This window comes from Aeromonas sp. sia0103, assembly GCF_963895295.1.
Lineage (GTDB): Bacteria > Pseudomonadota > Gammaproteobacteria > Enterobacterales > Aeromonadaceae > Aeromonas > Aeromonas encheleia.
On sequence record NZ_CAWQKG010000002.1, the window covers coordinates 1 to 55850 of the forward strand.

Genomic DNA, 55850 nt, shown 5'->3' on the forward strand with positions numbered 1-55850 from the left:
ATTACGCTCCTCACTTCGAAAGTCAAGCGCTTGTTTTCGCTTTTCTTTCGGCGCCCACTTCACGAGGAAGCTGGCTCATCAGTCCGGCGTGTTCTGCCGTGCTGGTAGGGGCGCATTATAGGGAGCCAGGCCGCGATGACAAGGGGAAATATGCAAAAAAGCCTGCTTTTTGCGATTCATCGGTTCGAATGCCTATAAATCAAACAAAACGCCCCGCATCGGCGGGGCGTTAACGAGCAATGGCGCGGGTTTGCTACCTTTTTGACCAAAACTCCCGTGCAAAACTGCGCACCTTTTCCCAATCGGTAAACTCGAGATCCTTGCTGGTGTCCGTGCTGCCCCCGGTCAACCTCATGATCAGCTGGATGATGCGGGTCTGCCACCAGTTATAGCGGGAATATTGCAGCGCACCGGCAAACACCCCCAGCGTCTTCGGCTTCCACGGCGAGAGGCGCAGGAACTTCTTCATATAAGCATTGGTTTGCGGTGTCTGCTTCTCGGGCTTGCGCGCCGTCAGGTTGACACAGAAGAAGGCCGCATTGGCCACTTCCAGCTGTTCATGATGTGCATGGATAAAGCTGAGCAGGCTGGGATGGAAGTTGCCGTAACGAATAGAGGCGCCGATCAACACCTTCTTGAACTTGCTGAGGTTGCACATGGGCAGGGTATGCAGGTCATGCATCACCACCTCGCATGCTGGCATCTCTTCCAGCATGGCATCCACGATTTTCCGTGTTTGGCCGTCCCGAGAAGAATAAAGCACCAAAATCTTATCCATACCTACCTCAACTACGCCAGAATGCAGGAGTAAACAGTACCAGAAGTGTGAAAATTTCCAATCGGCCAAACAGCATGGCGACCACCAGGATCCACTGGGCCGTCGCCGAGATATTGCCAAAGTTGCTGGAGACCTCACCCAAGCCAGGCCCCACGTTGGTGAAGGCGGCCGCCACGGCCGTGAACGCGGTCACCTCGTTCAACCCCGTCATCAGCAACAGCAGCATGAAGATGAAGAACAGGATGATATAGGTGGCGAAGTAGCCCCACACCGCCTCGACGATCCGCTCCGGCACCGCCCGCCGCCCCAGTTTGAGGGTATAGATGGCGCGTGGGTGCACCAGCCGCTTGAGCTCACGCATCCCCTGCAGAAACAGGATCATGAAGCGCATCACCTTGATGCCGCCCCCCGTGCTGCCCGCGCAGCAGCCAATAAAGGCGGAAAACATCAGCAGCATGGGCAGGAAGGAAGGCCAGTCGGCGTAGCTGGTCGTGCTGTAGCCCGTGGTCGTCCCGAGAGACACCGCCTGGAACAGGCCGTGGTTGAGTGCCTCCTGCCAGGTGGCGTAGTGGCCATGGAGCAGCAGGGAGACGAAGCAGATCAGCACCAGCACCCCTTGAATGGCCAGAAATACCTTCAATTCGGAGTCGCGCAGATAACTGCTCAGCCGGACAGGCTTGTGGGCGAACACCATGAAGTGCAGGGCAAAGTTGACGCTGGCTAGCAGCAGGAACAGCACCGTGATCAGGTTGATGGCCGGGCTGTTGAAGAAGCCGATGCTGGCATCGTGGGTCGAGAAGCCTCCCACCGACAGGGTGGAGAAGGAGTGACAGATGGCATCGAACAGGGTCATGCCAGCCATCCAGTAGGCCAGGGCGCAGAGCGACGTCAGCAGCAGATAGATGAACCAGAGCGCCTTGGCCGTCTCGGCGATGCGCGGGGTGACCTTGTTGTCCTTGACCGGCCCCGGGATCTCGGCACGGTAGAGCTGCATGCCCCCGATGCCGAGCAGCGGCAGGATGGCGACCGCCAGCACTATGATCCCCATGCCCCCCAGCCACTGCAGCAGCTGGCGATAGAAGAGGAAAGCCTTGGGCAGGTTGTCCAGCCCGGTCAGCACGGTCGCGCCCGTGGTCGTCAGGCCGGAGAAGGATTCGAAGAAGGCCTCGGAGACCGTCATGCCGGGCACCTCGCCCAGCAGGAACGGCAAGGCCCCCACGCTGCCCAACACGACCCAGAACAGCACGACGATAAGAAAACCCTCCTTGGAGCGGAGGTCTTTCTTATGATGGCGGTTCGGGAACCAGAGCAGGGCACCGAGCAGCAGGGCGATGAAGAAGGAATTGACAAACTCGGCACCGCCACCGTCACGGTACCCAAAAGCGACCATCGCGGGCAGCAGCATGGTCGAACTGAATAGCGCGACCAGCAGGCCAACAATACGAATAATGCTCAGAATCTGCATTCTGGCTCCCTCTTCAGGCTAAAAGAGCGATGGATTCTAGCCATCTAAGGGACGAAGAGATACCCGGCCATGAGTCCTATCTGTCAGTTCCTGGGCAATCCGGGTCCAGATGGCGGCATCCCAGGACACCTGCAGACGGACCTGCTGACCATAATCGGCCGTCAGCAACTGACCCTGATGGGCGGAGATCAGCGCCTCCACCGCGCCCATGTCGGTATAGTCACAGCAGATAAGGGAGCTGGTTTGCGGGCGTTGAATCCGGGTCTCGAGCCGCTTGAGCGCCGCCCCCACCCCGCCGCCATAGGCCTTGACCAGGCCGCCGGTGCCCAGCAGTACGCCACCGTAGTAACGCACCACCACGGCCGCGATCTCGCCGACACCTGAGCCCATCAGCTGGGCCAGCATGGGCTTGCCCGCCGTGCCCGAGGGTTCACCGTCATCGCTGAAACCGTACACCTGGCTATCCTGTGGCGCCCCGGCGACAAAGGCCCAGCAGTGATGCCGGGCCGTTGGGTGTTGCCGCTTGACCTCGCCGATCCAGGACTTGGCATCCTCGACCGTGGGGGTGTGAGCCAGCAGGGTGATGAAGCGACTCTTCTTGATCTCCTCACTCGACTCCATTGGCGCCGCCGGGATGGCATAGGCTGCCGCCATCAGAGCCCCGCTTGTCTGGTGAGATTCTCCACCCCGTTGGCATGCAGCACCACGTTGTCCTCGATGCGAATGCCACCGAAGGGACGCAGCGCCTCCACCTTGTTCCAGTTGACACGCTTGCCCTGCTCACCCTGGCGCAGCGGCTCCAGCAGGCTGTCGATGAAGTAGAGGCCTGGCTCGATAGTAAACACCTGACCCACCTCCATCACCCGAGTACAGCGCAGGTAGGGGAACTGCTCGGGCGCCGGCAGATGGGTGCCGCGCTCGTCCTGCATGAAGCCGCCCGCATCGTGTACCTGCAGGCCGAGGAAGTGGCCGAGGCCGTGGGGGAAGAACACATTGGTGACGCCGGTGTGAATCATCTCGTCCACCGACATGTCCACCAACTCCACGGCCTGTAACAGGCGCGCCAGCCTGTGGTGCATCTGCAGGTGTAGCTCGCTGTAGCGGCGACCCGGTTTGATCTCCTCGATGATCTCCTGCTGCTGCGCATCCAGCGCCGCGATCAGGTCGGCGAACTCGCCACGACGCCAGGCCCAGGTACGGGTGATGTCGGAGGCATAGCCGTGATAATCCACCCCGGCATCGATCAGGAAGGAGTGGCGCTCCGCATCCGGCACCCGCTGGGTAGACAGATGGGTGTAATGGAGGATGGCGGCGTTGCGGTTGATGGCGATGATGTTGCCATAGGGTGCCTCATTGGCGCCCTGTCCAACCGCCTTCATATAGGAGAGGTTGATCTCGAACTCGCTCGCCCCGGCCATGAAGGAGTCCTTGGCGGCGATATGGCCGCGCACGCCGATGCGGTTCGCCTCGCGCAGACACTCCAGCTCATAGGGCGTCTTGTAGGCGCGGTGATAGTGCAGGTAGTTGAGCACGGCCTCCGGGTTGGGCTGGCCCAGCCCCAGCAGCTGGCCCACCTCGAGGTGACCGCCCAGATAGGCCCACTCCTGCTTGTCGGCGGGCAGATGATCCGCCACCTGCTCCGGCTTGGTCAGGAAGCGAATGTCGAAGAAGTCGACCCAGAAGGCATTGGGCAGGTCCGCCACCTTGTGCCAGAAATCCACCGGGCGATAGAACAGCAAGACCGGCTTGCTCACCCCATCCACCAGCAGCCAGCAATGGGGATTGTCCAGCACCGGCAACCAGGCCTTGAAGTGTGGATTGACCTTGAAGGGGTAATCCTGATCGTCGAGGAAGATGCGGTGGGTCTGGCCCGAATGAATGGCCAGGCCGCCGAGCCCCTGCTGTTGCAGTATGTCGCGGGTGCGTTGCTGTAGGGTGTCGAGGTGCTGGGCAAAAAGTTGACTGTAACTGCTCATGGCGTCCTGCTCCGGGCAAATGTGGCTTCAGCATAACATCAAGCGAATTCTGGCTCGAACCGTCAAGCTGTCGCTTCGTGAGGTAACGCATAGGTTACAAGGATTTTGTTATGAAACAAAAACCAGCCATTAACAAATAAAGAACAATTCAATACACTGCCAGCAGATATAAGCAGTCAGGAACAATTCATGCACAACCTTTGCCTGTGGCAACCGGATCAGGACAGGATGCAAGGCTCCAACCTCCATCAGTTTATGGCCGAGGTCAACCACTTCCACGACCTGCAGCTGCGCAGCTATGCCGACCTGTACCAATGGTCGGTGGAGAAGACCACCCGCTTCTGGCCGCTGGTGTGGCAGCACTGTGGCGTCAAGGGCGAGCTGGGCAACATAGTGGCGGAGAACCGCCAGGACATGCAGCGCTCCCGCTGGTTCCCGGACAGTCGCCTCAACTTCGCCGAGAACCTGCTGCGCCGCCAGGACGAGAGCCCGGCCATCATCTCCCGCATCGAGGGAGGGGCGAGCCAGACCCTGAGCTGGGCCGAGCTGGGGGCGCGTGTCGCCCGCCTGAGCCAGTGGTTGCGTGCGCAGGGCATAGAGCGCGGCGATGTGGTCGCCGCCTATCTGCCCAATATTCCGGAGGCCGTGATCGCCATGCTGGCCACCACCAGCCTGGGGGCGGTCTGGACCTCCACCAGCCCCGATTTTGGCGAGGCCAGCGTGGTGGAGCGCTTAGGTCAGACCCGGCCCCGGGTGCTGTTCGCGGTGGACGGTTATCGTTACAACGGCAAGGGAATCGACATTCAAGCCAAGGTGGCCAGCGTGGTCGGCCAGATCGATAGCATAGAGCAGACGGTGATGATCCCGCTGCTCGGCCATCCCCTGCTGCTCGGCCAGGATTGGCAACAGATCCTGGCCAGCCAGCCGGACGCCAGCCTCAGCTTCGAACCCATGGGCTTCAACGATCCGCTCTACATCCTCTATTCGTCAGGCACCACCGGCAAACCCAAGTGCATAGTCCACGGCATCGGCGGCACCCTGCTGCAGCACCTCAAGGAGCATCAGCTGCACTGCGACGTCAAGCCGGGGGAGCGGGTGTTCTACTTCACCACCTGCGGCTGGATGATGTGGAACTGGCTGGTGAGCGCGCTTGCCTCCGGCGCCACTCTGGTGCTCTACGATGGCTCTCCCTTCTACCCAGACGGCAACGTACTCTGGGATCTGGCCCGCGACGAACAGGTCAGCCTGTTTGGCACCTCCGCCAAGTACCTGGATGCCTTGCACAAGCAGGGTTATGCCCCGATCAAGACCCATAAGCTGCCGGCCCTGCGGCTGATCTGCAGCACCGGTTCCGTGCTCTCGCCGGAAGGGTTCGACTACGTCTATCAGAGGATCAAGCAGGATGTGCAGCTCAGCTCCATCTCCGGCGGCACCGACATCTGCTCCTGCTTCGTCATCGGCAACCCCTTGAGCCCTGTCTATCGCGGCGAGAGCCAGGGCCGTGGTCTGGGGCTGGCGGTGCAGGTGTTCAACGAGGCGGGCCAGCCGGTGCAGGGCGAGAAGGGGGAGCTGGTCTGCACCAAGCCGTTCCCGGCCCAGCCCATCTACTTCTGGGGCGACGAGAACGGCGACAAGTATCACGCCGCCTACTTCGATCGCTTCGACAACATCTGGTGCCACGGCGACTGGATCGAGCTGACCGACACCGGCGGCGTCCTCTTCTATGGCCGCTCCGATGCCACCCTCAACCCGGGCGGCGTGCGCATCGGCACCAGCGAGATCTACCGCTACGTGGAGCGGCTGGACGAGGTGGAGGAGAGCATCGTCATCGGCCAGCAGTGGCAGCAGGACGAGCGGGTGGTGCTGTTCGTCAAGCTCAAGGCCGGGCTGCGGCTCGATGAGCTGCTGCGTGAGCGCATCCGCCAGCAGATCCGCCAACACTGCACCGCCCGCCATGTGCCCGCCCGCATCCTGCAGGTGGATGCCATTCCCCGTACCAAGTCCGGCAAGATAGTGGAGCTGGCGGTGCGCGAGGTGGTGCACAACAGGCCCGTCAACAACACCCATGCCCTCGCCGATCCCGAGGTATTGAACCAGTACCGCGACCGGCCGGAGCTGGCCAGCTGAGCCGGACCAGCAGAATAAAGGCGCCTCCTGGCGCCTTTATTCTGTCTCATCACCCAGAACGAGTTTTTACTCGAGATCTGTTAAACAATTGTTTTAAATAGGTGTTGAAATTGTCTTATTTTGGATCAATAGTGAGCCTCGCCCCCTGCTGGGGAGAAAGGAGCAAAGCCCCCCACCGCGTGGGAACAAGGAGACACTCTCATGATCTACCAAGGCGAAACCCTGTCGGTCAGCTACCTCGAACACGGCATTGCCGAGCTGAGGTTTGATGCCCCGGGTTCAGTCAACAAGCTGGATCGCGCTACCCTGCTCTCGCTGAGCGAAGCGATCGCCGCATTAAAACAAGAACGTGAACTAAAAGGTCTGATCCTCACCTCTGGCAAAGACGCCTTTATCGTCGGCGCCGACATCACCGAATTCCTGGAACTGTTCGATCTGCCGCAAGAAGACTTGCTCGGCTGGCTGAAGAAAGCCAACGACATCTTCAGTGCCATCGAAGATCTGCCGGTCCCGACCCTGTCCGCCATCAAGGGCCACGCCCTGGGCGGCGGCTGCGAAACCATACTGTCCACCGATTTCCGTCTGGCTGACACCACCGCCAGGATCGGCCTGCCCGAGACCAAACTCGGCATCATGCCGGGCTTTGGCGGCACAGTCCGCCTGCCACGGGTGATCGGTGCCGACAACGCCCTGGAGTGGATCACCACCGGCAAGGATGTCCGTGCCGATGATGCCCTCAAGGTGGGTGCCATCGATGCCGTGGTCGCCCCGGATGCCCTGCACGGCGCCGCCCTGCAGATGATGAGAGACGCCATCGCCGGCAAACTGGACTGGCAGGGCCGTCGCGCCGCCAAGAAGGCACCGCTGCGCCTCTCCAAGCTGGAAGCCATGATGAGCTTCAGCACCGCAGCCGGCATGGTCGCCGCGGTGGCAGGCAAGCACTACCCGGCCCCGATGATGGCAGTCAAAACCGTCGAGGCCGCCGCCGGCATGAGCCGCGACGAGGCGCTCAACGTCGAGGCGCAAGGCTTCATCAAGCTCGCCAAGACCGATGTCGCCAAGGCCCTGGTCGGCATCTTCCTCAACGATCAGCACATCAAGGCGCTGGCCAAGAAGGCCGCCAAGCAGGCCAAGAAGGCCACCAGCCACGCCGCCGTGCTCGGTGCCGGCATCATGGGGGGCGGCATCGCCTACCAGTCCGCCAGCAAGGGCATTCCGGCGGTGATGAAGGACATCAACGAGAAGGCGCTGGCGCTTGGCATGGGCGAAGCCACCAAGCTGCTCAACGGCCAGCTCGAGAAGGGCCGCATCGACGGCATCAAGATGGGCCAGGTGCTCTCCGCCATTACCCCCACCCTGAGCTATGACAGCGTCAAGCACGTGGATCTGGTGGTCGAGGCCGTGGTCGAGAATCCCAAGGTGAAGGCCGCCGTGCTGGGCGAAGTGGAAGCCATCATAGGTGATGATGCCGTGCTCGCCAGCAACACCTCCACCATCCCCATCTCCCTGCTGGCCAAGGGCCTGAAGCGCCCGCAGAATTTCTGCGGCATGCACTTCTTCAACCCGGTGCATCGCATGCCCCTGGTGGAGATCATCCGCGGCGAGCAGACCAGCGATGACACCATCAACCGCGTGGTGGCCTACGCCGCCGCCATGGGCAAGTCGCCGGTGGTGGTCAACGACTGCCCTGGCTTCTTCGTCAACCGGGTGCTGTTCCCCTACTTCTTCGGCTTCAACCAGCTGGTCGCCGATGGCGCCGACTTCGCCGCCGTCGACAAGGTGATGGAGAGAGAGTTTGGCTGGCCCATGGGCCCGGCCTACCTGCTGGACGTGGTCGGCATCGACACCGGTCACCATGCCGGTGACGTCATGGCCCAGGGTTTCCCGGCGCGCATGAGCAAGACCAGCCGCACCGCCATCGATGTGATGTATGACGCCAGCCGCTTCGGTCAGAAGAATGGCAAGGGCTTCTACGCCTACGAGCAGGACAAGAAGGGCAAGCCGAAGAAGGTGGCCGATGTCGCCGCTTACGAGCTGCTGGCCCCCATTGCCAAGCCGAAACAGGATTACGACAAGGACGCCATCATCGCCCGCATGATGATCCCCATGATCAACGAGGTGGTGCTCTGCCTGGAGGAAGGCATAGTCGCCACCCCGGCGGAAGCGGACATCGCGCTGGTCTATGGGCTGGGCTTCCCTCCCTTCCGTGGTGGCGTGTTCCGCTATCTGGACACCATAGGTCTGGATCGTTACGTGGCCATGGCCGACCAGTATGCCGATCTGGGCCCGCTCTACCGCGTCAGCGACAAGCTGCGTGCGATGGCCGCCCAGGGCAAAACCTTCTACTGATTGCGGAAAGGAGATCCATTCATGAAAGACGTAGTCATTGTCGACTGTATCCGGACCCCCATGGGCCGGTCCAAGGGCGGCGCCTTCCGCAACGTGCGTGCAGAAGATCTGTCCGCGCACCTGATGAGCTCCATCCTGCTGCGCAACCCCAACCTCGATCCGAACGAGATCGAGGACATCTACTGGGGCTGCGTGCAGCAGACCCTGGAGCAGGGCTTCAACATCGCCCGCAACGCGGCCCTGCTGGCCGGCATCCCGAAACAGGTCGGCGCCGTCACCGTCAACCGGCTGTGCGGCTCCAGCATGCAGGCGTTGCACGATGCCTCCCGCGCCATCCAGGTGGGTGACGGGGACATCTTCATCATCGGCGGCGTCGAGCACATGGGTCACGTGCCCATGAGCCACGGCGTCGACTTCCACCCCGGCATGGCCAAAACGGTGGCCAAGGCCTCCGGCATGATGGGGCTGACCGCCGAGATGCTGGGCAAGCTGCACGGCATCAGCCGTCAGCAGCAGGACGAGTTTGCCGCCCGCTCCCACCGCCGCGCCCATGCCGCCACCCTGGAAGGACGCTTCGCCAGGGAGATCGTCGGGCTGGAAGGCCATGACGCCAGCGGCGCCCGCTTCTTCTACGACTACGACGAGGTGATCCGGCCGGAGACCACGGTCGAGACCCTGGGCCAGCTGCGCCCGGTGTTCGACCCGGTCAACGGCACCGTCACCGCCGGCACCTCCTCGGCCCTGTCCGACGGCGCCGCCGCCATGCTGGTGATGAGCGCGGATCGGGCCAAGGCGCTGGGGCTGACCCCCCGCGCCAGGGTACGGGCCATGGCCATCGCCGGCTGTGACGCCGCCATCATGGGTTACGGCCCGGTGCCCGCCACCCAGAAGGCGCTCAAGCGGGCCGGTCTGACCGTCGGCGACATCGACCTGTTCGAGTTGAACGAGGCCTTCGCCGCCCAGTCCCTGCCATGCGTCAAGGATCTGGGGCTGCAGGATCTGGTGGACGAGAAGGTGAACCTGAACGGCGGTGCCATCGCCCTGGGCCACCCGCTCGGCTGCTCCGGTGCCCGCATCTCCACCACCCTGATCAACCTGATGGAAGAGAAGGATGCCACCCTGGGGGTCGCGACCATGTGTATCGGTCTGGGCCAGGGCATCGCCACCGTGTTCGAGCGGGTGTGATGAACTGAAAGTCGCTGATCCGGCCATCTCGGCTAGATCAGGGTATCGCCCGCACTCGTGGGTGAGGGCGATACCGAATTGTCTGCTGTGGGGTCGGCCTGACCGACCCGTCATCGAGTCTGTGGAGATCGCCACACGGGGTGATCTCCTGCCGTCGGAATCTGCGTGTTGGCCGCCCCGTTTGGGTCGGCCTTTTTTCTTCTCAACCCCGGATCTGGGGCTATATTGCCCATAACCTCACATTAGGAGGGGGGCTTGCTTGCTTTTTGCCCCCTCGACAGGTTCAATCTGCACAAAAAAATGGGTGGATGCACATACATATGTCAACGAGCAAACAATTGCTGATCGTCGACGACGACCAAGAGATCCGCGAGCTGCTCAATGAATACCTGAGCCGGGCCGGCTTTCAGGTATTGACGGCGGCAGGGGGCGACGAGATGCGTCAGCAACTCGCCCAGCACAGCCCGGATCTGATCATCCTGGACATCATGATGCCCGGCGACGACGGCTTTACCCTCTGCCAGCAGATCCGTCGTGACTCTCAGGTGCCCATCATCATGCTGACCGCCGCGTCTGACGAGGCGGATCGGGTGATCGGCCTGGAGCTTGGGGCGGATGACTATATCGCCAAGCCGTTCAGCCCGCGCGAGCTGCAGGCCCGCATCAAGGCGCTGCTGCGCCGGGCCGAATTCCGCCAGCCGGAAAAAGAGAAGGAGCCGAGCCGTCGCCTGCGCTTCGCCGACTGGACCCTGGACACCCTGAGCCATCAGCTGACCCACGACGACGGCAGCCTGCTGGATCTCTCCGGCAGCGATGCCCTGCTGCTCGGCATGTTCCTGCAGCAGCCCGGCGTGGTGCTGGACAGAGACACCATCTCGGATGCCACCCGTGGCCGTGAGAGCCTGCCGATGGAGCGCGGCATCGACGTGCAGATCAGTCGCCTGCGCCAGAAGCTCGGTGACAACGGCAAGAGCCCGCGCATCATCAAGACCATACGGGGCAGCGGCTACATGCTGATCGCCGAAGTCCACGAGATCCCATGAAAGACCAGACGTTCTGGCAGGCGCAGCGCCATAGCTGCGGCTACCCGCTGATCGACAAGAGGCACGAGATCCCATGAAAAGCCGGCGGTTCTGGCAGGCGCTGGTGCCCCGCTCCCTGCTGTCGCGGATGCTGTTGCTGTTGCTGCTCGCCATCCTGCTCTCCCAGACCATACTCACCGGCATCTGGATGCAGCAGATCCAGAAGCGGGAGCTGGAAGGCATGCTCAGCACCACCCGCAACCTGGCGCTGTCGGCCGCCTCCACCGTCAACTTCTTCAAGTCCCTGCCGCTGCAGTACCGCCATATCGCGCTGGACCAGCTGCGCAACATGGGGGGCAGCCGCTTCTTCGTGTCGCTGAACGAGGAGGAGATCCACATCAGCGCCATCCCGGACAGCGAGCGCAAGACGCTGGTGCTGAAGGAGGTGGAGGAGGTGCTCGCCCGCAAGCTCTCCGACGCCATGGCCATCAAGGTGGACTTCTCCCGTCCGGAAGAGCTGCACGTCTTCAACAACGACACCCTGCTGGCGGATCTGCCCTCCTCCTGGGCCCGCTACACCCTCTCCCTCGAACCCATCAATCCCCCGGTGCTGGTGACCCAGATCGAGATAGAGCCGGGGGAGTGGCTCTACCTGGCGGCCCTGTTGCCCGCCCCCTACATGACGCTCGACGATACCGTGATGCCGAGCAACCAGGTGCGCTTCATCGCCCTGATGACGGTGTTCCTCTGCTTCTTCACCTTCCTGCTGGTACGCTGGCAGACCCGGCCCCTGCGCCGGCTCGCCAAGGCGGCGGTCAATCTCGGCAAGGACATCGATCAGCCTCCCCTCAAGGAGGAAGGGGCCTCCGAGATAGTGGCGGCGACCCGCGCCTTCAACATCATGCAGCAGCGTATCCGCCGCTTCATCGATGACAGGGAGCGACTGTTCAGCTCCATCTCCCACGATCTCAAGACCCCCATCACCCGGCTGCGGCTGCGGGTCGAACTGCTCGACAACGAGACCCAGATCGCCAAGTTCAGCAAGGATCTCGACGAGCTGGAGCTGATGGTGAAGGGGGCGCTGCAGACGGTGAAGGAGACCGACATCCACGAGAACATCGAGCTTATCGACGTCAACCTCCTGCTGGAGCAGATGGCCGAGGCCATGAACCTGCACGAGGATCGGCTCACCATAGAGGGGCACTGCAAGTGGCCCTATCGCGGCAAGCTGCTGGCGCTCAAGCGCTGCATCGGCAATCTGGTGGACAATGGCATCAAATATGGCCAGAAGGTGCGCATCATCATCATGGATGACGAGGAGATGCTGATCCTGTTCATCATGGACGAAGGTCAGGGCCTGCCGGAAGATCAGCTGGAGCGCATCTTCGAACCCTACTACCGGTTGAGCTCAGATCCCTCTGGGACCGGCCTCGGCCTCGGCATCGCCCGCAACATCGCCCACGCCCACGGCGGCGATCTGGTGCTGGAAAATCGCCCGCAGGGTGGCCTGCAGGCCACCCTCTCCCTACCAAGGTAGTAACCTTATGAAGTGGTTGTCTTTTTCTGTCATAGCCCTGTTGTCCCTGCCGGTCGGCGCCGCCCAGGTGGAGGTGCTGCACTGGTGGACGTCCGGCGGTGAAGCCAGGGCGGTGGAGGTGCTCAAGTCGGAATGGGCGGAGCGCGGCAACCAGTGGAACGACTTCGCGGTGCAGGGCGGCGGCGGCAAGAGCGCCATGACGGTGCTCAAGAGCCGGGCGCTGGCGGCCAACCCGCCGGAGGCGGCGCACCTCAAGGGCTATGAATTGCACGAGTGGGCCGGGCTCGGCTTCCTGCGCGACCTCAGCCCCATGGCCGAACACCTCGGCTGGTACCCGCAGCTCTCCCCCATGGTGCGCGAAACCCTCAGCCAGAACGGCGCCCTGATGGCGGTGCCGACCGGCATCCACAGAGTCAACTGGCTGTGGCTCAACCGCAAGGTGTTCGAGCGGCTGGGGCTGACCCCGCCCACCGACTGGAACCAATTCGTGGCGGTGGCGGAGCAGCTCAAGGCGCAGGGAGTGGCGCCGCTCGCCATCGGCAACGAGCCCTGGCAGCTGGCGGTGCTGTTCGAAACGGTGGCGCTGGGGGAAGGCGGCAAGGCGTTCTACCGCAAGGCCTTCCTGGAGCAGGACGAGGCGACCCTGACCGGGCCCGACATGGTGCGGGTACTGACCCGCTTCCAGCAACTGCGTGGCTACGTGCCGGAGAAGTATGCCGGGCTGAAGTGGCACCAGGCCACCAACCTGCTGGAGAGTGGCGGCGCCGCCATGCAGATCATGGGGGACTGGGTGAAGGGGGAGCTGAGCGCCGGCAACTATCGGCCAGGGGAGGATATCGAATGCCTGCCCAGCCCGGGTAGCCAGGGGCTGTTCAGCTACAACCTGGACTCCATCGCCATGTTCAAACAGCGGGATCCCGCCCAGATACAGGCCCAGGGCGAGCTGGCCCAGTTGCTGATGACGCCGAAATTTCAGGAGGAGTTCAACCGGGTGAAGGGCTCCATCCCCGCCCTCAACCAGCCGGACATGAGCAGGTTCGATCGCTGCGCCATCCGCTCCTACGAGGACTTCCGGCTGGCGGAGCGCGATGGCAACCTGCTGCCCAGCATGGCGGAGGGGATGGCCACGCCGACCAACATGCGCCAGGCGATCATGGACGTGCTGAGCAACTTCTTCAACGATACCAAGGCCAATCCCGAGCAGACGGCGCTGCAGCTGGAGCGCGCCATGCGCTCGACCCGCTCCGGTGCCGAGCAGAAATGACAAAGGCGGATCCTGTCCGCCTTTGAGTACCGGGAGAGCCTGAGTGGCTCAGGAGCGATCGTTCTCGTCTTCGTCCTCGTCGTAGTAGTCGCTGAGCTCGATCCAGAGCCCCAGACCGATCATCACCATGGCACCAAACCAGGTACCAGTGTTTCCAATCGGGCTGCCCAACACTATCATGGCGAAAGACAGGAACCCCATGCCTGCGTAGGCTTGTAATCTGCCGTAGGAGACCTGCATATTCACACCTCCTTGTTGAATATGGTTCAATTTTTATATTACTCATCGAGCCGGGAGTGGATAGGGCCTGATCACATTTTGGTTACATATGCTGCATATCGCCCTGTAATTTGATTATTTTTTCGCCTTGAGTATTATTGGCAGCTGAATTGGTTGAAGGTTGATTATTGATGAGTGCTTTATTCTGCGATGCAACCCATGAATTGGACGCAATTGGGCTTCGTTGCCCCGAACCCGTGACGATAGCGCGCAAGAAAGTGCGGCTGAAGGTTGATTATTAATGACTACTTTATTCTGCGATGCGACTCACGAGTTGGACGCAATCGGGCTTCGTTGCCCCGAACCCGTGATGATGGTGCGCAAGAAAGTGCGGCTGATGGCCGAGGGGGAGACCCTGCTGGTCAGTGCCGACGATCCCTCGACGACCCGCGACATCCCCAGTTTCTGCCGTTTCATGGATCACACCCTGATCGCCAGCGAAACCGAGCAGGCCCCTTATCGCTACCTGATCCGCAAGGGTCAATGAGCCCAGTTCCGGAGCAAACATGACAGCCATTACCCGAATTGGCACCACGGCCCGCTGGTCAGATGTGGTCATCCACAACGGCACCCTCTATGTGGTGGAAGTCCCCGCCACCGAGACCGCCAACATTCACCAGCAGACCCGCGAGGTGCTGGACAGCCTGCAGCGTCTGCTGGAGGCCAACGGCTCCGGTGTCGACAAGCTCCTGATGGCCAACATCTACCTCAAGGACATCGCCGACATCGCCGCCTTCAACGCGCTGTGGGATGCCTGGCTCCCGGCCGGTACAGCGCCGGTGCGTGCCTGCGTGCAGGCCCGTCTCGCCCACGAAGGCTACAAGGTAGAGGTCCAGCTGACCGCCGCGGTCTGAATCGAAGCGGATGGCCCCCTCCAACAGGAGACGCTGTGCCAGTCCGCCAGATAGCAAAAGCCCCGCCAGCGAACTGGCGGGGCTTTTCGTTGCACGAGTCTAATTGATTATCAGGCGGTCGGCGTCAGGGTGATGGTCACCCGACGGTTCTGGGCCTTGCCGGCGGCGGTGCTGTTGGTGGCAACCGGCTGATCCGGACCCACTCCGCTGGTGGCGATGCGGCTACCGGCCACACCCTGACCGATCAGCTGGGCGGCGACGGCATCGGTGCGCTGGGCGGAGAGCTTCATGTTCAGCTCGCGGGAGCCGGTGCTGTCGGTGTGACCGACCACGTTCAGACGGGTCTTGTCGAACTCGGCCACTACCATGGCCACGCCGGACAGGGTGTTGGCACCGGCCGCCTTCAGCTGGGCGCTGGAGCTGTCGAAGGTGACGTTGTTCGGCATGTTCAGGATCAGCTGATCGCCGCTACGGGTCACGCTGACACCTGTGCCTTGCAGCTTCTCGCGCAGCTTGGCTTCCTGCACATCCATGTAATAACCGATGCCGCCACCCAGGGCGGCGCCGGCGGCCACACCGGTCAGGATCCCCTTCTTGCGATCCCCCTTGCTGGAGGAAAGCGCACCCACGGCGGCGCCCGTCGCGGCACCGGCCAGCGCCCCCCAGGCCCCCTTGGAGGTCTGGGATTCACCGGTATAGGGATTGGTGGTACAGCCGGACATGGCGATGGTCAGAGCAAGCGCTGGAACTAGTTTCTTGAAATGCATGGGAAAAACCTCTGAAAAAACCGACTCGAGCCGGACGAGTCGCGCATTCTACCTCAGGGGGGCGCCAGAGTGTGACGCGCACGCATCGCGGAAATGAACAAGGGGGCCTGAGCCCCCTTGTATCTTGATCACGACGGCATGGTTGCCATCACGCTCGCATCGCCTGCCCATGCAGGTCGCTCATCAGTATTTGATGTCGCGAGCCTCGTCACGGCCTTCCTGCTTGTTCTGGCGATGTTCCTGACGGCAATCGGCATTGCCGAACACACCACTGCGGCAATCTTGCTTGGCTTGGCGGGATTCCTGACGCGTGTCCTGGCGCACATCGCGGGCATCACGGCGTTGTTCCGCCTGTTCGGTTGCCAGTACCGGCACGGCGGCCAGCAAAGCGGCAGCTGCAAGCAGCACAGATATGGATTTTTTCATGGTGACTCCTTGGCTAGGCGAAATATACCGGCTTGGCGTTACTGAAATTATACACTGAGGCCAACATGGCCGCGGCAAGGGGCCTGGTATGGTGCCCACTTGCAAGCGGCCGCTCGGGATCAGTATTTGATGTCGCGGGCCTCGTCGCGGCCTTCCTGCTTGCTGTCACGGTGTTCTTGACGGCAATCGGCATTGCCGACCAGACCTTCGCGGCACTCTTGCTTGGCGTCGCGGGACTCCTGACGGGTGTCCTGACGCACATCACGGGCATCGCGGCGTTCCCCGGCCTGTTCGGTGGCCTGTGCAGGCAGAACAGCCAACAGGGAACTGGCGGCCAACAGCGCGAATACGAACTTCTTCATGATTAACTCCACAGGGTAGACGGGATACATGGATATCACGTCACTTGATTATATACGGAACCACGACTAGCAACGTCCGGCAGGGCGATCCCCTGCAGACTTGTCTGGGTCATTCACGCCGATGAGCCGAGCCTGGGTGGGTCCAGTCAGACCCGCCAGCAGGGTGGACGCTTGAGATCAGTATTTGACGTCGCGAGCCTTCTCCCGAACATCCTGCTTCACTTCACGCTTGTCCTGGCGGCACTCGTAGTTGTCCTTGTTGTTGGCCTGACGACAATCTACCTTGGCCTCCCGGACCTCGGGGCGCACTTCCTGGCGCACATCGCGGGAATCCTGGCGATCGGTCGCCTGGGCAGGCATCACGGCCAGCAAAGAGCTGCAAGCCAGGATCAGGCCGCCAAGGGCGCGTACTCGAGATGGGATCAATGACATGGGAATTTCCTCAAAATGGTTAGGCGGATTTTGAGCAGCGATCACTGTATGCCAACTGAACCGGTGAGCTAATAATGGAGCCACCCTACCCCCGTTGGCACTCGGCATGGCAGGGGCAGGTCACCAGATGATCGTTCACCATCCCCACAGCCTGCATGAAAGCGTAGCAAATCGTACTGCCGACGAAGGTAAAACCGAGTTTCTTGAGCGCCTTTGCCATAGCGTCAGATTCTGACGAGGTAGCCGGGATGTCACCATTTCCCTGGCGCCGATTGACGATGGGAGCACCGCCGACGAAGCCCCAGAGGAAGTCGGCGAAGTCGATCCCCTGCGCCTCCAGCGCCAGATAGGCCCTGGCATTTTTGATGATCGACTGGACCTTAAGCCGGTTGCGGATGATGCCGGTGTCTTGCATCAGCCGCGCCACATCCTGCTCGTCGAAGGCGATGATGAGCCCGGGGTCGAACCCGGCATAGGCGCGGTAGTAACCGTCGGTGCGCTTGAGGATGGTGATCCAGGAGAGACCCGCCTGCTGACCATCCAGGCAAAGTTTGGCAAACAGCTCGCGCGAGTCGTGCACCGGCCGCCCCCACTGTCTGTCATGGTATTCGATATATTCCGGGTCCTTGGTCACCCAGGCGCAGCGTAGTTCCATTCCTTATCCCCTGTCATTTTTCCGATGCCCGACATGCCGACTGCTGCGGTGACTTCCTGTGGTAAACATCCCGGCCCAACCAGGCCCGGCACGGCGCCACCCCATGAATCCCCTGCAATTTCGCCTATTATCCGACCATGCCAGACGGTATACTCCTTCGGTTCACATTCAGCAAATCTTGCTCTGATCTCATTTCGCGCGAAAAACACTATGCAAAAATTCGATGTCAAAACCTTTCAGGGCCTGATCCTGCAGCTGCAGGACTATTGGTCCCGCCAGGGCTGTACCATCATTCAGCCGCTGGATATGGAAGTGGGTGCCGGTACCTCACACCCCATGACCTGCCTGCGCGCCCTGGGCCCCGAGCCCATCGCCTGCGCCTACGTGCAACCGTCCCGCCGTCCGACCGACGGCCGCTACGGTGAAAACCCGAACCGCCTGCAGCACTATTACCAGTTCCAGGTGATCATCAAGCCTTCCCCCGACAACATTCAGGAACTCTACCTCGGCTCGCTGAAAGAGCTGGGCATGGACCCTGAGATCCACGACATCCGCTTCGTGGAAGACAACTGGGAAAACCCGACTCTGGGTGCCTGGGGTCTGGGCTGGGAAGTCTGGCTCAACGGCATGGAAGTGACTCAGTTCACCTACTTCCAGCAGGTGGGCGGCCTGGAGTGCAAGCCGGTGACCGGCGAGATCACCTATGGTCTCGAGCGTCTGGCCATGTACATCCAGGGCGTCGACAGCGTCTATGACCTGGTGTGGTCCGATGGCCCCCTGGGCAAGACCACCTATGGCGATGTGTTCCACCAGAATGAGGTGGAGCAGTCCACTTACAACTTCGAACACGCCGACGTGGACTTCCTGTTCCACTGCTTCGAGCAGTACGAGAAAGAGGCCCAGCACCTGCTGGCTCTGGAAACGCCGCTGCCGCTGCCCGCTTACGAGCGGATCCTGAAAGCCGCCCACTCCTTCAACCTGCTGGATGCCCGCAAGGCCATCTCGGTCACCGAGCGTCAGCGCTACATACTGCGCATTCGCACCCTGACCAAGGCCGTGGCCGAGGCGTACTACGCCTCCCGCGAAGCGCTGGGCTTCCCCATGTGCAAGCGCAGCGACGAAGAGAACAAGCAAGGTTAAGGAACGGACATGGCACAACATACATTTCTGGTAGAGATCGGCACCGCTGAGCTGCCGCCCAAGGCGCTGCGCACCCTGGCCGAAGCCTTTGCCGACAACCTCAAGGGCGAGCTGACCAAGGCCGATCTGGCCTTCGGCGACGTCGAGTGGTTTGCCTCACCGCGCCGTCTGGCGCTGAAAGTGCACGCGCTGGCCGGCGAGCAGCCGAGCAAGAGCGTCGAGAAGCGCGGCCCGGCCGTCTCCCAGGCGTTCGATGCCGACGGCAAGCCGACCAAGGCCGCCGAAGGCTGGGCCCGTGGCAACGGCATCACAGTCGAACAAGCCGAGCGTCTGGTCACCGACAAGGGGGAGTGGCTGGTCCACACCGCCAAGGTCGAAGGCCGTCCGGCCAAGGATCTGCTGGGTGAGCTGGTCGCTGCTGCGCTGGCCAAGCTGCCCATCCCCAAGATGATGCGCTGGGGCGACAAGACCATCCAGTTTGTGCGTCCGGTGTTCACCGTGACCCTGCTGCTGGACGGCGATCTGGTGCCCGCCACCATCCTGGGGATCGACTCCGCCCGCACCATTCGCGGTCACCGCTTCATGGGCGAGCCCGAGTTCCAAATCGACAACGCCAGCCAGTACCCGCAGATCCTGCTGGAAAAAGGCAAAGTGGTTGCCGACTTCATGGCCCGCAAGGCCAAGATCAAGGCTGACGCCGAAGCGGCCGCTGCCGCCTTCGGTGGCGTCGCCGATCTGGACGACGCCCTGCTGGAAGAAGTCACCGCCCTGGTCGAATGGCCGGTGGTGCTGACCGCCAACTTCGAAGAGAAGTTCCTGGCGGTGCCGGCCGAGGCGCTGGTGCACACCATGAAGGGTGACCAGAAGTACTTCCCGGTCTACGACAAGAGCGGCAAGCTGCTGCCGAAGTTCATCTTCGTCACCAACATCGAGTCCAAGGACCCGAGCCAGATCATCAGCGGCAACGAGAAGGTGGTGCGCCCCCGTCTCTCTGACGCCGAGTTCTTCTTCAAGACCGACCTCAAGCAAACCCTGGCCTCCCGCCTGCCGCGCCTCGAGACCGTGCTGTTCCAGCAACAGCTCGGCACCGTCAAGGCCAAGGTCGAGCGCATCGAAACCGTCGCCGGCTTTATCGCCGAGCGCATCGGTGCCAATGTGGCTCAGGCCAAACGTGCCGGCCTGCTCTCCAAGTGCGATCTCATGACCAACATGGTCGGCGAGTTCGCCAGCACCCAGGGTGTCATGGGGATGCACTACGCCCGTCACGACGGCGAAGACGAAGTGGTGGCCGTGGCCCTCAACGAGCAGTACATGCCGCGCTTCGCCGGTGATGCCCTGCCGTCCGCGCTGGAAGCCTGCGCCGTCGCGCTGGCCGACAAGCTCGACACCCTGGCCGGTATCTTCGGCATCGGCATGCTGCCCAAAGGTGACAAGGATCCGTTTGCCCTGCGCCGCGCCGCCATCGGTGCCCTGCGCATCATGACCGAGAAGCAGCTGGATCTGGATCTGGTGGAACTGGTGGAAGAAGCGGTACGCGTCTACGGCGACAAGCTGACCAACAAGACCGTCGTCACCGACGTGGTCGACTTTATGCTGGGCCGCTTCCGCGCCGCCTATCAGGACGAAGGCATAGGTGCCGACGTGGTGCTGGCCGTACTGGCCCGCCGCCCGACCCGCCCGCTCGACTTCGATCGTCGCGTCAAGGCCGTCAGCCACTTCCGCAGTCTGGATGCCGCCCTGGCGCTGGCTGCCGCCAACAAGCGCGTCAGCAACATCCTGGCCAAGGTGGAAGGCGAGCTGCCGACCGTGGTCAAACCGGAACTGCTGCAGGATGCCGCCGAGCAGGCGCTGGCCACTCAGGTTGCCGCCCTGCAAAGCGAGCTGGCACCGCTGTTCGCCGCCGGTGACTATCAGGCGGCCCTCACCCGTCTGGCCGCCCTGCGCGAGCCGGTCGACACCTTCTTCAACGAGGTGATGGTGATGGCAGAAGACGAGGCCCTCAAGGCCAACCGTCTGGCGCTGCTAAACAACCTGCGCAACCTGTTCCTGCAAGTAGCGGATATCTCGCTGCTGCAGTGATTTAGGTTGATTAAGTGATATAAAAACGGCGCCGCGAGGCGCCGTTTTTAATTAAAGAACAGAATCAAGAGCATATATTAACCAGTTAATAACCCAGTTATAGATATATACCAACGAGATCTAAATCACACATAAGAAGCCACTAAATCATATAATGGTTATCATTTCTCAATAATTTACCTGTATGAAAAACACAATACTATTTCTTGCCTGTATCACCATGAGTGGCTGCGCATCAATCATTTCATCTGTCGGAGATGATTTTTACCCAGAAAAAACCAAAGGAAAAAGTGAGCAAGATGTTGTCACTATATATACTGATGATGAAATCAATAGCTACGATGTCGCACTATATAACAAGAACAGTACACTGATAGAAAAAATAAGATCTGAATCTATTTTTTATATAGAAAGAACATTCGTTGATGAACCAATAAAAATCATGTCAGCTATAACTAGTGCAATCCCAACCGATAAGACTGAGCAACAAAAAGATCTAAAACTAAGACATCCGAGAGTTATTCTACCTGCTGGTGAGTTTACGCTTTTTGTGGGTTGTAAATATCATAGCGCAGGATACTCATACAATAACTACATATATATCCCCATGAAATTAACCAAAGGGGAAAAATACATTGTGTCATGCTATAAAAATGATAAGGATTTGTATCCATCAGGGAAAATAACAAAACTTTCAAATGTAAATTGATCGCTCTCTGTAAATTCAGATAATAAGTGCAACGCCCATGGTGCATTATCTCGTATGTTGGGCTAAAAATCGTATGTACATATCTAGTTATCACCTGACACCGGCCTCAAACCGGTGTCTTGTTTATGCTACTTTAGTGCGCACTTCTTTCGGTATCAATTTCAGACCCTTCTTGAACATGCTGTAGGGAGTCTGTCCCTCCATCATCCTGCCCTGATGTGGCCGCTGGGTGTTGTAGTGTTCCAGGTAGCTATCCAGGTCTGTCTGCATCTGCTCCACGGAAAGCTGGGACACCCACCCAATCCCAGCTCTGACAACTCACTCCCCATCCACTTTCCTTAAACCGAGAGACCCGAGGAGAGAGCCGCCATGACCATCGCTCGTTCACGCCAGATCAGGGCCGTAGATACCGTCTGTCTTAGCAATCCCCTTGGCAATAATCTGGGCAATAGGGCTGACGGTTTTTGATGACACCAAAGCACAGATGTACCAACTTGCGCATCGCAGTCCCCAATGCCGACATCTTGCTTTTACCACCCGTGACCAGCCGCTCATACAGGGCTTTCACGTAGGGGTTATGCCGCGTGGCGACCACCGCCGCCATATACAGCACCGCCCTGACGCGCGCAGGTCCTGCCTTGGATAGCCGGGCCCGACCATACAGGGAGCTCCCCGACTGCCGCTCTATGGGCACCAGCCCCAGATAGGCGGCCAATCGCTCGGCACTGTGAAATGAGTGAAGGTGCATGACTGACAGCAGATGTTGGCTGGTTTTGAGGCCAATACCTGGAATGGTAGTCAGTAAGGTGACGTCATCCCTGAGCTCTGGATGGCGGTCAATGTGGTCATCAATGTCTTGCTGCAACTTTTTCAGCTGTGTTTGCAGAAACGTTATCGAATCGGCCAGTGACTGGCGAATAAGGTGCGGTGTGTCCGTGGCATCCGCTTTCTCTTGCCGATTCCGCTCACGCAGCAGGTCTTGTTGAATGGCATCGGCTCGCGCCAGCAATGCCTGTAATGTTATGGCCTGGGGCGTGGGGGGAGTCCAGCCTGTTGGTTGAAGCAAGGCGCCATAACGCGCCAGGACCAGGCTGTCGATGCCATCGGTTTTGCTGCGAATGGCCAAGCCTTTGGCAAAGTCGCGCACTTGTGCCGGGTTGGTGATAGAGACCCTCACACCGGCCTCGTGCAGCGCGATGGCAGCCTGTTCGTGGTAGACACCGGTGCTTTCCATGATGATATGCACCTCTGGCAGGGAGAGGTGCTGTTTGCCGAGCCAGATAATCAGTTCAGCAAAACCGGTGTTGTTATTGGGGATGGATTTGGTCTTGCGCTTGCAGGTGGTGACATCGAGCAACAGACAGCAATCCAGCTTGGCCTTGGCCACATCAATCCCGAGATAGTGCATGGCATATTCCTCATGAATAATGACCAAATCGCCCACTTGCCTTGTGCATACAGGGTCGAGCCCTTGGCTACCGTCCAGTGTTGTGATTGGCGATGAGGTGAGGATGGGGGCTCTATCTACGTTACAAGTTCAATGACTTAAGGTTCGATGCGGGCTTCCCCAGCCTCAAGTGATGAGAGCTAATCACCACAGAAACAAGATACAAGGTTCGATTAGCGAAGCATAATCGGACAATCGCGAGACACCTCTCTGCGGGATCGGGGTATCGCCCACTCTCCCACTCGGGTACTCACCAAAGCATCGAAAAAATGGTCGCTCCCGGAGGGTGGATGACCCCTGTCGGTCAGGTCTGCACGCCCGCCGTTTCCGTGTACAATCCCTCACTCGTTTCAGCCTCTTTTACCCGACCCGACGGCGACCCTATGAACCGCACGCCCCTACTGTTGATGATCTGCACCACCCTGTTGGCGGCCGCTGGCTGGTTCTTCTCCAAGGAGGCGATACGTGAGCTGCCGCCCGCCGCCTTTATCGGCAGTCGCTTCCTGCTGGCGGCCCTGATCCTGCTGCCCCTGGCCTGGCTGTACGAGCCCAGGCTCAGCCGTAGCCAGCTGCTGCGTGCCCTGGGTTGCGGCTCCCTGCTCGGTCTCAACCTGCTGCTCTGGGTGACCGCCATCAGTCAGAGCGACGCCCTCGGCAGCGGCGCCTTTATCATGAGCATCGCCACCCTGATGGCCCCGCTGGCCGCCTGGGCCGGTTTCAAGACCCGCCCGGGGCGCCACTACTGGACCACATTGCCCCTGGCCGTGGCGGGCCTGCTGTTGCTCTCAAGCGGCACCGACTGGGGCGTCTCCCGCTCCCTGCTCTGGTTCCTGGCCGCCGCCATGGCCCTGGGGACCCAGCTCGCGGTCCATCGTCACTTCGCCCAGTCGATACCGGCTCGCTGGCTCACCTGCATCCAGCTGGCCATGACCGGCCTCATAGGCACCACGCTCTCCCTGCTGACCGAAAGCTGGCCGGCCTCCGTCAGCACCACCACCTGGGGCTGGTTTGCCGCCAGCGTGCTGCTCGCCACCACCTTGCGCTATCTGCTGCTGACCCTGGCCCTGAGCAAGATGACCACCACTCACGCGGCACTGCTGATGCTGCTCGAACCCGTCTGGACCCTGCTGCTCAGCGCCCTCTGCTATGGCGAGGCGCTCGGCGGGGCCAAGCTGGCCGGCGCCGGACTGGTGCTCGGGGCCCTGGTGCTATATCAGTTGCCCCTGCTGCGCAGCAGCGCACGCCTGCCGGTGAAGGACCGCAGCCCCGATTAGCGATGCGTCATCGGGCCATCGCGAGACTCTTCTCTGCGGGATCGGGGTATCCCAAAGAGTCAAAGGAATGGTCGCTATCGGATGGTGCTGTCTCCCGCTTAAACCCGCTGGTGAAGTGACGAGTTAGCTTCCCGTGCGTTCGATTACGCTGCGCTAATCGAACCTACAGGCACCTGCCATCTCTACGCCCCTGCCTATTATCCTCCCACCCGGCCACTGCGAGGTGGGCATGGCATTCTCAGACTGGTATGGTTTTACCATCAATTAATCAACGACCGAGGCGTTATGCAACGCAAGACCCTGGCCCTGCTGCTGGCCACCCATCTGCTGGTCGGAGGCGCGGGCTTTGCCGCCGGCATCTATCTGCTGCCGATCCTGATAGCGCCACCCGCACCCGCCGATGAACAGGTCGCGGCCAGCCAGCAACAGGCGAGCTTCAGCGGCACCTTTCGCCGGGATCTTAAAGACAGCGACCGGCTGCACTGGGGGGAAGGCAAGGTGAGCATTGGGCCGCACGCCATCAGCCTGATGGGCAAGCTGGCGCCGGGCCCCGATTACCGGCTCTACCTGTCGCCGGAATTTGTCGAGACAGAGGCGGACTTTGCCCGCCTGAAGGGGCAGATGGTGCAGGTGGGATCGGTGAAGACCTTCGACAACTTTATCGTGCCGCTGCCCGCCGGGATCGACCCGGCCCGCTACAGCAGCGTCATCGTCTGGTGCGAGACCTTCGGCCAATTTATCACCGCCGCCCGCTATCGGCAGTAGCCCTGCCGGTCGCCGTAGGGCCGGAGACGACGCAGCATCATAAAAAACGGCGCCCCAAGGCGCCGTTTTGCTGTCTGCCCGACCACTCAACTCGGGGGAAAGTGGCCACCAATGCTGATCACCTTGACCTGCTGCAGGGTGCCATTGATGGTAAAGGCGACCCTGTGCTCCTGACTGAGCCGGATCGTGTATATCCCCTTGTTGTTGCCGCTCAGCTGCTCGTAGTGCATATCGCCGACCTTGCCGGCGGCACTCTTGGGATCCGAGCCGCGCTCGATCTCCCGCCGCCACTCATGGTATTTGCCCATGGCCGAGGGCGTCACGGCGACGTGCTTGTCCTTGTTGTAGAGGATCCGGGGTTGGGAATCATCGATAGTCCATGCCATAGCCAGCTCCTAGTTAGGCTCCAAAGAGAGCCAAACTATAGCCCAAACGAGCGGAATGACAGATCATCAGAGCGAGATCCCTAACTGTCATTGCTGCAACCATTGCCCACAGAGGACCAGCAAGCGCGAAGTAATACACACCGGGCGCATAATCTGGCCAAGGCGAATACTCCAAGGAAAACGGGCACCCTTTGGGGGTGCCCGTGATGGACAAGTGGTTTATTCATTCATATCCGACAACATGAGCACGCTTACAGATAGTGCTCATCAACACCGATATGGCTTAACGCAGCCAGCTCCAGCGGCGTCATCTGTGCCGCATCGTCGATCATGGTCGGCTCGCCGCGGGCGGACTCGGGCAGCTGGAGGCGCACCTTGAGCGTGTCGGTCAGGCTGCCAACCAGATTGCCCATGCGGGTCAGGCGGGAGACCAGCACGGCCTCCGGGCTGCTTTCGCTGTCGGCAAAGGTGGAGACCTGCGCCACCGCGAAGTCGCAGATGGCCTTGGCCCGATCACCAAAAGCCCCTTCCAGCTGTTGCAGCACTTGCCGTGCCTCGCTGTCGCCGAGACGATCCAGCTCCGCCTTCATATGACCGGTGTCAAAGCGCAGTCGCGCCCCGGCATCGAGCCGATCCTCCGGCTTGCCAGCGGTCTGGTCAGCCCACGCCTGATCGGTCTGACCGGCAAACTGCATCAGGCCGCCCAGCACCAGTCGCTGGTTGGGGCGCGCCGAGGCGAGGCTGTCGAGAGCATGACCAAGGGAGGCCCTCTTGGCATCGCTGCCACTGGCCAGTGAGAGCGCCAGTGTGCGCAGGGTTTGCAGATCACCACGGGTCTGCAATTTGGCCATGTGGGAGCCATTGATGGAGCCATCGGCAATGTGCTGATGCAGGGCGTTGAGATCGCTGCTGCTCAGGGTCACCTCGGTCGAGGTTTGATCCCGCAGCAGGTAGCTGGCCTGATAGCTGATAAGATCCAGCGCCAGCTTGTAGCCAGGGGCCGGGGTCTGACGCGCCATGGCGACCTGCTCGCGGGCAACGCCTTTGGTCTCACCGCTTTGGACGGGCGCCGCGTCGGCAGCAGTGGTCGCGCTTTGCGCCGGTTCGCCAGCAACTTCGGCCTGTACGGCACGCTGCAGGTCGGCAACTTCGCCCATCGCGGTGTGCAGCTGGCTTATCGCCTCCTGCAACAATTCGGGGGTGGCGCTGGCGAGCAGCTCGGTCACCTTGCCCCCCACCGTGCCCCACTGCTGGAGCGGGATACCGGCGATGGGGCGTTCGAGCAACCCGGCGGCGGCTGTCTGACTCTCTTGCCGCATGGAACCATCCCGGATCCCGATCAGGGAAGTCGCCAGTGAGCGCAAGGCGCCGTTGCCGGTCGCCAGGCGGGCGTGATCCTGTCCCAGTTGCTCGGCATTGATGCTGTTCAGCTCGCTTGCCTTGTCGAGACCGCTTAGGGTAAAAGGCAGCGCCTGTTGCAACAGCAGCCGTTTCTGTTCAGCCAGCGAGAGGTTGTCTGCTACTGGAGTCTGCTGCGCCTTCGGCGCAGAGGTACTCTTGTCCGTCCCCAGCAAGTTGCCAATCCACTCTTTCAAAGCCACGAATGGGCGGGCCAGCTGGGCCCCCAGTCGCGAGAGCAGCCCTTGGCCTTTTTGCGGTTCATTGCGGCCGCCCAGCAGGATCGCATCCTGCCCGGTGGCAACCTGACGTGCCTCCAGCTGGCCCATCCGGCCAACCCCTGTGGTTGCATCACTGTGGTGAGCGACGGCCTGCATGCCGCCAGTGTGTGCTTGAATCTGCATAATGATTGTCTTCTTGTGATGTTTCGCCGCCAGTCTAGGAGAGGCGATCAACACGGACTATCGGGATTGGTCGCGATTTTTGTACTGAGCGCGGCACGCTATCTCGCTGACCGAAAAGCTAAAAAAAGAGAGCCACCATTAACAGTGCCGCTAACGGCGACCTGTTCTAATGACACCACTACCAATCTGGAGCCATAGATGAACTCTCTTTATCACGCCGCCATCCGCCAGCTGTTTCTCTCCCTCTCGCTCTCTGAACCGCAGCAGGAGGAGAGCGTCACCAGCCTGCAGATCGGCGAGCTTACCTACCATCTGACCGAGCACCCGGCCAACTATCTGCTGATGTTTACGCGCCTTGAGGCTGCCACCAGCGTCCAAGCCGCGGCGCAGAACCTGTTCAGCCAGGACCCCTGCAAACCGGTTCTTGGCTTCGATTCACAGACCCTGAACCCGGTGTTATGGAACCGTCAGCCACTGCAGCAGCTAGAACGTGCCCAGATCCACCACCAACTGGAACAACTGGTCTCTGCCGCTGATGAGCTAAGCAGGCAGTAACAGGTACGCCCCCAAACCGGACCGTATGGAATCCAGGGCACTCTCCAGACTAAAATACGGGTCTGGCGTCGTCAGTGCCACAGCAAAACGGCGCCCCAAGGCGCCGTTTTGCTGCATGCCACCGGTGACGGTGGCTGGCTGTTTATATGGCTCAGCCGGTATAGCCGATGGCCATCAGGAAGCCGAACGGGAACAGCAATGAGAGCAGCAGTGGCGGCAGGAAGGTGGCGGCCCACGACTTGGCGCGGCCACCGCGGCCGTTGTCGAACTTGAACAGATCCGCCAGATAGTCGAACACCCCCAGACCCACACCGATAAAGGAGGAGAGGATGGCGGTCATGGAGAAGAGGTTGAGGGCGCTGGCGACGGCCTCAGACTCGATCACCGAGGCCAGCGCCTTGAGCAGCACGTCAACGTTGCCACCCAGGGCCACCACGGGCCCGAACTCGCTGCGCGGCAGGTTGCCGAACACGCTCACCAGCCAGATGAGGTAGAACAGCAGCGCTATGGCTTTGCCGCCGGCATATCCTGATAGCGCCACCCGCCCCCGCCGATGCACAGGTTGCGGCCAGCCAGCAACAGGCGAGCTTCAGCGGCACCTTTCGCCGGGATCTTAAAGACAGCGACCGGCTGCACTGGGGGGAAGGCAAGGTGAGCATAGGGCCGCACGCCATCAGCCTGATGGGCAAGCTGGCGCCGGGGCCCGATTACCGGCTCTACCTGTCGCCGGAATTTGTCGAGACAGAGGCGGACTTTGCCCGCCTGAAAGGGCAGATGGTGCAGGTGGGATCGGTGAAGACCTTCGACAACTTTATCGTGCCGCTGCCCGCCGGGATCGACCCGGCTCGCTACAACAGCGTCATCGTCTGGTGCGAGACTTTCGGCCTATTTATCACCGCCGCCCGTTACCGCTGATACCGGACTCTGGCAGACCCCCAGGCACAATTAGCGCAGCGTCATCGGATTTTCACAACATTCGCTCTGGTGCTTATTTCAGGGGAGGATGTCAATATGCTGTCCCGGCAGATATTGATTCGATGGCAGGGCAATAATGTTTTCTACGCCTTCATTCAGCCCCAGTTAATATCTGCAGCGCATGGGTCTATATAATGGTGCCATATCTGTCATTGAATTAATTGGGATGGCTGCCGAGCCAAGCTATAAATCAACATATTGGCAGCATCTACCATATGTATCACTTTAAAGGGCATCTGCATGAAACGTCATCTTATCGTTATAGGCGCCATTTTCGCACTGAGCGCCTGCTCTTCCACTCCCAATAGTGAATATATGAAAGATGGTGCATCCGAATCCCAACGTGTCGATGCATTATCCGAATGCCAATATCAGGTGAAGCTCAACAAGATCGAGGATGAAGAGCAGGAAGAGCTGATCAACCTGTGCATGCAAGGCAAAGGCTTCCGTCTGACCCCTGTGGAATAACCCCGCATTCCCGTCTGAATAAATCTCCGCTCAAAATAAAAAGCCCCAAATGATGACTCTGTTTGGGGCTTTTCAGCCACTGGGTCGCAATGGCAAGGCCGTAATCAATGAACCTGAGGCCGATATTCCGGCTTTCACTTTACTATTGCCGCAATCCCCTCGCCAAGGCCATGGCTCGTCAGAGCGCGACGCCTAGCTGTTGTTGCAGCAGCCGCTGCCCCTTGGCGGTCAGGGTCAGCTCGCGGCTGTCCAGCCCGCGCACCAGCCAGCCCTTGGCCAGCATATGGTCGAGCAGACGGGCACCGAGCTGGCCGCCAAGATGCATGCGCCGCTCGCTCCAGTCGAGACAGTGACAGGCGAAGGGGCGCTTGCCAGTCGCCACGCAGTCGATGCCAAGCTGGCCGAAATGCTGCTCCCCCAGCGGGGTCAGTCCATAGCCCTCAGCCTCCAGCCAGCCTTGGGCCATCAGGCCGTCATGGAGCCTCACCCCCAGCTCACCCGCCAGGTGGTCATAACAGCTACGGGCGAAGCGCAGCCGCTCCGGAGTCTTGCTCCTGAGTGCACCGGCGCCCATGTCGACCAGCCCCATCAGCTGTTCAACGACCAGCGCCACCTCATGGCTCGCGATGCGGTAGTAGCGATGTTTGCCCTGCCGGACGCAGGCCGTCAGCCCCTGCTGCTGGAGCCGGGCCAGGTGACTGCTGGCGGTTGAGGCCGACACCTCGGCCACCAGGCTCAGCTCGGTCGCCGTCCAGGCGCGTCCATCCATCAGGGCGCACAACATGCGGGCCCGACTGCCATCGGCAATGGCGGCCGCCACCTGCGCCAATCCTTGTTCCAGGCTCTCCTGCTTGCTCATCTCGCTCCTCTCCGTTTGCCGCAGTCACTGCCACTCGGCCGTGACCCCGCGGGCCTTGTCGATGTCATCGGTGACCAGGATCAGCTGGTTGGCATGGTCGCTGTACAGGGTGATGATGTTGACCGAGGCCTCCCCCAAGGCGCTGCAGATGGCCCCCAACTGGCCCGGCAGCTCCTGCTTCAGGCGGCGCACCAGCACCTCGTGCACCGCCACCACCTGCAGACCCGCCTGCTCGGCGGCCCGGGCCGCGCCGACGCCGTCCTCCACCAGAAAGTGGGCATGACCGGCTCCGCCCGTGGTAAACATGCCGCCCCCTTCCAGGCTGACACCGGCCCGCCCCATCAAGATCCCGAACTGCCCCAGTGTGCCCGGGTTATCGGGCAGCATCACGTGAATATCGTACATCCCTGACTCTCCTTGGCGATAAGAGCCCACAGATTAGTGCCACAGCCAGGGCAACGCTTCGATGGCGGGCGAAGCGTCATCACTCGCCCATGCTGGCCACAGCAAAACGGCGCCCGAAGGCGCCGTTTCTCTATCTCTGCTCGACTCGCGAGGGCGGTCGATCAGCCGGTATAGACCGGCAGCAGGCCCGCCATGTTGAGCAGGTGGAACAGGGCGGTCAGCACCCCGAACAGGAAGACGGCCACTATCATCGGCAGGCCGCCCGGCGCCCGGAAGCCATCGCCGCCTTGATTCCCCTTGCCGGCGCGCACCTTCCAGGCCAGCAGGGCCGGGATGATGCAGGTCCAGAGCGTCGCCACGGCGCCGGCGTAGCCGATGGCCATCAGGAAGCCGAACGGGAACAGCAGGGAGAGCAGCAGCGGCGGCAGGAAAGTGGCGGCCCAGGACTTGGCGCGGCCCTGGCGGCTGTTGTCGAACTTGAACAGATCCGCGAGATAGTCGAACACCCCGAGCCCGACCCCGATGAAGGAGGAGAGGATGGCCGCCATGGAGAAGAGGTTGAGGGCGTTGGCGACGGCCTCGGATTCGATCACCGAGGCCAGCGCCTTGAGCAGCACGTCGACGTTGCCGCCCTGGGCCACCACGGGCCCGAACTCGCTGCGCGGCAGGTTGCCGAATACGCTCACCAGCCAGATGAGATAGAACAGCAGCGCGATGGCGGTGCCGCCGAGGATGGCGTAACGGGCGCGGCGCTCCTCACCGTAGTAGGCGCGCATGGACGACACCGAGTGGTGGTAGCCGAACGAGGTGAGCGCCACCGGCAGCATGGCCAGCGCATAGGGGGCATAGCTGGCGTGCTGGCTCAGGGTGTCGAACAGCAGGGTCGGCTTGATGTTGAGGGAGAGGCCAGAGATGCCGAACACGAAGCTCAGCCCCATGGCGATGACCAGCACCACAGAGATGCGATCCACCGCCCGGGTCGAATGCCACACCAGCCCGGAGAAGCCCAGGGTGAACAGGATGGAGCCCCAGTGGCTGCCGATGCCGGTCATGCCATCTATGATGAGGCCGGCGGAGGTGATGTAGGCGTAGAGCAGGATGCCGCCGACGAAGTAGACGGTGAGGTTGTTGAGGGCGTTGACCTTGTCCCCCAGCAGCTCCCGGGTCACGGTATCGAAGGAGACGCGCAGCGGATAGCCCTGATAGGATTCGAGCAGCATCCAGCCGGAGATGGTCATCACCACCATGGTCAGGGTGATGGCCAGGATGGACCAGATGGTCCAGGCGCCCGCCCCGGCACTCGGCAAGCCCAGCATGCCGGCCCCCACACAGACGCCGGCAATGATACATGCCCCGCCCACCAACGATGGTTTATGTTCCATTTACTTCCCCAAAGACGATTGTTGATCTGGTCGCGACCGCGGACCGTTGCATCTGCTACGCCGGTTGTCATCGTAAGATCGCGCTCATCTGTGCTATCGGCGCCCTAGCCGCTTGCTTCTGCGTCAGCGAGGCAAGACGTGGCTGAGGCTAGCTACCGATCCCAAGATGGCAGCAGGGCCGCCATTTTGGGGGGGTGACTTTACCCTGCTCACCCCCGGGTATCAAATTTTGGCGTCATCCCTGTGGGGTTATTCCCCCGGTGAGCCCCCGTCTGCGGGAGGCGTGGCACTATACTGAACCCAGTTTTCACGGCAAGGAGCCCCCCATGGACAGGAAGTTCGTACTCAGCGCCCTCTGCTATGCCCTGCTCGGCATGCTGCTCGGCATCTATATGGCCGCCAGCAAGGATCACGGGCAGTTCGTCACCCACGCCCACATCATGCTGGTCGGTTTTCTGGTCTCGTTCGTCTATGCCCTGTGCCACAAGCTGTGGCTCGGCAACCCCGACGGGCGACTGGTGCGGATCCAGTTCTACCTGCACCAGCTGGGGGCGGCGGTGATGACGGCGGGGCTCTACCTGCTCTATGGCCGGCTGCTGCCACCGGAGCAGATCGACCCCTTCCTCGCCGCCTCCTCCCTGGCGGTGCTGATCGCCATGGGGATCATGCTGGCGCTGTTGATGCGCCGCCCGGCCACCGCCTGAGCGAAGATACCACAGACAGAAACGGCGCCCTTAGGCGCCGTTTCTGTTATCGGGCTGGGCCTTCCCTACCCCGTGTAGGTGGGCAACATGCCCGCCATCGCCAGCAGATGGAAGATGGCAGTGAGCACCCCGAACAGGATGACGGCCACCACCATGGGCTGGCCCCCCGGCGCCCTGAAGCCCGGTTCGTCCTGGGCAATCTCCCGTGATTTTTTCGCCAGCAGGGCCGGGATGATGCAGGCCCACACGGTCGCCGCCGCGCCGGCATAGCCGATGGCGACGACGAAGCCGAACGGGAACAGCAACGACATGATCAAGGGTGGCAGGAAAGTGGCGGCCCAGGACTGGGTGCGGCCCCGCCGGCTGTTGTCGAACTTGAACAGATCCGCCAGATAGTCGAACACCCCGAGCCCGACCCCGATAAAGGAGGAGAGGATGGCCGCCATGGAGAACAGGCTGATGGCGTTCGCCACCTGTTTGGACTCGATCACCGAGGCCAGCGCCTTGAGCAGCACGTCGACATCCCCACCCTGGGCGATGACGGGGCCGAACTCGCTGCGCGGCAGATTGCCGAAGATGCTCAGCAGCCACAGCAGGTAGAGCACCAGTGCGATGACGGTGCCGCCGAGGATCGCGTACTTTGCCTTGCGCTCCTCACCGTAATAGGCCCGCATCGAGGCCACCGAGTGGTGATAGCCGAAGGAGGTGAGGGCGACCGGCAGCATGGCCAGGGCATAGGGGGCCTGCTTGACCTCGTCGGCGAGGGAGTTGAACAACAGGGAGGCATCGATGTGGAAGGCCAGGCCGGAGACCCCGAAACAGAAGCTCAGCACCATGAAGACGATCAGCACCACCGAGATGCGATCCACCGCCCGGGTCGAATGCCAGACAAACAGAGAGAACACCAGCACGAACAGCACGGATGCCAGCTGGCTGTCGATGCCCAGCAATCCCTTCAGGATGAGACCGGAAGAGGTGATATAGGCATAGAGCAGCACGCCGCCGACGAAATAGACGGTCATGTTGTTGAAGATATTGATCCGGCTACCGAGCAGATCCTTGGTGACCGTATTGAAGGAGACGGTTAATTCATACCGCTTGAATGCTTCCAATAGCATCCAGCCGGAGACCGTCATTATTATCATGGTGAGGATGATTGCCAAGGATGACCAGGTTGTCCAGGCGCCGGCGCCCGCACTTGGCAAGCCAAGCATGCCGGCACCGACACAAACGCTGGCAATGATACAGGCCCCTCCAATCACGGATGGTTGATGTGTCATGTGCTGTCACTCCCAAATATCTATTTCACAGAGCAGTGAAAAAAAAGGGCACAGATTAAGCTGTGCCCTTGACTCGTTATGCTTCTATTAATTTTTGATTCTTTTTATTCGCTGTTTTTTCGACGCTCTCGACCTCTTTCAGTCTGGCGGTGAAATGACGCAACACTGCCGGCTCATAAATAAAGTCGAGCCCCTTCACGTTCCTGGCGTTCTTCTTCACCTCGCCGAAGGCCTCGATGACGAAGTCCATGTGGGTTTGGGTATAAGTGGCGCGCGGTATGGTCAGGCGCAGCAGCTCGGCCGGGCAGGGATGCTGCTTGCCGGTGGCCGGATCGCGCCCCAGCAGCAGGGAGCCTATCTCCACCGCCCGGATGCCCGCCACCTTGTACAGCTCGCACGCCAGCGCATGGGCCGGGAACTGATCCGCCGGGATATGGGGCAGCAGCTTGCCGGCGTCCACGAAGGCCGCGTGGCCCCCCGCCTGCTGGCACACCACGCCGATCGCCTCGAGGCCATTCACCAGGTACTGCACCTGACCGATGCGGTAGGCCAGCCAGTCCTGGCGCATGCCATCGCGCAGGCCGACCGCGAGTCGCTCCATGGCGCCCCCTTCCAGACCGCCGTAGGTCGGGAAGCCCTCCTGCACCACGCAGAGGGTGCGGCACTCGGTGTAGACGTCCAGCATGCCGTCGTCCTTGAAGCAGAGCAGGCCGCCCATCTGCACCATGGCATCCTTCTTCGCCGACATGGCGAGGCCGTCCGCGTACTTGTAGGACTCCATGGTAATGGCCTCTATGCTCCAGTCGGCGTAGCCGGGCTCGCGCTGCTGGATGAAGTAGGCGTTCTCCGCGAAGCGGGCCGAGTCCATGATGACCGGAATCTCATATTTTTGGGCGATGGCATAGACCGCCTTCAGGTTGGCGATGGAGACCGGCTGGCCACCGGCGGAGTTGCAGGTGATGGTGCTGACGATATAGGGCACGTTGGCCGGGCCCGCCTCCAGGATGGCCTCCTCCAGCTTGACCAGATCGAAGTTGCCCTTGAAGTCGGCGGTGACCGAGGTATCGAACGCCTCCTTGGTGTAGACGTTCTTGGCGACGCAGCAGTTGATCTGGGTATGGCCCTGAGTGGTGTCGAAGAAGTAGTTGGAGAGCGCCACCATCTTCTTGCGATCCAGCCCCTTCTCCTGCTCCCGCTTCTTGATCAGCACCGGGATGTAGATCTGCTCGGCGCCGCGCCCCTGGTGGGTGGGGATGGTGAGGGAGTAGCCGAAGATCTCCTGCACCGCCTTCTGCAGGGCGTAGTAACTGCGGCTGCCGCTGTAGGCCTCGTCGCCGCGCAGCATGGCGGCCTGCATGTCCTGGGTGATGGCGCCGGTGCCGCTGTCGGTCAGCAGATCGATGAAGACATCCTCGCTGTCCAGCAGGAAGGGGTTCATGCCTGCCCTGACGATCGCCTCGTCCCGGTAGGCACGGGTGGTACGCTTGACCGGCTCGATGACACGAATGCGGAACGGTTCGGGAAGATGCTTGAAGTTTTCCATAATATAAACACCCATATTTAAATATTCAGGATGAGTCTCATCAGCCGCCCAAAATAGAACATTGGCAGCGCGCAAATAATGAGATCGGGTGCACGACATCGCCTCGCCAATAAACAAGACGAGAACAGGTGCAGACTATTTCAGATTAGGTATGCAGACGGGCCGGTCACATCTTGATAAATGCGCAAGCACCGCGGGGATATTACAGCGGGAAGAAGAAAGCGATCTTGTGATCCAGGGTAAACCACTTGGGCGAAGCGATCATGGTAGCCATGTTGTTGCTCATCTGGTTGGAATTAACAACGTCAATTAACCCGATCCATTATGGAGAGCCCCCGCCCATGATCAATTGCCACTTCCACGATTTGGGATGGCGCTAACAGTTTGGCGGGGAATATTTATACAGCCCTGGTCAGGACTCCCGTCAGCGGCGGCTCAGTGGTTCAACCAGGGCAGCCGTTGCAACAGCCAGTATCGATCCGCCAGGCTGGTCTGGCTGACCCAGAGATCCAGCAGGCCGTGGGCCAGCAGCGGCAGCATCAGCAACAGCAGGCAGAGCAGCCCCAGCAGCCGCTGGGGGCTGAGCCGGCGACGGGGCGTGCCGAGGTGCAGCGCATCGGCACGTTTGGGGCAGGCGGCCACACAGCTCAGGCAGCCGCTGCACTCCAGGCTCTGCACCGCGATGAGTCGGTGCACCTGGATGCGGGAGGGACAGGCGCGGCTGCACTTGTCACAGTCATGGCCCGCGCTGCGCAGGCAGCGGGCCGGATCCCGGCGGATGCGCAGCGGGGTCAGCAGGCCGAGCAGGGCCAGCCAGGCGCCATAGGGGCAGAGATAGCGGCAGAACCCCTGCCGGAAGGCGGCGGTCAGCAGCAGCACCCAGCCCAGGCAAGCCCCGGAGAGCAGGTTCAGGTTGAAGAAGAAGGCCCCCATCTTCATGTCTGCCGCCTGATGGTAGGGGCTGGCGAGATAGCCGGGCAGAGCGGAGCCGGGCATCGCGATCAGCACGATAAACAGCAGGAAGCCGAGCACCAGAAACTTCTGGGCCCGCAGCAGCCCATCGAGCCAGGCTGGCGGCGTCCAGTCCCCCGGCAGCAGGCGGCTGCGCAGACGATGCAGCCACTCCCCCACCAGCCCGAGCGGGCAGAACCAGGCACAGAATGCCCGCCCCAGCAGCAGGGCCGACAGGCTGAGCACCAGCACTGTCACAGTCGCCGCCGGATGGTGCGGATCCGCGATGCCCTGGCCAAGCCAGGCCCGCAACCCGAGCCCGCCAGCGATGGGCAGGAAACCGTCGACCACGTCGGGGCGCACCAGCCAGGGGGTCTCCCCCTGCCCCAACTGCCAGAGATGGAGCCCATACTGCAGCGCCACCAGCCCCCAGCAGAGCAGCAGCAGGTGGCGGGTCCAGGCCCGCAGCGGCTGGCTGTCGATCTCATTCAGTGCCGGCAACGGCCTGCATCTGTGCCACAGGGCGAGGGGAACGACCACCAGCCCCAGCGCGATCCAGAGGAGGGGATCCGCCGCCATCAGCCAGGCGGCCGCCAGCAACGCCAGGGAGAGGCGCCACGACCAACCGGGTCCGGCCCGCCACTGCAACAGGGCCAGATAGACCAGGCCAGCGGCCAGGGTCAGGGCTTCGATCAGGCTCATGCTTCTCCCTCATAGCACTCATTCGGATAAGGGGCTCAGAATAACAAACATCTGAGTTGATTATTTTGATCTGCATGGGCAGAGCGCGGTATTCACTCCTTGCGGCTGTGGAACAGCGGCCGATCCGACTCGGCCTGCTCGGCCCAGAAGTGGATGTTGAAGCGGGCATCCTCGGACAGCTCGACCCTGTGCCAATACTGGGGCGGGCTGGTGGCGAACTGGCCGGCGTGGATCACCAGGCTTATCTCCGGCTGTTCGGCCCGCTCGTCGGCGAAGCCGTGATAGGTGACTGTGCCCTCCATCACGCAGAGCTGGCCGAACACCCCGGCCGCGGTGTTGTGATGGCTGAGCAGGGCCGGCGGCACGTTGGCGCGGGTGAAGAAGGGGGTGGAGCGACGAACGACCCAATGGGTGGGAATAAGCTGCATGGACATGGTAATTCTCCTCGAATGGCCGGTCTGCCCGGCCTTGAATAGTTGACGGATCAGCGGGGCAGCCGGCGCAGCAGCGGGAAGGCGGCACTCATCTGATCGCCTCCCACCACGAAGCCGCACAGCGCGCCATCCTCGCCACGGGCTTCGGCCACCATGCCCTGGCTGTTCCAGCGGCACTGCCAGGCGAGATCTTCACCCCAGGTGCGGCCCGCCAGCTGCAGCGGATAGCGCGGCGTCTTCACCTTTATCAGCATGGGGGACAGGGTCAGCGGGGTCGGGGTGCCGAGCAGGGTCTTGGCCAGGGCACTGGCCCCCAGTACGATTGGTTGCAGGAAGGGGAGCAGCTGCCCCTGCCACTCGGCGCAATCCCCCAGCGCGAAGATATGGGGATCGCTGGTCTGCAGCCGATCGTCGATCAGTATGCCGCGCCCCACCGCCAGCCCGGCCCCCTGGGCCAGGGCCAGATTCGGCCGCAGGCCGATCGCGGCGATCACCAGATCCTGCTCGCAGATGCGGCCGTCGCTCAGGGTCACTCGCCAGCCATCGCCGGGCTGCGCGTCTATCCCGGCGATGCCCAGCCCCAGTTGCAGCCTCACCCCCTGAGCGCGTAGCGCCTGCTGCAGCGGCTGCGTCAGGGCGGCCGGCAACAGGGTGCCGAGGGGGCTGTCGGCCAGATCCAGCAGGGTGACCTCGCGACCATCGCCCGCCATGTCCATTGCCAGCTCGCAACCAATCAGCCCCGCCCCCAGCACCAGGATGCGGCGAGCCTGACGGATCGATGCCTCGGCGGCGGCATACTCCTGCTGGCTGTTGAGGGTGACAAGGAATTCGCTTCCCGCCATATCGGGCCGCGCCGCGCTGGCGCCGGTGGCCAGCACCAGCTGGCCGTAGGGGAACTCCCCCTGGCCGGTCAGCACCAGCCGCCGGACGGGATCTATGCCGAGCACCGGGCAGTGGGGCAGCAGTGTGATGCGCTGCTGCTCGGCAAATTCACTGCCGCTCAGCCGGGTCATGGCCGCGGCGCTGCAGCCCCGGCTCACCACGTGGCTCAGGTCCGGCTTGTTGTACTCGTCGCCGCTGTCGGCGGTGATGAGGCGGATGGGCCACTCGCCGTCCAGCTTGCGCAAGCTCTTGACCAGCTGCTGGGCGGCGAAGCCGCTACCGATCACCACAATCTCCCGGCTGGTGCCAGCGTCATTCAGGGTTGCTGCATTCATACGCAGGCCTCCAGCGCGCAGGGTTCGAACACCTCCTTGCCGATGCCGCAGCCGGGGCAGAGGAAGCTGTCCGGCACCCGGGCCCAGGGGGTGCCCGGCGCCACCAGCTGATCCGGCTCGCCCAGGGCCGGGTCATAGACCCACTGGCAGACCACGCAGAGCATGCTCTGGTCATCGTCCAGCGTGCTGGCGGCCGGGGCGACGGCTTGAGGGGTCGGAACCACCACGGTGGCCGCGGGCACGGCGGTTGTGGTGATCGGACGGGGTGCCTCGAGCGGGTGCAGCGCCCACTGGCGGGCGAGTTGGCGGCCATGCTCGCGGCACTCGGCCAGCGCCGAGCCATCCGGCCGCCACTTGGTCTTGAGGGAGATGCTGATGTCGAAGCCCGCGTCCATCAGCCGGGTCTGGATCCGGTCCACGGCGCCGCCGGTCCAGCCGTAGCTGCCGAAGGCCGAGGCACGCTTGTTTCTGAAGCGCAGGCCGGTGATCTCCTCGAGCATGCCCGCCACCTTGGGCATCATGACGTTGTTCATGGTGGAGGAACCTACCAGTATCCCCTTGGAGCGGAACACCTGGGTCAGGATCTCGTTCTTGTCGTGGCGCGCCACGTTGTAGATCTTCACCGCCACGCCCGGATCCACCTCGTGGATGCCCTGGGCGATGGCGTCGGCCATCATGCGGGTATTGTTGGACATGGAGTCGTAGAACAGGGTGATGCGATCCTCCTGGTAGTGATCGGCCCACTCCAGATATTTGAGGATGATCTGGGTGGGATCCTCGCGCCAGACGATGCCGTGGGAGGTGGCCACCATGCTCACCGGCAGGTTGAAGCCCAGCACCTCCTTGATCTTGGCGGTCACCAGCGGGCTGAAGGGGGTGAGGATGTTGGCGTAGTAGCGCTGGCACTGCTCCATCAGCTCGGTCTGATCCACCTCGTCGTTGAACAGGTGCTCGTCGCAATAGTGCTGGCCGAAGGCGTCGTTGGAGAACAGCACGGCGTCCTCCGTCATATAGGTCATCATGCTGTCGGGCCAGTGCAGCATGGGGGTCTCGATAAACACCAGCTGCTTGCCGTTGCCTATGTCCAGGCTGTCGCCGGTCTTGACCGGCTGGAAGTTCCACTCCGGATGGTGATGATGGCCTGTGATGGAGTCGATGGCGTTGTGGGTGCAGTAGATGGGGGTACCCGGGATGCGGGCCATCAGCTCGGTCAGGGCGCCGGCGTGATCCTCCTCGGCGTGGTTGATCACCACATAGTCGATACTGGCGAGATCGATCTCCGCCGCCAGGTTCTGCACGAACTCCCGGCTGAACTTGTGATCGACGGTGTCGATCAGCACGTTCTTGCCTTCGCGGATGAGGTAGCTGTTGTAGCTGGTGCCCTTGTGGGTCTTGTACTCGGTGCCGTGAAAGTCGCGCACCTCCCAGTCCCGTTGGCCGACCCAGTGGATGTTGTTTTTGACGTGAATGCTCATGCGGTGGTTCCTCAGAATGCCATAGCGAATGTTCGACTGAACTCGCTATTGCAGTTGACGTGCCAACTCATAACTCATTGTTTTAAATGCACCTGCATAACAGTCATTGTCATTAAGACAGTCACCAAATATAGTCATAATCACAACAACACTGTCATTTGGACAATATCTCGTGATCTCGACCGACAGCCTGGCGCGCATCGCCCTCGATCTGCAACTCGGCATCTCCCATCAGGACAGATTCCACCGCCTGATCCAGAGCGTGCGCAGCCTGCTGCACTCCGATGCCTCGGCCCTGCTGCGCTACGAGGGGGGCCAGTTCATCCCGCTGGCCATCGACGGCCTGATGCAGGACGTGCTGGGCCGCCGCTTCGCGCTCAAGGATCACCCGCGCATGGAGGCCATAGCCCGCGCCGGCGACGTGGTGCGCTTCCCCGCCGACAGCCAGCTGCCCGACCCCTATGACGGCCTGATCCCGGATCACGACGACTTCAGGGTGCACGCCTGCGTCGGCCTGCCGCTGTTTTCAGATCAGGCGCTGATCGGCGCCCTGACCATAGACGGCATGAACCCGGCCCAGTTCGACGGCATCAGCGACGAGGAGCTGCGGCTGGTGGGGGCCCTGGCCGCCGCCGCCCTCAGCAATGCCCTGCTGCTGGAGCGGCTCGCCCGCCAGAGCAGCGAGCCGCTCAGCCCCTCCCCCCATACCAGCCAGGGACAGCCGGAGATGATAGGTCACTCCCCCGCCATGGCCCGGCTGCGCCACGAGATCGATGTGGTGGCGAACTCGGAGCTGAACGTGCTGATCCTGGGGGAGACGGGGGTCGGCAAGGAGCTGATCGCCAAGGCGGTGCATCAGGGCTCCCTGCGCGCCAAGGCGCCGCTGGTCTACCTCAACTGCGCCGCCCTGCCGGAATCGGTGGCGGAGAGCGAGCTGTTCGGCCACGTGAAGGGGGCCTTCACCGGCGCCATCCACCACAGGGCGGGCAAGTTCGAACTGGCCGATCGGGGCACCCTGTTTCTCGATGAGATCGGCGAACTATCGCTACCGCTGCAGGCCAAGCTGCTGCGGGTGCTGCAATACGGCGATCTGCAGCGGATCGGCGACGACACCCCGCTCAAGGTCAATGTGCGCATCCTGGCCGCCACCAATAGGGATCTGAAGCAGGCGGTGGTGGAGGGGCAATTTCGGGCCGATCTCTATCACCGGCTGAGCGTGTTCCCGATCCACACCCCGGCGCTGCGGGAGCGGCCGGGGGACATTCCGCTGCTGGCCGGTTATTTTTGCGAACGCTGCCGGGTCAGCCTGGGGCTGGAGCGGCTGCGCATCCAGCCCCAGACGCTGCAACTGCTCGATCGCCACGACTGGCCGGGCAACGTGCGGGAGCTGGAGCACGCCATCCACCGCGCCGCCGTGCTGGCCCGCGCCGAGCAGGGCAGCCAGACGCCGACCCTCGCCAACCACCACTTCAACCTGATCGGAGCCGGTTCGTCCCCGGCCCAGATCGAGATGGCCGAGGCGCCGGCCCTGCCGCAACCGGCCGGCCTGGGGCTGCGCGCCGCCACCGACGCCTTCCAGCTCAGGCTGCTCGAGCAGACCCTGGCGGCCCAGGACGGCAACTGGGCCGCCACCGCCCGCGCGCTGGAGATGGACGGCGGCAACCTGCACCGGCTCGCCAGGCGGCTCGGCCTCAAGCCCTGAAGGACCGCGCCGCGCCCAAAAACAAAAACCCCCTCCTGACGGAGGGGGTTTTTCGTTGCATCGGATGCCGCTGAAGGGTCAGCGCAGGGACTTGACCGAGCGACGGACGATAAGCTCCGGCTGTACCGTCATGGACTCGACTTCCAGCTCCTTGTTGCGGATCCGGCTCACCAGCTGCTGCACCGCCAACAGGCCGAGCTCGGCCTTGGGGTGGCGAATGGTGGTGAGCGGCGGGCTGGAGAAGCGCGCCATCTCCACGTCGTCATAGCCGATCATGGAGATGTCGTCCGGCACCTTGACCCCCGCCTCCCAGGCGGCGCAGATGGCACCGATCGCCATGGGATCGTCGAAGGCAAACACCGCCGTCGGGCGGGGCTTGAGCGCCAGGATGCGCTGCATGGCATCGAAGCCGCTCTGGCTCTCGTAGTCCCCTTCGAAGATCTGAGCGTCCGACAGGGTCAGGCCCTGCTCGGCCAGGGCATCGCGCACCCCGTCCAGTCGCTGCTGGGTGGTCGGCTTGTCGATCTGACCCGTGATGCAGACGATCTCGGTGTGACCCTGCTCCAGCAGATGACGCACGGCCATGCGCGCACCGATGCGAGCGTTGTCGTTGATCACGTTGGCAAAATCACACTCGGTGCCCCAATCCAGCACCACCTGCGGCACATTCTTGTGGATGCGCAGCATGTCGCGCAGCGGGGTATCGATATCGGTCCCCAGCACCAGCAGGCCATCGACCCGCTTCTCCATCAGCATCCTCAGGTAATGCTGCTGACGGGGCGGCTGGTTCTCCGTATTGCACAGGATCAGGCTGTAGCCCTGCTCGAAGCAATAAGCCTCCACCCCGCGCACCACTTCCGCGAAGAAGGGGTTGGCGCTGGTCGTCACCAACATACCGATGGTCTTGGTTGAATTGATCTTGAGGCTGCGCGCCACCGAATTGGGCGCGTAGTTGAGCTCTGCCACCGCCTCAAGCACTTTTTGGGTCGCATCTTCGCTGACCCGACGGGTGTGATTGAGTACATGTGAGACGGTGGAGATGGATACGCCTGCGCGCGAGGCGACATCTTTAATAGTTGCCATCTCGGTCTCCTGAATAACAAAGGCGGAACAGTAGCAGATTTCCCGAATAAAGGCTTGGTTTTAACGAGAGCTGCCAGCGAATTGTCAATGTTGGCTAATCTAGGCGGTCGTTTCTATTTGCGCAAACGAAATTTGGTCAAAATGAGAGCAGACGCAGAATGAAATATCGTCAGTTTTTTCATCTGGCATTTATCGGAACAACCTCTTGTTGTTAAGATGTTAATCGAGCATATTGGAATTAAATTCCAAACAAAAATAAAAAATCAGTTATTTAGTTCACAAAAGCACTGGCCACCCCTCCATGGTTAGTATCTTTAACATCTTGTTATTGCCCAGCGAGGAATGATAGAACCTTATCTATTGCCGGGCTGGCGGGATACAGGTCCGGAATGGCACACGGAAAATGAAACAATCCACTGATTAAGGGACGAATCAATGAATAACTTGAGCAAAATGGCAGTCAGGGCAGCGGTTTCTTTGGCTCTGTTTGGATCGGTCTCCATGGCCAATGCGGCCGATACCATCAAGATCGGTATCGCCGGTCCGGTCACAGGTCCGGTCGCCCAGTACGGTGACATGCAGTTCACCGGCGGCAAGATGGCGGTCGAGCAGATCAACAAAGCCGGCGGCATCAAGGGCAAGCAGATCGAAGCCATCGTCTATGACGACGCCTGCGATCCCAAACAGGCCGTGGCGGTCGCCAACAAGGTGATCAACGACGGCGTCAAGTTCGTGGTCGGCCACCTCTGCTCCGACAACACCCTGCCCGCCTCCGACATCTATGAAGACGAAGGCGTGCTGATGATCACCCCCGCCTCCACCAACCCCAAGATCACCGAGCGTGGCTACCAGCTGACCATGCGCACCATTGGTCTGGACAGCGACCAGGGTCCGACCGCCGCCAAGTACATCATCGAACAGGTGAAACCCCAGCGTGTGGCCGTCATCCACGACAAGAAACAGTACGGTGAAGGCATCGCCTCCAGCGTGAAGGCCTCCCTGGACAAGGCGGGCGTCAAGGTGGTGGCATTCGAAGGCATCACCGCCGGCGACAAGGACTTCTCCGCCCTGATCGCCAAGCTGCAGAAAGAGAACGTCGATTTCGTCTACTACGGCGGCTATCACCCGGAGCTGGGCCTGATCCTGCGCCAGGCGCACGAGAAGGGCCTGAAGGCCAAGTTCATGGGTCCGGAAGGGGTGGGTAACAAGGACATCTCCGCCATCGGTGGTCAGGGTTCCGAAGGCCTGCTGGTCACCCTGCCGAACAAATATGACCTGGTCCCCGCCAACGCCTCCATCGTAGAAGCCTTCAAGGCCAAGGGTCAGGACTCTTCCGGTCCCTTCGTATGGACCACCTACGCCGCGGTGCAGACCCTGGCTGCCGGTATTGCCAAGGCGGGTGAGGATGACCCTGCCGCCGTGGCCGCCGCCATCAAGGCCATGCCGGTCGACACCGTCATGGGTCCCCTGACCTGGGCACCGAACGGTGACCTGAAAGGCTTCGAATTCGGTGTGTTCCAGTGGCACGCCGACGGCACCTCCACTCAACTCAAGTAATCTGCCGGTTGGGGCGACGTGAGTCGCCCCTCCTTTCTTTGCGGGCAAGTACAGGGAACGCAGTATGTCCGAACACCTTCTCTACCTGGTTCAGCAGTTGCTGAACGGATTAACCATAGGCAGCACCTATGCGTTGATCGCCATCGGCTACACCATGGTCTACGGCATCATCGGCATGATCAACTTCGCCCACGGCGAGGTTTACATGATCGGCTCCTATGTCGCGTTTATGGTGATGGCCGGGCTCTCGATGATGGGCATCGACAGCACCTTTTTGCTGCTGGGAGGCGCCTTCCTGGTCAGCATCATCATCACCGGCAGCTATGGCTGGACCATAGAGCGGGTCGCCTATCGCCCGCTGCGGGGCGGCAACCGCCTCATCCCCCTCATCTCAGCCATCGGCATGTCGATCTTCTTGCAAAACATGATGCGGATGGCCCAGGGCTCGCGCGATATCGCCATGCCCACCCTGATCTCCGGGGGCTGGACCCTGGGTGGCGAGGAAGGCTTCCAGGCCAGCCTCTCCTACATGCAGCTCATCATCTTCGTGGTGACCTTCGTGACCATGCTGGCGCTGACCCAGTTCATCGGCCGCTCCCGCATGGGCCGGGCCTGCCGCGCCTGCTCGGAAGACATCAAGATGGCGAACCTGCTGGGCATAGACACCCACGTGGTCATCTCCATCACCTTCGTGCTGGGGGCCACCCTGGCCGCCGTGGCCGGGGTACTGCTCGGCATGTATTACGGCGTCATCAACCCCTACCTCGGCTTCATGGCCGGTCTCAAGGCCTTCACGGCGGCGGTACTGGGCGGCATCGGCAGCATCCCGGGCGCGGTGATCGGCGGCCTGCTGCTGGGGGTGGTGGAAGCGCTCACCGCCGGCTACCTCAGCACCGAGTACAAGGATGTCATGGCCTTCGCCCTGCTCATCTTCGTGCTGTTGTTCATGCCTACCGGCATCCTGGGTCGCCCGGAGGTCGAGAAGGTATGAAACGTCAATTTATTCAAGTGCCTATCACCTGTCTGATGCCGCTGTTCATGTCTATCGGCTGCATCCTGGGTCGCCCGGAAGTGGAGAAAGTCTGATGAAACGTCAATTCATCCATGCCTGCGTCGCCAGCCTGATGCTGCTGGTGCTCTCCTTCTGGCTGCTCGGCTTCAAGCTGGAGACCGATGGCTCCCGCCTGCTGGTGGTGAGCCGGCTCGACGTGTCGCTGGCCTGGCTGCTGGGGGGCGCCGCCTTGGTGTTCTGGTTCCAGCTGATGCGCGGCCAGATCAGCCGACTGTTCCAGGCCTCCATCAGCGGCTTCTCCGTCGGCTTCACCAAACTGGTGCTGCCCAGCCCGGAGGAGGCGCCACGCCTCTACAACATCACCGCCATCCTGGTGCTGCTGTTCGCGGTGAGCTGGCCCTTCATGGCATCGCGCGGCGCCGTCGATCTGGCCACCCTCACCATGATTTACATCATGCTGGGGCTCGGCCTGAACGTGGTGGTGGGCCTCGCCGGCCTGCTGGATCTCGGTTACGTCGGCTTCTACGCGGTCGGTGCCTACACCTATGCCCTGCTCAACACCTACTTCGGGCTGAGCTTCTGGGAGTGCCTGCCCATCGCCGGCCTGATGGCGGCCACCTTCGGCTTCCTGCTCGGCTTCCCGGTGCTGCGGCTGCGCGGTGACTATCTGGCCATCGTCACCCTGGGCTTCGGCGAGATCATCCGCATCCTGCTCAACAACCTGACCAGTCTGACTGGCGGTCCGAACGGCATCTCCGGCATTCCCAAGCCCACCCTGGCCGGGCTGGAGTTCAACCGCACCGTCAAGGATGGGGGCTTTGGCACCTTCCACGACTTCTTCGGCATCACCTACAACGCGAACCACAAGGTCATCTTCGTCTACCTGATGGCGCTGCTGCTGGTGGTGGCCACCCTGTTCGTCATCAACCGTCTGCTGCGCATGCCGCTGGGACGGGCCTGGGAAGCCTTGCGGGAAGACGAGATCGCCTGCAAATCCCTTGGCCTCAATCCCACCATCATCAAGCTGACCGCCTTCACCATAGGCGCCTGCTTCGCGGGCTTCGCCGGCAGCTTCTTCGCCTCCCGCCAGGGCTTCATCAGCCCGGAGTCCTTCGTCTTCATCGAGTCGGCCATCGTCCTCGCCATCGTGGTGCTGGGCGGCATGGGCTCCCAGATCGGGGTGGTGCTGGCCGCCATAGTGATGACGGTGTTGCCGGAGCTGGCCCGTGAATTCAACGAGTACCGCATGCTGATGTTCGGTCTGCTGATGGTGTTCATGATGATCTGGCGGCCACAGGGACTGCTGCCGATGAGCCGTCCTCACCTGGAGCTACGAAAATGAGCAACCTGAACAATACAAACAACAAGTTGCTCGACGTCTCTGATCTGTCGATGCGCTTCGGCGGCTTGCTGGCGGTCAACGGCGTCAAGCTGGATGTGGACAGGGGCGAGGTGATCTCCATCATAGGCCCCAACGGCGCGGGCAAGACCACCATCTTCAACTGCCTGACCGGTTTCTACCGCCCGAGCGGCGGCACCATCAACTACAAGGGCGAGGAGATCCAGGGGTTGCCCGGCCACCTCATCGCCCGCAAAGGGGTGGTGCGGACCTTCCAGCACGTCCGCCTGTTCAAGGAGATGACGGCGGTGGAGAACCTGCTGGTGGCCCAGCACAGACACCTCAACACCGGCTTCATCGCCGGCCTGTTCAAGACCCCGGCCTTCCGCCGCGCCGAGCAGGAGGGGCTGGAGCAGTCGGCCTTCTGGCTGGAGAAGGTCGGCCTCAAGGAGCTCGCCAACCGCGCCGCCGGCAACCTGGCCTATGGCCAGCAGCGCCGGCTCGAGATCGCCCGCTGCATGGCGACCAGACCCGATCTGCTGATGCTGGATGAGCCGGCCGCCGGCCTCAACCCGCACGAGACGGATGAGCTCAACGAACTCATCTCCAACCTGAGGGACGAGTTTGGCGTCTCGGTATTGCTGATCGAGCACGACATGAAGCTGGTGATGGAGATCTCCAACCGCATCTTCGTGGTCAACCAGGGCACCCCGCTGGCCCATGGCAAGCCGGACGAAATCCGCAACAACCCGGCCGTGATCAAGGCCTATCTGGGCGAATCCTAGGAGTCATGATGTTAGAACTTCGCAACGTATCGACCCACTACGGCAAGATCCAGGCGCTGCACGACGTCAGCGTCGAGGTGAAGGAGGGAGAGATAGTCACCCTGATCGGCGCCAACGGCGCCGGCAAGACCACACTGCTGATGACGCTGTGCGGCGAACCCAAGCCCAGCAGCGGCAGCATCTGGTTCGAGGGGGAACAGATAAACTCCCTCACCACGGCCCGCATCATGCGCAAGGACATCGCCGTGGTGCCGGAGGGGCGCCGCATCTTCGCCCGCCTGACGGTGGAGGAGAACCTGCTGATGGGCGCCTTCTTCGTCGACAAGGCCGAGCAGCCGGCCCTGCTGGATCAGGTATTCACCATGTTCCCGCGGCTGCACGAGCGGCTGGAGCAACGGGCCGGCACCATGTCCGGCGGCGAGCAGCAGATGCTGGCCATCGGCCGCGCCCTGATGAGCAAGCCGCGTCTGCTGCTGCTGGACGAGCCCTCGTTGGGGCTGGCCCCCATCATCATCCAGCAGATCTTCGACACCATAGAGCAGCTGCGCCAGAAGGGGATGACCATCTTCCTGGTGGAGCAGAACGCCAACCAGGCGCTCAAGCTGGCGGACAGAGGCTATGTGCTGGAGAACGGCCGGGTGGTGCTGCAAGACACAGGCGCCGCCCTGCTCGCGAACCCGGCGGTACGGCAGGCCTATCTCGGCGGTTAACCCGACATGAACGGGGCAGCAGTCGTACCGGATCGTCACCACTTCTGGTGCGACCCGGCCCTGCCGTTTATCGAGGCGCGAGCGGTGCAGGATGGCCGCCGCATCTGCTACGACAAGCACAGCCACGCCCACTTCTCCATCGGCGCCATCACGGGTGGCCACAGCCACTACCTCAACCAGCGCAGCAGGCAGGAGGTAAGCCGCGGCAGCCTGGTGCTGATGAACCCGGAAGAGGTGCATGCCTGCAACGCCATCGCGGATCAGCCCTGGTCCTATCTGATGTTCTACCTCGATCTGGACTGGCTGCGCGGCCAGCAGGAAGAGGCGGGGCTGGGCTCCGAGTTTCGCCCCTTCGACATGACCGCCAGCCGGGACACTCTGCTGTATCAAGGACTGCAGCACCTGCACCAGAGCCTGGTGCTGGGTCGGGATCCCCTTGCCAAGGAGGTGGCCTGCCAGCGGTTCAGCCACCAGCTGCTGGCCAGGCTGACGCCCGCCAGCTGGGATGATCGCCCGCCGCTGCACCTGCAACGGGCCGCCGAGCTGATCCGTGACGACTGCACCCGCCCCCTCACCCTGGCCGAGCTGAGCGCCGTGGCCGGCATCACCCCCTCCCACCTGGTGCGCAGCTTCGCCCGCCACTATGGCATGACCCCCCACGCCTACCTGATCGATCACCGTATTCGCCACGCCCGCCCCCTGCTCAGGCAGGGCCAGTCCCTGGCCGAGGTGGCGCTGGCCAGCGGCTTTGCCGATCAGGCGCACTTCCAGCGCCAGTTCAAACGCCGGGTCGCCGCCACTCCGGGCCAATACCAGCTGCAGCTCAGCCGTCAGGCAGCCAGCCCCAGGTAACCGGCACTGAGTAAGAGCAGCAGAGCCATGGTCCGGTTGAACCAGCGCAGCCGGCGGGGCGACAGCAGCGCCTCCTGCAGCCGGCTGCCAACATAGGCCCAGCAGGCGATGGAGCCGAGGCAGATCACCAGATAGAGGGTGGTGAACAGGACTATCTGCCCCAACCCGCCGACGGCCCCATAGGCCCCCATCCCCATGCTGGCCGCCAGCCAGGCCTTGGGGTTGAGCCATTGCATCAGGGCGCCGTACAGGAAGGAGGGTGGTACTCCGCCGCCGTGCCCCTGGCTCCCCTCATCCACCATCAGCTGCCAGGCCATGTAGCAGAGGAAGAGGATACCGCCCCAGCGCAGGGCACCGGCCGCCATGGGCCATTGCGCCAGGGCCCCGCTCAGCCCGAGCCCCATCAGCAGAAGCAGCAGGATGAAGCCCAGCGTCGCCCCCACCACGTGACGCAGGCTGGCGTGGAAGCCGTATCTGGCCCCTGCGCCGAGGGCGACCAGATTGACCGGGCCGGGAGAGATGGACATGGCCAGCGCAAACCCGGCCATCGACAGTAACAGACTCATTTCCATGAAGAGGACTCCTTGAGGTGACACAGCGCCACCCTACCGAGCCACCGCCTGGGGGTATTGAAGAAAATTGCGCAGCCCCTGCCGATGAGGGGCGACGGAGCGCATTGCGGGCTTAGCGCGGGCCGCGGCTTGCGGTAAACTGGGCATCAATCATCTATTCACAGGACAGGTTAATGGACCAGTTTGCCCATATCAGTGCCCAGGATGCCCACCAGAAGCTCAGTGCCGGTGACGCCCGTCTGGTGGATATTCGCGATCCCCAGTCATTCGAGACCGCCCATGCGGTCGGCGCCTTCCACCTCACCAATGGCAGCCTGGTGCGCTTCATGAACGAGGTGGACTTCGACACCCCGGTGATAGTGATGTGCTACCACGGCAACAGCAGCCAGGGGGCGGCCCAGTATCTGCTGCAACAGGGCTATGACCAGGTCTACAGCCTGGATGGCGGCTTCGAGGCCTGGCGCAAGGAGTTCCCCATCCAGGCGGGCGACGCATGATCCAGCTGCTGGTGCTCGACGACGCCCGCATGGCCCAGGCGCTGGTGGACTATCTCGCCACCCTCGGCATGTCGTGCGAGCTGACCCAGTCCGAGCTCGGCGTCTCGGTCTGGCTGGCGGATGAGCAGCGCCTCGCCCAGGCCCAGCAAGAGGTGAAGCGCTTCCTGAGCGATCCCAACCATCCCCGCTACATGGAGGCCTCCTGGCAATCCGGTCGGGCGGATGCCCGCATCGACTACAGCAAGGGGATGACGGATCCCGTCACCGACTTCCTGCATCAGGCGGGGCCGCTGACCCTGGTCGTCATAGTCGCCTGTCTGGCCATCTATGCCCTCGATGCCATAGGCCTGCCCATCTTCGATCAGCTGGCGTTCCACCCGACCCTGGCCCAGTTCACCGACTGGCAGGCATGGCGCTACATCACCCCGGCCTTCATCCACTTCTCGGTGCTGCACCTGGTGTTCAACCTGCTGTGGTGGTGGTATCTGGGGGGCCAGATCGAGCAGCGCCTCGGCAGCGGCAAGCTGTTCATCCTGCTCGTGGTGGGGGCGGCCCTGCCGAACGTGGCCGAGTTCTTCGCGAGCGGCCCGCTGTTTGGCGGTCTCTCCGGGGTGGTCTATGCCCTGCTCGGTTACTGCTGGCTGCGCAGCAAGCTGCAGCCGGCCTGCGGCCTCAGCCTGCCGCCGGCGCTGATGGGCTTCATGCTGTTCTGGATGATACTCGGCTTCTTCGACTTGCTCGGCACCCGCACCGCCAACATAGCCCACCTGACGGGCCTGCTGGTGGGCCTGCTGCAAGGCTGGCTGGATCGGCACCACAGACCGACATGACGGCTGGCCCCCGCCCAGGCTACAGAAACGAGAACGCCGCCCCGAGGGGCGGCGTTTTTTTATGGTCTGCAGCGTTATTGCTTGAGCAGAGAACTGTCGGTGACCTGCACCGCAGTACCGCCACTCATAAAGAAGCTGCCGAACTGGGTCTGCATCTCTGTGGTCACAGCACCGGTCGGATCGAAGTTCTCATCCGGTGCCAGCAGCGAGCTGTGGCCACCCGCCACGAAGCGAGCCGCGTGGTGGTTGGCCGCGCCGCTGGCAGTCAGCGGTTGCAGCGCCAGCACCTTGAACAGCGCCTCGGTACCACCCAGCGGGGCTGTCGCTATGCTGTTCGGGATCACCTGATCCGGCAGGCTCAGGGCGCCATCTCCGACGATCTCGGTGGCAAACAGCGGGAAGTCCGCCTTGATGCCACGCGCCAGGTTGATCGGGTCAGCCGAATCCAGCACCGACTGGGCCGCGAAGTTGTAGCTCTGCACAGTGCCGGCCGCGGTGGCCTGAGTGGCGGCGTCCAGGCTCGGCAGGAACTCGTTGACGAAGCAGCTGGCAACCGCCGTCTTGCAGCTCGGCGCATAGGCGGTGAAGGCCGCCTTCAGCTCAGGGCTGCCGCTGGTCAGCACGCTCATCTGGATCGTCGGACCGAAGGTCGGCGAGTTGAGCAGCAGCGGGGCTATGCCGCCACCCGGCATGGCCAGGCCGCCGGTGTCGAACTTGAACAGGGCATCCGCCTGAGGACTGCCGATGGACTGGTTGGCCACCGCCAGCAGGCTGGCACCGGCAATGGCCCCCAGGGAGTGACCCAGGAAGTGCACCTTGACGCCGGCGGCGCCCAGCGCGCCCTTGGCGTTGGCCAGACCGACCGCCAGGCGCAGGCCCAGCAGATCCGCCACGCTCTGTTTCAGGTTGTCCCGCGCCACCGTCAGGTAGCTCAGGTTCAGATAGGGGGTCGGGTTGTCCGGGGTGGTCACGGTCGCCATGCTGCCGCTCAGGGCATAGCCGCGCTCACCGTGCAGCGGATGATCGATCACCACCAGCGCCACCTTCTTGCCCGCCTTGGCACCGGCCGCAATCTGGCCCAGCGCCAGGGCGTAGGCGTTCTCCTTCACCGAGGTGACGCCGTGCTGATAGATGATCACGTCGGTGATGGTGTTGAGCGCGTCCTTGGCGAAGATGCGCATCGGCACGGACTGCACCTCTTCCAGCGCCGGCAGCGGGTTGAAGCGACCTATGTTCATCTCGGCGTCCAGCGCCTTGCCACCGGAGGTGAGGGTCACCCCGATCAGCTTGCTCGCCTCGGCCAGCAGCTCGGCCTGACGGCTAGGATCGGCGATCAGCTCACCCAGCAGGGCCGGATCCACACCAGCCCCCACCAGACCGGCGATCACCTCGCTGTCACCGGCCTTCAGTGCGTTGGCGATGGCGTACAGGCTGGGGATGGCACCGTGCCAGGACTGGGTCCTGGCCTTGTCCCAAGAACCGGCGGTGGCCGGTGAGGAGAGGAAGTAGGGCAGTTTGACCGCGCCTGTGTAGACCTGGGTGATCTGGGCCAGGCCGTTGAGCGGGGTGCCGGTGCCGAAGGCGGCGGCCAGCGCATCCTTCTGCTCCTGCGGCAGGAATTGTTCGGCCTCCAGCTTGGTCAGGAAGCTGTCGTGGCTGGCCACGCCCAGGGTGTAGGTGCCGGGCAGGCTGGTATTGCCCTTGGCATCCTCTTTCCACAGCACGGCCGCATCCAGGGTCGGACTGCTCTTCAGCACAGAGGCCGCAGCCCCCTTCACCGCCACCAGCACATCGGCGCCGGACTGGGTACCGAACCAGTCGGAGAAGATCACGTGGTCGCTGGTGATGCCGGTGGCGGCCTTGAACAGCCCTTCCTGCAGGGTGATCAGACCGTTGATGGACTGCTCCTGGGCGGTGCTGCCGGCATTGCTCTTGTAGTTGCTGTAATCACTGCCGGCCTTGAGCGGAGTGCCGCTGCTGTCGTTGAGCGTATCCGTGGCCACTATCATGTAATAGGAGGAGGGGCTGAGGGGCTTGAGCGGCACCAGGTTCAGCTTGCCGGCCGACTCGGCCACCACGAAGTCCACCCCGTAGGTCAGCACCTTCTTCACGCCACTCGGGCGCAGTGCCGCGCTGTCGAAGGTCAACTCCAGCAGATAGAGCGGCGCGACGGCGGCACCGAATTCGGCGGCCGTCGGCGCCTTGACTGTGATGCCGGATGCCGTCACGGGCACGATCTGGATCGCCTGGGTCGTGGACCAGCCATCCAGGGTAGAGAGTGCGGAGACCGGGTTCGAGAGATCGGCGGTCTCGGTGGAGAATTTCAGGGTACCGTCGGAGGCACGGGCGGCCAGGGCGCTGGGACGCACCGCATTGGAGCCACTCAGCAGGTAATCGAGATAGCTCGAGGTATCGCCTTCTTTATCGTCGCTGCCACCACAACCGCTCAGCAGTGCACTGACGACAGCTGCATAAATTAGCTTTTTTTTCATATCCTTATCTCTTTTATGTTGTTATCCATGATGAGCCTGACGGGGTAGGGTCCAAACCCGACCGAAACATCTTAACAGCAACGCAACAATTAATAAGCCTCTGGTCGGTCATCTGATCTGATTTTTTTGTGTACAACATCAAGGAAATGGAATTGGACCCTGGCGCCAGAGGGTAGCAGCATCCCTGGCATCACCAGACCCGACCAGAGCCTGTTAAGCCCTGGGGCGCAAAAAGCCGCCCCGATCTCGGCAAAGAGGCAGATTTGTCGGTAGAATGGCGTCATTGCTTAAGGAGAACCCCATGATCGACCCGAAGAAACTGGAAGAGATCGCCAAACAGGTACAGAACGCCCTGCCGCCCGGCATTCGCAGCATGGGTGAAGAGGTGGAAAAGAAGACCCGTCAGGTGCTGCAAGCCCAGCTGAACAAGCTGGATCTGGTCAGCCGCGAGGAGTTTGACGTGCAGACCAAGGTGCTGCTGCGCACCCGGGAGAAGCTGACCGCCCTCGAGGCCAAGCTGGCCCAGCTGGAACAGCAGCTCGGCGCCAAGGGCGAGTAAGCCGGCGCGATGTCCACCGGTGTCGCCGACCCGTCGGCCTTACCGGCACATAAAACAAACCCCAGCCAGGCTGGGGTTTGTTGTTTCTGCTGCGAAGGAACGCTTTAGATGAACTCGTAGGCGTCGCCGAAGATCCGCTCCGGCTCGGCGCCCAGTACCTTGAACTCCTCCCGCGCCGCACCCGCCATCTCGAAACGACCCGCCACATAGATGTCGTAGTCATGCAGGCTGACGAAGTCGTCCATGATGGCCTTGTGCACCAGCCCGGTCTTGCCGGTCCAGTCGGCCTCCGGCTCCTGCACCACGGGCACGAAGGTGAGCGGGGCGTAGTCACGCTCCCACTGCTGCATCTGCGCCTGCTCGTAGAGCCAGTGCGCCTGACGCACGCCCCAGTAGCAGAACACCGGGCGCTTGCTGCCGGTCGCTATCAGATACTCCAGGATGGAGCGGGCATAGGAGAAGCCGGTGCCGCCTGCCATCAGGATCAGGGGACGGGGCGAACTGTCCCGCAGGAAGGCCTTGCCCGCCGCCAGCTCGATCTCGATCTCGCCCTGTTCGCGCATGCGCGCCAGCACCTGGCCGGCGTAGGCGTTCTCCGGGGTGGCGCCGATCTGCAGCTCCAGCACACCGGAGCGGGTCGGCGAGTTGGCGATGGAGAAGGGACGCTTGTCCGAGTCGCTCATCACCACCAGCAGATACTGGCCCGGCTTGAAGCTGACCTCTTGCTGCGGCGCCAGGGCCACATGCCAGATGGTGTCGACATATTCGCGCAGTTCCTCTACGCGGCACTTGATACGTTGCATTCTTATCCTTGTGACGGGCTCGCTCGGCCCGCTTTCGCTCATTGATTCACTGTGTTCTGGCGACCAGCGATCTGGTCCGGTCAGTCGAGAATACCCAATTCGGTCGGCGAATACCGCTCTTTTGCGTCGGCGTCGCCGTGGAGGCGCGGGATCAGCCGAGAATATTCAGCTCGTCCCAGATCCCGTCGATCTTCGCGGTCACCGCCGCATCCTGGACTATGGGCTGACCCCACTCCCTATTGCTCTCCCCCGGCCACTTGTTGGTGGCATCCAGCCCCATCTTGGAGCCGAGCCCCGAGACCGGCGAGGCGAAGTCGAGGTAATCGATCGGCGTGTGCTCGATCAATGTGGTGTCCCGCGCCGGATCCATGCGGGTGGTGATGGCCCAGATCACATCCTTCCAGTCGCGGGCGTTGATGTCGTCATCGCAGACGATCACGAACTTGGTGTACATGAACTGGCGCAGGAAGGACCAGACCCCCAGCATCACCCGCTTGGCATGGCCGGGGTAGCGCTTCTTGATGGTCACCACCGCCATCCGGTAGGAGCAACCCTCCGGCGGCAGGTAGAAGTCCACTATCTCGGGGAACTGCTTCTGCAGCAGCGGCACGAACACCTCGTTCAGCGCCACCCCCAGCACGGCCGGCTCATCGGGCGGACGGCCGGTGTAGGTGCTGTGATAGATGGCATCACGGCGCATGGTCATGTGGGTGATGGTAAACACCGGGAACTCGTCCACCTCGTTGTAGTAACCGGTGTGATCCCCATAGGGGCCCTCCGGCGCCATCTCCCCCGGCTCCAGGTAACCTTCCAGCACGATTTCGGCGCTGGCGGGCACCTCGAGCTCACAGCTCAGGGCCTTCACCACCTCGGTGCGGCTGCCGCGCAGCAGGCCGGCGAAGGCGTATTCGGAGAGGGTGTCCGGCACCGGCGTCACGGCGCCGAGTATGGTCGCAGGATCGGCACCGAGCGCCACCACTACCGGGAAACGCTCACCCGGGTGGGCCTCCTGCCACTCGCGAAAATC

54 protein-coding genes and 3 pseudogenes (1 of these 57 running past the window's edge) are annotated in these 55850 nt (G+C 62.1%); 27 read left to right on the forward strand and 30 right to left on the reverse strand.

Annotation, left to right across the window (positions count from 1 at the left end):
- Positions 1 to 253: 253 nt before the first annotated feature.
- From hemG to pepQ, 4 genes are read right to left on the reverse strand one after another with little or no spacing between them, the layout of a single operon-like run.
- Complete coding sequence (gene hemG, locus AACW18_RS00650; protein WP_218389858.1) at positions 254 to 778, reverse strand: menaquinone-dependent protoporphyrinogen IX dehydrogenase; 525 nt, start codon at positions 776 to 778, stop codon at positions 254 to 256.
- A 7-nt stretch (positions 779 to 785) separates the two neighbouring features.
- Positions 786 to 2243, reverse strand: coding sequence for a TrkH family potassium uptake protein (locus tag AACW18_RS00655; RefSeq protein WP_042651614.1), 1458 nt, complete (start codon positions 2241 to 2243; stop codon positions 786 to 788).
- Positions 2244 to 2279: 36 nt separating this feature from the next.
- Positions 2280 to 2897, reverse strand: a complete 618-nt coding sequence (locus AACW18_RS00660) for a YigZ family protein (RefSeq protein ID WP_218389859.1) — start codon at positions 2895 to 2897, stop codon at positions 2280 to 2282.
- Positions 2897 to 4219: a Xaa-Pro dipeptidase gene (gene pepQ / locus AACW18_RS00665; RefSeq protein WP_218330006.1), complete on the reverse strand. Its 1323-nt coding sequence runs from the start codon at positions 4217 to 4219 to the stop codon at positions 2897 to 2899. Before pepQ ends, AACW18_RS00660 begins: the two co-directional genes overlap by 1 nt.
- 189 nt (positions 4220 to 4408) lie before the next feature.
- Here pepQ and AACW18_RS00670 point away from each other — a divergent pair, with 189 nt between their 5' ends.
- From AACW18_RS00670 to AACW18_RS00695, 6 genes are all read left to right on the forward strand, one after another.
- Positions 4409 to 6346, forward strand: coding sequence for an acetoacetate--CoA ligase (locus tag AACW18_RS00670; RefSeq protein WP_218389860.1), 1938 nt, complete (start codon positions 4409 to 4411; stop codon positions 6344 to 6346).
- A gap of 201 nt (positions 6347 to 6547) precedes the next feature.
- Positions 6548 to 8695: a fatty acid oxidation complex subunit alpha FadB gene (fadB, locus tag AACW18_RS00675; protein WP_218389861.1), complete on the forward strand. Its 2148-nt coding sequence runs from the start codon at positions 6548 to 6550 to the stop codon at positions 8693 to 8695.
- A 21-nt stretch (positions 8696 to 8716) separates the two neighbouring features.
- A complete protein-coding gene (fadA, locus tag AACW18_RS00680) occupies positions 8717 to 9880 on the forward strand; it encodes an acetyl-CoA C-acyltransferase FadA (protein WP_033132552.1) in 1164 nt (387 codons plus the stop codon).
- 320 nt (positions 9881 to 10200) lie between these two features.
- On the forward strand, positions 10201 to 10923 hold the full coding sequence (locus AACW18_RS00685; RefSeq protein WP_033132551.1) for a response regulator: 723 nt from the start codon (positions 10201 to 10203) through the stop codon (positions 10921 to 10923).
- Between the two features lie 73 nt (positions 10924 to 10996).
- Positions 10997 to 12439, forward strand: a complete 1443-nt coding sequence (locus AACW18_RS00690) for an ATP-binding protein (protein WP_042651619.1) — start codon at positions 10997 to 10999, stop codon at positions 12437 to 12439.
- 7 nt (positions 12440 to 12446) lie between these two features.
- Positions 12447 to 13703: an ABC transporter substrate-binding protein gene (locus tag AACW18_RS00695; protein ID WP_042651620.1), complete on the forward strand. Its 1257-nt coding sequence runs from the start codon at positions 12447 to 12449 to the stop codon at positions 13701 to 13703.
- A gap of 48 nt (positions 13704 to 13751) precedes the next feature.
- Here AACW18_RS00695 and AACW18_RS00700 read toward each other — a convergent pair whose 3' ends face one another.
- Entirely contained in the window at positions 13752 to 13943 is a 192-nt protein-coding gene (locus AACW18_RS00700) for a hypothetical protein (protein ID WP_042651621.1), read from the reverse strand.
- Between the two features lie 280 nt (positions 13944 to 14223).
- Between AACW18_RS00700 and tusA the strand changes: the two genes are divergently transcribed.
- Together tusA and AACW18_RS00715 are read left to right on the forward strand one after the other, a co-directional pair.
- Positions 14224 to 14469 carry a sulfurtransferase TusA gene (tusA, locus tag AACW18_RS00710; RefSeq protein WP_218389863.1) on the forward strand — a complete coding sequence of 82 codons (246 nt, stop codon included), beginning with the start codon at positions 14224 to 14226 and terminating at the stop codon, positions 14467 to 14469.
- 19 nt (positions 14470 to 14488) lie between these two features.
- Positions 14489 to 14836 (forward strand): RidA family protein, encoded by a 348-nt coding sequence (locus AACW18_RS00715; RefSeq protein WP_218389864.1) that lies wholly within the window; start codon positions 14489 to 14491, stop codon positions 14834 to 14836.
- Positions 14837 to 14946: 110 nt separating this feature from the next.
- Here the strand turns inward: AACW18_RS00715 and AACW18_RS00720 are convergent, their stop codons facing one another.
- From AACW18_RS00720 to AACW18_RS00740, 5 genes are all read right to left on the reverse strand, one after another.
- Positions 14947 to 15603 carry an OmpA family lipoprotein gene (locus AACW18_RS00720; RefSeq protein WP_218389865.1) on the reverse strand — a complete coding sequence of 219 codons (657 nt, stop codon included), beginning with the start codon at positions 15601 to 15603 and terminating at the stop codon, positions 14947 to 14949.
- A 183-nt stretch (positions 15604 to 15786) separates the two neighbouring features.
- Entirely contained in the window at positions 15787 to 16029 is a 243-nt protein-coding gene (locus tag AACW18_RS00725) for a hypothetical protein (protein ID WP_218389866.1), read from the reverse strand.
- A 119-nt stretch (positions 16030 to 16148) separates the two neighbouring features.
- On the reverse strand, positions 16149 to 16391 hold the full coding sequence (locus AACW18_RS00730) for a hypothetical protein (protein ID WP_042651625.1): 243 nt from the start codon (positions 16389 to 16391) through the stop codon (positions 16149 to 16151).
- 177 nt (positions 16392 to 16568) lie between these two features.
- Positions 16569 to 16823 carry a hypothetical protein gene (locus tag AACW18_RS00735; RefSeq protein ID WP_218292664.1) on the reverse strand — a complete coding sequence of 85 codons (255 nt, stop codon included), beginning with the start codon at positions 16821 to 16823 and terminating at the stop codon, positions 16569 to 16571.
- A gap of 85 nt (positions 16824 to 16908) precedes the next feature.
- The gene (locus AACW18_RS00740; RefSeq protein WP_218389867.1) at positions 16909 to 17478 is read right to left on the reverse strand and encodes a DNA-3-methyladenine glycosylase I; all 570 of its coding nucleotides are present in this window, start codon (positions 17476 to 17478) and stop codon (positions 16909 to 16911) included.
- A gap of 210 nt (positions 17479 to 17688) precedes the next feature.
- Between AACW18_RS00740 and glyQ the strand changes: the two genes are divergently transcribed.
- The 3 genes from glyQ (at position 17689) to AACW18_RS00755 (ending at position 21406) form a co-directional block, all read left to right on the forward strand.
- A complete protein-coding gene (gene glyQ, locus AACW18_RS00745) occupies positions 17689 to 18618 on the forward strand; it encodes a glycine--tRNA ligase subunit alpha (protein ID WP_042651628.1) in 930 nt (309 codons plus the stop codon).
- A gap of 9 nt (positions 18619 to 18627) precedes the next feature.
- Entirely contained in the window at positions 18628 to 20697 is a 2070-nt protein-coding gene (gene glyS / locus AACW18_RS00750; RefSeq protein WP_218389868.1) for a glycine--tRNA ligase subunit beta, read from the forward strand.
- A 184-nt stretch (positions 20698 to 20881) separates the two neighbouring features.
- Positions 20882 to 21406, forward strand: a complete 525-nt coding sequence (locus AACW18_RS00755; RefSeq protein ID WP_218389869.1) for a hypothetical protein — start codon at positions 20882 to 20884, stop codon at positions 21404 to 21406.
- A gap of 123 nt (positions 21407 to 21529) precedes the next feature.
- Here the strand turns inward: AACW18_RS00755 and AACW18_RS00760 are convergent.
- Both AACW18_RS00760 and AACW18_RS00765 read right to left on the reverse strand, forming a co-directional pair.
- A pseudogene (locus AACW18_RS00760) lies at positions 21530 to 21688 on the reverse strand (IS481 family transposase); the annotation flags it as partial.
- A gap of 136 nt (positions 21689 to 21824) precedes the next feature.
- On the reverse strand, positions 21825 to 22814 hold the full coding sequence (locus AACW18_RS00765; RefSeq protein ID WP_218389870.1) for an IS110 family transposase: 990 nt from the start codon (positions 22812 to 22814) through the stop codon (positions 21825 to 21827).
- A gap of 422 nt (positions 22815 to 23236) precedes the next feature.
- Between AACW18_RS00765 and AACW18_RS00770 the strand changes: the two genes are divergently transcribed.
- The gene (locus tag AACW18_RS00770) at positions 23237 to 24127 is read left to right on the forward strand and encodes a DMT family transporter (protein WP_218389871.1); all 891 of its coding nucleotides are present in this window, start codon (positions 23237 to 23239) and stop codon (positions 24125 to 24127) included.
- A 285-nt stretch (positions 24128 to 24412) separates the two neighbouring features.
- Positions 24413 to 24892, forward strand: coding sequence for a DM13 domain-containing protein (locus AACW18_RS00775; RefSeq protein ID WP_218389872.1), 480 nt, complete (start codon positions 24413 to 24415; stop codon positions 24890 to 24892).
- A gap of 86 nt (positions 24893 to 24978) precedes the next feature.
- Here AACW18_RS00775 and AACW18_RS00780 read toward each other — a convergent pair whose 3' ends face one another.
- Together AACW18_RS00780 and AACW18_RS00785 are read right to left on the reverse strand one after the other, a co-directional pair.
- Positions 24979 to 25278, reverse strand: coding sequence for a hypothetical protein (locus tag AACW18_RS00780; protein ID WP_042651633.1), 300 nt, complete (start codon positions 25276 to 25278; stop codon positions 24979 to 24981).
- Between the two features lie 251 nt (positions 25279 to 25529).
- Entirely contained in the window at positions 25530 to 27080 is a 1551-nt protein-coding gene (locus AACW18_RS00785) for an ADP-ribosyltransferase (protein ID WP_218389873.1), read from the reverse strand.
- 198 nt (positions 27081 to 27278) lie between these two features.
- Between AACW18_RS00785 and AACW18_RS00790 the strand changes: the two genes are divergently transcribed.
- Positions 27279 to 27635, forward strand: a complete 357-nt coding sequence (locus tag AACW18_RS00790; protein WP_042651635.1) for a CesT family type III secretion system chaperone — start codon at positions 27279 to 27281, stop codon at positions 27633 to 27635.
- A gap of 154 nt (positions 27636 to 27789) precedes the next feature.
- On the opposite strand, the pseudogene AACW18_RS00795 reads toward AACW18_RS00790, so the two are convergent.
- Positions 27790 to 28155 (reverse strand): annotated as a pseudogene (locus AACW18_RS00795) (aromatic amino acid transport family protein); the annotation flags it as partial.
- Between the two features lie 5 nt (positions 28156 to 28160).
- Between AACW18_RS00795 and AACW18_RS00800 the strand changes: the two are divergent.
- Together AACW18_RS00800 and AACW18_RS00805 are read left to right on the forward strand one after the other, a co-directional pair.
- Positions 28161 to 28550: pseudogene (locus AACW18_RS00800) on the forward strand (DM13 domain-containing protein); the annotation flags it as partial.
- Positions 28551 to 28850: 300 nt separating this feature from the next.
- Positions 28851 to 29078: a lipoprotein gene (locus tag AACW18_RS00805; RefSeq protein WP_218292670.1), complete on the forward strand. Its 228-nt coding sequence runs from the start codon at positions 28851 to 28853 to the stop codon at positions 29076 to 29078.
- A 178-nt stretch (positions 29079 to 29256) separates the two neighbouring features.
- On the opposite strand, the gene AACW18_RS00810 is transcribed toward AACW18_RS00805, so the two are convergent.
- The 3 genes from AACW18_RS00810 to AACW18_RS00820 all read right to left on the reverse strand — a co-directional run bounded on the left by AACW18_RS00810 (position 29257) and on the right by AACW18_RS00820 (position 31724).
- Positions 29257 to 29937: an ArsR/SmtB family transcription factor gene (locus tag AACW18_RS00810; RefSeq protein WP_218389874.1), complete on the reverse strand. Its 681-nt coding sequence runs from the start codon at positions 29935 to 29937 to the stop codon at positions 29257 to 29259.
- Between the two features lie 24 nt (positions 29938 to 29961).
- The gene (locus AACW18_RS00815; protein WP_218389875.1) at positions 29962 to 30342 is read right to left on the reverse strand and encodes an amino acid-binding protein; all 381 of its coding nucleotides are present in this window, start codon (positions 30340 to 30342) and stop codon (positions 29962 to 29964) included.
- 161 nt (positions 30343 to 30503) lie between these two features.
- Positions 30504 to 31724, reverse strand: coding sequence for an aromatic amino acid transporter (locus AACW18_RS00820; protein WP_218389876.1), 1221 nt, complete (start codon positions 31722 to 31724; stop codon positions 30504 to 30506).
- Between the two features lie 326 nt (positions 31725 to 32050).
- Here AACW18_RS00820 and AACW18_RS00825 point away from each other — a divergent pair, with 326 nt between their 5' ends.
- A complete protein-coding gene (locus tag AACW18_RS00825; protein WP_042651770.1) occupies positions 32051 to 32428 on the forward strand; it encodes a hypothetical protein in 378 nt (125 codons plus the stop codon).
- A 65-nt stretch (positions 32429 to 32493) separates the two neighbouring features.
- Here AACW18_RS00825 and AACW18_RS00830 read toward each other — a convergent pair whose 3' ends face one another.
- The 7 genes from AACW18_RS00830 to norV all read right to left on the reverse strand — a co-directional run bounded on the left by AACW18_RS00830 (position 32494) and on the right by norV (position 40030).
- On the reverse strand, positions 32494 to 33708 hold the full coding sequence (locus tag AACW18_RS00830) for an aromatic amino acid transporter (protein WP_218389877.1): 1215 nt from the start codon (positions 33706 to 33708) through the stop codon (positions 32494 to 32496).
- Positions 33709 to 33784: 76 nt separating this feature from the next.
- Entirely contained in the window at positions 33785 to 35251 is a 1467-nt protein-coding gene (tnaA, locus tag AACW18_RS00835) for a tryptophanase (protein WP_218389878.1), read from the reverse strand.
- A 202-nt stretch (positions 35252 to 35453) separates the two neighbouring features.
- A complete protein-coding gene (gene tnaC, locus AACW18_RS21470) occupies positions 35454 to 35537 on the reverse strand; it encodes a tryptophanase leader peptide (RefSeq protein ID WP_084228226.1) in 84 nt (27 codons plus the stop codon).
- A gap of 149 nt (positions 35538 to 35686) precedes the next feature.
- Complete coding sequence (locus AACW18_RS00840; protein WP_218389879.1) at positions 35687 to 36904, reverse strand: 4Fe-4S binding protein; 1218 nt, start codon at positions 36902 to 36904, stop codon at positions 35687 to 35689.
- Between the two features lie 92 nt (positions 36905 to 36996).
- Positions 36997 to 37338 (reverse strand): DUF1971 domain-containing protein, encoded by a 342-nt coding sequence (locus AACW18_RS00845; protein ID WP_218389880.1) that lies wholly within the window; start codon positions 37336 to 37338, stop codon positions 36997 to 36999.
- Positions 37339 to 37388: 50 nt separating this feature from the next.
- The gene (gene norW / locus AACW18_RS00850; RefSeq protein WP_218389881.1) at positions 37389 to 38555 is read right to left on the reverse strand and encodes an NADH:flavorubredoxin reductase NorW; all 1167 of its coding nucleotides are present in this window, start codon (positions 38553 to 38555) and stop codon (positions 37389 to 37391) included.
- Entirely contained in the window at positions 38552 to 40030 is a 1479-nt protein-coding gene (gene norV, locus AACW18_RS00855) for an anaerobic nitric oxide reductase flavorubredoxin (RefSeq protein ID WP_218389882.1), read from the reverse strand. The genes norW and norV overlap by 4 nt, the downstream gene beginning before the upstream one ends.
- A 172-nt stretch (positions 40031 to 40202) precedes the next feature.
- Here norV and norR point away from each other — a divergent pair, with 172 nt between their 5' ends.
- Complete coding sequence (gene norR / locus AACW18_RS00860; RefSeq protein ID WP_218389883.1) at positions 40203 to 41732, forward strand: nitric oxide reductase transcriptional regulator NorR; 1530 nt, start codon at positions 40203 to 40205, stop codon at positions 41730 to 41732.
- 78 nt (positions 41733 to 41810) lie between these two features.
- Here norR and AACW18_RS00865 read toward each other — a convergent pair whose 3' ends face one another.
- Entirely contained in the window at positions 41811 to 42815 is a 1005-nt protein-coding gene (locus AACW18_RS00865; protein WP_042651778.1) for a substrate-binding domain-containing protein, read from the reverse strand.
- A gap of 435 nt (positions 42816 to 43250) precedes the next feature.
- Here AACW18_RS00865 and AACW18_RS00870 point away from each other — a divergent pair, with 435 nt between their 5' ends.
- The 6 genes from AACW18_RS00870 (at position 43251) to AACW18_RS00895 (ending at position 49070) form a co-directional block, all read left to right on the forward strand.
- Complete coding sequence (locus AACW18_RS00870; protein ID WP_042651779.1) at positions 43251 to 44372, forward strand: branched-chain amino acid ABC transporter substrate-binding protein; 1122 nt, start codon at positions 43251 to 43253, stop codon at positions 44370 to 44372.
- A gap of 64 nt (positions 44373 to 44436) precedes the next feature.
- Positions 44437 to 45363 (forward strand): high-affinity branched-chain amino acid ABC transporter permease LivH, encoded by a 927-nt coding sequence (gene livH, locus AACW18_RS00875; protein WP_042651780.1) that lies wholly within the window; start codon positions 44437 to 44439, stop codon positions 45361 to 45363.
- Between the two features lie 94 nt (positions 45364 to 45457).
- Positions 45458 to 46726 carry a high-affinity branched-chain amino acid ABC transporter permease LivM gene (locus AACW18_RS00880; protein ID WP_042651781.1) on the forward strand — a complete coding sequence of 423 codons (1269 nt, stop codon included), beginning with the start codon at positions 45458 to 45460 and terminating at the stop codon, positions 46724 to 46726.
- On the forward strand, positions 46723 to 47508 hold the full coding sequence (gene livG, locus AACW18_RS00885; RefSeq protein ID WP_218292680.1) for a high-affinity branched-chain amino acid ABC transporter ATP-binding protein LivG: 786 nt from the start codon (positions 46723 to 46725) through the stop codon (positions 47506 to 47508). The genes AACW18_RS00880 and livG overlap by 4 nt, the downstream gene beginning before the upstream one ends.
- Positions 47509 to 47516: 8 nt before the next feature.
- Positions 47517 to 48218, forward strand: coding sequence for an ABC transporter ATP-binding protein (locus AACW18_RS00890; RefSeq protein WP_042651783.1), 702 nt, complete (start codon positions 47517 to 47519; stop codon positions 48216 to 48218).
- Between the two features lie 6 nt (positions 48219 to 48224).
- On the forward strand, positions 48225 to 49070 hold the full coding sequence (locus tag AACW18_RS00895; protein WP_218389884.1) for a helix-turn-helix transcriptional regulator: 846 nt from the start codon (positions 48225 to 48227) through the stop codon (positions 49068 to 49070).
- Here AACW18_RS00895 and AACW18_RS00900 read toward each other — a convergent pair.
- The gene (locus AACW18_RS00900; RefSeq protein WP_256351988.1) at positions 49049 to 49642 is read right to left on the reverse strand and encodes a LysE family translocator; all 594 of its coding nucleotides are present in this window, start codon (positions 49640 to 49642) and stop codon (positions 49049 to 49051) included. The genes AACW18_RS00895 and AACW18_RS00900 overlap by 22 nt on opposite strands.
- Positions 49643 to 49815: 173 nt before the next feature.
- Between AACW18_RS00900 and glpE the strand changes: the two genes are divergently transcribed.
- Entirely contained in the window at positions 49816 to 50139 is a 324-nt protein-coding gene (gene glpE / locus AACW18_RS00905; protein WP_042651785.1) for a thiosulfate sulfurtransferase GlpE, read from the forward strand.
- On the forward strand, positions 50136 to 50969 hold the full coding sequence (gene glpG, locus AACW18_RS00910) for a rhomboid family intramembrane serine protease GlpG (RefSeq protein WP_218389885.1): 834 nt from the start codon (positions 50136 to 50138) through the stop codon (positions 50967 to 50969). Before glpE ends, glpG begins: the two co-directional genes overlap by 4 nt.
- A 74-nt stretch (positions 50970 to 51043) precedes the next feature.
- Here glpG and AACW18_RS00915 read toward each other — a convergent pair whose 3' ends face one another.
- Positions 51044 to 53461, reverse strand: a complete 2418-nt coding sequence (locus AACW18_RS00915; protein WP_218389886.1) for a VolA/Pla-1 family phospholipase — start codon at positions 53459 to 53461, stop codon at positions 51044 to 51046.
- Positions 53462 to 53762: 301 nt separating this feature from the next.
- Between AACW18_RS00915 and ubiK the strand changes: the two genes are divergently transcribed.
- Positions 53763 to 54020: a ubiquinone biosynthesis accessory factor UbiK gene (gene ubiK, locus AACW18_RS00920; RefSeq protein WP_042651788.1), complete on the forward strand. Its 258-nt coding sequence runs from the start codon at positions 53763 to 53765 to the stop codon at positions 54018 to 54020.
- A 104-nt stretch (positions 54021 to 54124) separates the two neighbouring features.
- Here the strand turns inward: ubiK and fre are convergent, their stop codons facing one another.
- Both fre and ubiD read right to left on the reverse strand, forming a co-directional pair.
- A complete protein-coding gene (gene fre / locus AACW18_RS00925) occupies positions 54125 to 54823 on the reverse strand; it encodes an NAD(P)H-flavin reductase (protein ID WP_218292684.1) in 699 nt (232 codons plus the stop codon).
- 151 nt (positions 54824 to 54974) lie between these two features.
- Positions 54975 to 55850, reverse strand: the 3' portion of a protein-coding gene (gene ubiD, locus AACW18_RS00930; RefSeq protein WP_042651790.1) for a 4-hydroxy-3-polyprenylbenzoate decarboxylase. Its footprint extends 594 nt past the window's final position; only the last 876 of its 1470 coding nucleotides appear in the window; the start codon falls outside the window, past its right edge; its stop codon occupies positions 54975 to 54977.

Bases quoted from the DNA above. Each gene is read 5' to 3' on its own strand.
- hemG (WP_218389858.1), bottom strand. From the start codon at position 778: ATGGATAAGATTTTGGTGCTTTATTCTTCTCGGGACGGCCAAACACGG.
- AACW18_RS00655 (WP_042651614.1), bottom strand. From the start codon at position 2,243: ATGCAGATTCTGAGCATTATTCGTATTGTTGGCCTGCTGGTCGCGCTA.
- AACW18_RS00660 (WP_218389859.1), bottom strand. From the start codon at position 2,897: ATGGCGGCAGCCTATGCCATCCCGGCGGCGCCAATGGAGTCGAGTGAG.
- pepQ (WP_218330006.1), bottom strand. From the start codon at position 4,219: ATGAGCAGTTACAGTCAACTTTTTGCCCAGCACCTCGACACCCTACAG.
- AACW18_RS00670 (WP_218389860.1), top strand. From the start codon at position 4,409: ATGCACAACCTTTGCCTGTGGCAACCGGATCAGGACAGGATGCAAGGC.
- fadB (WP_218389861.1), top strand. From the start codon at position 6,548: ATGATCTACCAAGGCGAAACCCTGTCGGTCAGCTACCTCGAACACGGC.
- fadA (WP_033132552.1), top strand. From the start codon at position 8,717: ATGAAAGACGTAGTCATTGTCGACTGTATCCGGACCCCCATGGGCCGG.
- AACW18_RS00685 (WP_033132551.1), top strand. From the start codon at position 10,201: ATGTCAACGAGCAAACAATTGCTGATCGTCGACGACGACCAAGAGATC.
- AACW18_RS00690 (WP_042651619.1), top strand. From the start codon at position 10,997: ATGAAAAGCCGGCGGTTCTGGCAGGCGCTGGTGCCCCGCTCCCTGCTG.
- AACW18_RS00695 (WP_042651620.1), top strand. From the start codon at position 12,447: ATGAAGTGGTTGTCTTTTTCTGTCATAGCCCTGTTGTCCCTGCCGGTC.
- AACW18_RS00700 (WP_042651621.1), bottom strand. From the start codon at position 13,943: ATGCAGGTCTCCTACGGCAGATTACAAGCCTACGCAGGCATGGGGTTC.
- tusA (WP_218389863.1), top strand. From the start codon at position 14,224: ATGACTACTTTATTCTGCGATGCGACTCACGAGTTGGACGCAATCGGG.
- AACW18_RS00715 (WP_218389864.1), top strand. From the start codon at position 14,489: ATGACAGCCATTACCCGAATTGGCACCACGGCCCGCTGGTCAGATGTG.
- AACW18_RS00720 (WP_218389865.1), bottom strand. From the start codon at position 15,603: ATGCATTTCAAGAAACTAGTTCCAGCGCTTGCTCTGACCATCGCCATG.
- AACW18_RS00725 (WP_218389866.1), bottom strand. From the start codon at position 16,029: ATGAAAAAATCCATATCTGTGCTGCTTGCAGCTGCCGCTTTGCTGGCC.
- AACW18_RS00730 (WP_042651625.1), bottom strand. From the start codon at position 16,391: ATGAAGAAGTTCGTATTCGCGCTGTTGGCCGCCAGTTCCCTGTTGGCT.
- AACW18_RS00735 (WP_218292664.1), bottom strand. From the start codon at position 16,823: ATGTCATTGATCCCATCTCGAGTACGCGCCCTTGGCGGCCTGATCCTG.
- AACW18_RS00740 (WP_218389867.1), bottom strand. From the start codon at position 17,478: ATGGAACTACGCTGCGCCTGGGTGACCAAGGACCCGGAATATATCGAA.
- glyQ (WP_042651628.1), top strand. From the start codon at position 17,689: ATGCAAAAATTCGATGTCAAAACCTTTCAGGGCCTGATCCTGCAGCTG.
- glyS (WP_218389868.1), top strand. From the start codon at position 18,628: ATGGCACAACATACATTTCTGGTAGAGATCGGCACCGCTGAGCTGCCG.
- AACW18_RS00755 (WP_218389869.1), top strand. From the start codon at position 20,882: ATGAAAAACACAATACTATTTCTTGCCTGTATCACCATGAGTGGCTGC.
- AACW18_RS00765 (WP_218389870.1), bottom strand. From the start codon at position 22,814: ATGCACTATCTCGGGATTGATGTGGCCAAGGCCAAGCTGGATTGCTGT.
- AACW18_RS00770 (WP_218389871.1), top strand. From the start codon at position 23,237: ATGAACCGCACGCCCCTACTGTTGATGATCTGCACCACCCTGTTGGCG.
- AACW18_RS00775 (WP_218389872.1), top strand. From the start codon at position 24,413: ATGCAACGCAAGACCCTGGCCCTGCTGCTGGCCACCCATCTGCTGGTC.
- AACW18_RS00780 (WP_042651633.1), bottom strand. From the start codon at position 25,278: ATGGCATGGACTATCGATGATTCCCAACCCCGGATCCTCTACAACAAG.
- AACW18_RS00785 (WP_218389873.1), bottom strand. From the start codon at position 27,080: ATGCAGATTCAAGCACACACTGGCGGCATGCAGGCCGTCGCTCACCAC.
- AACW18_RS00790 (WP_042651635.1), top strand. From the start codon at position 27,279: ATGAACTCTCTTTATCACGCCGCCATCCGCCAGCTGTTTCTCTCCCTC.
- AACW18_RS00805 (WP_218292670.1), top strand. From the start codon at position 28,851: ATGAAACGTCATCTTATCGTTATAGGCGCCATTTTCGCACTGAGCGCC.
- AACW18_RS00810 (WP_218389874.1), bottom strand. From the start codon at position 29,937: ATGAGCAAGCAGGAGAGCCTGGAACAAGGATTGGCGCAGGTGGCGGCC.
- AACW18_RS00815 (WP_218389875.1), bottom strand. From the start codon at position 30,342: ATGTACGATATTCACGTGATGCTGCCCGATAACCCGGGCACACTGGGG.
- AACW18_RS00820 (WP_218389876.1), bottom strand. From the start codon at position 31,724: ATGGAACATAAACCATCGTTGGTGGGCGGGGCATGTATCATTGCCGGC.
- AACW18_RS00825 (WP_042651770.1), top strand. From the start codon at position 32,051: ATGGACAGGAAGTTCGTACTCAGCGCCCTCTGCTATGCCCTGCTCGGC.
- AACW18_RS00830 (WP_218389877.1), bottom strand. From the start codon at position 33,708: ATGACACATCAACCATCCGTGATTGGAGGGGCCTGTATCATTGCCAGC.
- tnaA (WP_218389878.1), bottom strand. From the start codon at position 35,251: ATGGAAAACTTCAAGCATCTTCCCGAACCGTTCCGCATTCGTGTCATC.
- tnaC (WP_084228226.1), bottom strand. From the start codon at position 35,537: ATGAGCAACAACATGGCTACCATGATCGCTTCGCCCAAGTGGTTTACC.
- AACW18_RS00840 (WP_218389879.1), bottom strand. From the start codon at position 36,904: ATGAGCCTGATCGAAGCCCTGACCCTGGCCGCTGGCCTGGTCTATCTG.
- AACW18_RS00845 (WP_218389880.1), bottom strand. From the start codon at position 37,338: ATGTCCATGCAGCTTATTCCCACCCATTGGGTCGTTCGTCGCTCCACC.
- norW (WP_218389881.1), bottom strand. From the start codon at position 38,555: ATGAATGCAGCAACCCTGAATGACGCTGGCACCAGCCGGGAGATTGTG.
- norV (WP_218389882.1), bottom strand. From the start codon at position 40,030: ATGAGCATTCACGTCAAAAACAACATCCACTGGGTCGGCCAACGGGAC.
- AACW18_RS00865 (WP_042651778.1), bottom strand. From the start codon at position 42,815: ATGGCAACTATTAAAGATGTCGCCTCGCGCGCAGGCGTATCCATCTCC.
- AACW18_RS00870 (WP_042651779.1), top strand. From the start codon at position 43,251: ATGAATAACTTGAGCAAAATGGCAGTCAGGGCAGCGGTTTCTTTGGCT.
- livH (WP_042651780.1), top strand. From the start codon at position 44,437: ATGTCCGAACACCTTCTCTACCTGGTTCAGCAGTTGCTGAACGGATTA.
- AACW18_RS00880 (WP_042651781.1), top strand. From the start codon at position 45,458: ATGAAACGTCAATTCATCCATGCCTGCGTCGCCAGCCTGATGCTGCTG.
- livG (WP_218292680.1), top strand. From the start codon at position 46,723: ATGAGCAACCTGAACAATACAAACAACAAGTTGCTCGACGTCTCTGAT.
- AACW18_RS00890 (WP_042651783.1), top strand. From the start codon at position 47,517: ATGTTAGAACTTCGCAACGTATCGACCCACTACGGCAAGATCCAGGCG.
- AACW18_RS00895 (WP_218389884.1), top strand. From the start codon at position 48,225: ATGAACGGGGCAGCAGTCGTACCGGATCGTCACCACTTCTGGTGCGAC.
- AACW18_RS00900 (WP_256351988.1), bottom strand. From the start codon at position 49,642: ATGGAAATGAGTCTGTTACTGTCGATGGCCGGGTTTGCGCTGGCCATG.
- glpE (WP_042651785.1), top strand. From the start codon at position 49,816: ATGGACCAGTTTGCCCATATCAGTGCCCAGGATGCCCACCAGAAGCTC.
- glpG (WP_218389885.1), top strand. From the start codon at position 50,136: ATGATCCAGCTGCTGGTGCTCGACGACGCCCGCATGGCCCAGGCGCTG.
- AACW18_RS00915 (WP_218389886.1), bottom strand. From the start codon at position 53,461: ATGAAAAAAAAGCTAATTTATGCAGCTGTCGTCAGTGCACTGCTGAGC.
- ubiK (WP_042651788.1), top strand. From the start codon at position 53,763: ATGATCGACCCGAAGAAACTGGAAGAGATCGCCAAACAGGTACAGAAC.
- fre (WP_218292684.1), bottom strand. From the start codon at position 54,823: ATGCAACGTATCAAGTGCCGCGTAGAGGAACTGCGCGAATATGTCGAC.